Raw genomic sequence first — 57,076 nt, 5'->3', positions numbered from 1 at the left:
GATCGAGGTGCAGTCGCACGTCACCGGCGGCCCGGTGCTGGCCTCGGTGGAGGTCCCCGACACCGGGGGCCTGGACCACGTGGTGGAGCTGCCGCCGGCGGCGATCGAGCCGGTCCCCGGCGCCGAGCCGCTGTACCTGGTCTTCCGCGCCCCGCAGTCCGGCCTGTTCACCGTGGACACGCTGCGCTTCGTGCGCGGCCGGGCGGCCTCCTGAGGCGCCGCCGCCGTGCGCTACCCCTCGCGCTGTCCCGCCGCCGCGTTCAGCGGCCCCGGTGCAGAGTGGTGAGGGTCTCCAGCATCGGCACGAGCTGCTGCGGGCTGGGCGCCGACAGCCAGTCCTGGTGGACCTGCTCGGCGCCTTCACGGTAGGCCGGGTCCTCCAGCAGCTGCACGATCTGCTTGCGCAGGCCCTGCACCGAGGTGTCGCCCCGGTCCACGGCGATGCCCGATCCGGTGAGCGTCACGAAGGCGCCGGAGATGGGCGACGCGATGCCCCACTGCTCGACCGGGACCAACTGCGGCACCGCGTACGGCACACCGGTGATCCAGGTGCCGAGGCCGCCGTGGTGGATCAGCGCCGAGCAGGACGGCAGCAGCTGGTCGAGCGGCAGGTAGTCGACGGTGCGCACGTTGTCCGGAATGGCGTGCTGCCGGGAGAGCTGGTCGGCGTTGAGGGTGGCGACCAGTTCGACGTCGAGGTCGGAGACGGCTTCGAAGATGTCCGAGATGAGCGTGCCGATGCCGACCGCCAGGGCGCTCTCGCCGCGGCCGAACTGCCGCATCGAGGCGCCCAGGCACAGCGCCACGCGCGGCCGCCGCGGCGGTTCCAGCAGCCACGAGGGCACCGTGTCGGCGCCGTTGAAGGGCACCCAGCGCATGGGCACGCGCGAGCGGTTCGAGGGCAGCCGCATCGCCGCGGGCGCCGGGTCGACCGTCCACTGGCCGAACATCAGGTCGTCGTCGACCTCGAAGCCCAGGTGTTCGGCGATCGGCCGGACGTACGCCGCGATCGGGTCCTCGCCGAGCGGGGAGCCCGGCTCCGCCTTGCGCGCGTTCCACAGGTCGCTGGACCAGGCGAAGGGGTCCTGCCCCCAGAGCACCCGCGCCTGCGCCGCGCCGACGGCCTTGGCCGCCACCGCGGCGGACGGCCAGCACGGCTCCCACAGCACCAGGTCGGGCTTCCAGTAGCGGGCGTAGGCCACCAGGTCGTCGACGGCGGAGACCTCGACGGCGGTGGCCGCGTCCGTCGGGTGGAAGTTCCAGACGCACGGCAGCAGGAACTGCCGGAAGAACTCCCAGGTGAAGCGGGTGTGCGGGTCGTCGCCCGCCAGGACGTCGACGAGGTCGGCCATCTCCTCGGCGGGGCGGCGCAGTTCGGGGCTGCCCGGTCCCATCGGCACCGGCATCCGCTCGGCGTCGCCGAGCGCGACCGGGGACAGGCCGGTCCGCTTGATCTCCTCGGAGATCGCGGGGGTCGACACCACGGTGACGTCGTGGCCGGCGGATTTCAGCGCCCAGGCGAGCGTGACGAGCGGATGGAGATGTGCGGTGGCCGGCCAGCAGGCCAACATGACGCGCATGGCTGAGGTCCCATCTGAGAGGGCGGTCTTGCGCAGACCGGTGCGGGGTGGACAGGGGTGCGGGCGCTCGCGTCGCCGTCGCGGCGCCCGCGGCTCAGTAGGTCACGACCGCCCGGAACCGCACCTCTCCGGCGCCGACCCGCTCGGCCGCCTTTGCGACGGCGTCGGCGGTGAAGACCTCCGTCACCGCCGCGCAGCGGCCGGCGGCGGCCAGGTCGAGGGCCTCGGTGAGGTGGGCCACAGGGCCGTGGGTGGAGCCGATGACGCGGTGCCGCTGGGTGAAGAAGGGGCGGGCGGGCGCCAGGTCGAAGGCGGCGCCCCTGGCGAACCCGGAGACGACGAGGCGGCCGTCGGTGCGCAGTCCGCGCAGGCTGTCCGACGCGGCCTCGTACGAGGGTGTGGTGGCCAGCACCACGTCGGCGCCGCCCGCGTCTCGCAGCTCCGCGCCGTCGGCGACGACGAGGTCGGCGCCCAGCCGGGTCGCGGCGTCCCGCTTGTCGGAGGAGCCGGTGACGGCCACCGTCTCGAAGCCGCAGGTACGGGCGAACTGCAGCGCCAGGTGCCCGATGGCGCCGATGCCGAGCACCGCGACCCGCTCCAGCGGCCGGGGCTCCGCGGCGCGCAGCGCGCTCCAGGCGGTGTAACCGGCGCACATCATCGGCGCCGCCTGCTCGTAGGGCAGCCCGTCGGGGAGCAGCACCGTTCCGGCGGCCAGCGCGACGACGTACTCGGCGAGGCCGCCCTGCGCCGCGAAGCCCGTGGTCACCGGCGCCGCGCAGTTCAGCGCCAGCTGTCCGGAGACCGGCAGGTTGCGGCGGCAGTAGGCGCAGCGCCCGCAGCCGCCCTGCACCCAGGGCACGCCGACGCGGTCGCCCACCGTGCGGGCGGTGACACCGGCGCCGGCCTCGACGACCTCGCCGACCGGTTCGTGGCCGGGCACCGCGGGCGAGGCGGTGGCGAAGGGCAGCGCACCCCGGGAGGCCAGGACGTCGTTGACGCAGATGCCGCTGGCGTGGACCTTCACCAGGACCTGTCCGGGACCGGGCCGGGGCATCGGGATCTCCCGCACCTCCCAGGGTGCGCCCGGCTGCGGCATCACGGTGGCCAGCATCGTCTCCATGTCCTCCCCTTTCGCGTGCCCGTCGGCACGCGCTCGCTCGGCTCCGGCCCGGCCCGGCCCGCGGTGGCGGCCGGGGCCGCGGTCACGCCGCGACGGCGGCCGGCCCCGCGGTCCTGACCCGGTCCATCAGGGCGACCGCCTGGTCGAGGGTCGCCCTGTCCAGGGTCGGCTTGCCGCGGTCGAGCCACAACTGTGCGGCGAGCAGGTTGAGCATGATGCCGATCCAGCTCGCGGTCTCCAGGATCTTCGGGTACCACGACGGCTTGAAGTTCGGCAGGTGCGGCATCGTCAGCAGCATCACCCGGCCTTCGATGATCTGCATGCACAGCGCGAAGCTGTAGACCATGTACCTGCGCTCGTCCTCGACGTTGCCCAGCCGGGCGGCCTGGTGGGCGGCGCCCGTGGCGGCCACCCAGAGCACCGAGCCGAGGCCGTTGCCGACCGGGCCCGAGGCGAGCGGGGTGATGGCCAGCGCGGTGAGGCCGGACGGGATGACGCTGTAGAAGTAGGCGCGTTCCAGCAGCCGGTGCAGCTCCGGGTGGTTCTCGCGCAGCGCCGGCCACATCAGGAAGGGCACCGTCGCCATGGCCACCGTGCCGGTGGCCACGTGCGCCACCAGCGTCGGATAGTGCCATTTCAGATCCTTGCGCAGGTTGGGCAGCCGTGCTTTCTGCGGATCTCCTGTCAGGTACGGCGGCACGAAATACGCGATGAAGGAATCCGCGACGGCCATCGCGGGAAGCACCCACGGCCGGCGCACTCCGGAGGCGATGGCGGGCAGCCATTTGCGTACGCTCTTCACAGGGGATCAACTCCGCACAGGTAGTGCCGTAACGGCGGAAGTGCGCCGTTTCGGGGCAGTGTGGATTCCGTCGGGTGGTCTCCGTCGTGGCGACGGACGCGAATTCAGTGTGTCCCAGGGGGCGTGTGGTGCGCGTCTTCCAGAGTGCGGTAGCAGCGACGCGCTGCGGACCATCCACCGCATAGCACTCTCAAAGGTGCATAGCGTCGATCTTCCTCGGCATGCTCTCAAACGGCAGCGATAACCCGACCGATGTGGAGTGAGATGAGCACCGAACAATCGCATTGGGGCGATGCCTCGTCGATTCTGGCCGAGGCCGCGATACCGGAGGCCCCCTCGTACTACCGGAGTTTCACCCGGGCCGAGGAAAAGGCGGTGCTGACCGTCCCGATGCGCATTCAGCACGCCTGGGAACTCAACGATCCCGACCTGTTCGCCGAGACCTTCGCGGACAACGGCAGCCTGCTCATGCAGGACACCCAGCTGACCAGCCGCGAGGACATCAGGTCCTTCATGCGGGACGGCTTCCAGGGCCCGTTCAAGGGCGCCCGGGTGCGCGGCGGGCCGCTGTCGATGACCTTCCTCACCGACGACGTCGCCGTCGTCGTCAGCGAGGGCGGGATCATCCTGTCGGGTGAGGACGACGTGTCCCCGCAGCGCAGGGTCCGCGTCACCTGGATCGTGGTCAGGGAGCAGGGCGGCCTTCGCCTCCTGTCCCATCAGAGCAGCCCGCTGGCCGGCTGACCGGCCGCGCGCAGCGCACGCAGAGAGGGGCACCATGACCATCGCCATCGGGGCGCCCGCCCCGGAGTTCCGCCTTCCCGACAGCACCCGCCAGGAGGTCTCCGCCGCCGAGCTGTGGCGCGACCGGAACCTGCTGGTGGTGTTCTACCCCTTCGCGTTCAGCCCGGTCTGCGAGGGCGAGCTGTGCCGCGTGCGGGACGAGCTCGACCAGTACCGGCAGGCCGGCACGCAGGTCGTCGGCATCTCCGTCGACAGCCCGTTCGCCCTGCACGCCTGGTCCGCCCAGCAGGGGTTCGACTTCCCGCTGCTCGCCGACTTCTGGCCGCACGGCGAAGTCGCCCGCGCCTACGGGGTCTTCGACGAGCAGCGCGGGATGGCGCTGCGCGGCACGTTCCTCGTCGAGCGCGGCGGCACCGTCCGGTTCAGCGAGGTGCACGGTCCGGGCGACCCCCGCGACCAGGACGGCTGGAAGAAGGCCGTGGCCTCGCTGGAGGGCTGACGGGCGAAGGCGCCGGGCCGGGGCTGTCAGGAGCCCCGGCCCGGCGTCCTTGCACGCGAACCGCCCTACACGTAGAGGGTGTTCGGCTCCAGGCCGCTGAGCACGCGGCCGTACAGCTCCATCGCGGTGGGCGGATAGATGAGCGCGTGCAGGTTGGTGGCCTGCACGTTGCGGTTGATCCGCTGGATGGCCGCGGACTCGTAGAGCGAGGAGCCGCCGCTGGCGCTGCTGAGGATGTCCACGGCGTCCTTGGCCAGGCCGGAGACCGCGCCCACGTCCGCGCGGCTGCGGGCCCGTTCCACCACGCTCCACGGCAGGTTCCCGGCGGTCTTGGTGTCCAGCATGTCGGCGATCCGGTGGCTGTGGAACTCCGCCTGGTCCGTCTTGATCGCCGCCTCGGCCACCTGGAGGTGGGTGACGGGGGCGTCGCCCGCCGTCTCGTACTCGGTGTAGGTGATCTTGCGCTCGGGCAGCCGCCCGAGGAAGGCGTCCATGGCGCCCTTGGCCATGCCCAGCAGCGTGCCCACGGTGGCGGCGGCCGTCACCGGCATCAGCGGGGTGTGCCACATCGGATTGCTCGCGTTCGCCTCGGACTTGTACTTCTGCTGCAGGATCTCGATCAGCGGGAGGGTGCGCTCCTCGGGGACGAAGACGTCCTGCGCGAGCGTCGTGACGCTGCCGGAGCCGCGCAGGCCCGCGGTGAACCAGTCGTCGACGATCTGCAGGTCGCTCATCGGCACCAGCGCCATGATCGGCTGCATGCCGCCGTCCGGGGTGGGCGCCATCGCCAGGATCTCCTGCCACTGGGCGTGCAGGGCGCCGCTGACGAACCCCCACCGGCCGTTGAGCACCACGCCCCCGGCGGTCGGCGTCGCGCTGCCGCTCGGGCTCAGCGTGCCGCAGATCCGCACGTCCGGGTCGGCGAAGACCTCGTCCTGCACGTGGTCGGGGAAGGTGCCCGCCATCCAGGCCGGGATCGTGTAGATGGAAGCCGTCCAGCCGACGGCGCCGTCGGCGCGACCGAGTTCCGTCGCGACGTCGACCAGGGTCCGCGCGGAGGCCTCGAAGCCGCCGTAGCGCGCGGGGTTGCGCAGCCGGAAGAGCCCGGCGTCGGCGAGGGCGTCCACCACGTCGTCGTGGAGCCGCCTGTTCTCGTCGGACCACTGGGCGTGCTTCTCCAGCAGGGGCGCCAGGTCACTGGCCTTGCGGACGAGTTCGTCGTGCGTCGGCGCATGCGCGATGGTCACTCCGCCTCCTTGGCAGATGGAGTCTGGATGGAACGAGCGGGTGGTGCCCCGCCGGCCGCCGTACGGGCCGGCCGGCCGCCGTCCGCAGGCGGGCTGCGGCAGGCGGGCGGGCCGACGTACGCCGGCGGGCGGGATGGTGACGGGCGAAAGGCCGATCGCCGCGGCAGGCCCGTTGGCGGCCGTACCGCGGCGATCGGCCGGAGGGCTCACGCCGGCGGAGAGACCGGGGTCACCCTTCCGTGCGGGTGCGGCGGTGCGCTGCGGTCACCAGCGGAGGGTGGCCCCGGTGCCCCGCGGGCTGTTCTGGTAGCTCGCCAGCCGCCATTCGTCGTCCTGCTTGACGCAGACCCAGGTCGACCGGACCGCCAGTTCGTCGGCGATCTCCGTCTCACCCGCCGCGAGGATGCCGCCGTGCGTGCGCAGCACCGCCACGTCGTCGCCGACGAACCGCACGTCGACGGGCGCGCCGGTCACGCCGGTGCCCTTGAAGGGACCCGCGTACGCCGCTGCCATGAAGGACCGGATCTCGTCCTGTCCGCGCTTGAGCACGTCACCGGGGAGGATGAGTATCCCGTCCTCGGTGAACACATTCGCGACGCCGTCCGCGTCGTTGTGCGCCCAGGCTGCCACGAGCCGCAGCGGGACGCTCAACGCCTCCTTCTCCCGTTCGCTGGTGAACGCCCCGTAGTAGGCGTCCAGGTCTCCCGCCGCCGCGATCGTCTGCGACGTCATCACACACCACTCCTGTTCGCTTTCCGATGCTTGTTGGCAAGATGGTCCATTTCTGGGCAAATCACCCCAGGGCAAGCCGGCTCGACCCAGGTGAGGAACTCCTGTCGTGAGGGATCGGGCCGGGCACCGCGTGTGCCTCAAGAGAAAGCGGCCTGCCGGTCGTTGCCGGAACACCCAAGACCACTATGCCAAAGGACGCGACGCCCTTCGTCTCTGAATGTGCGCTCTGGCCTGGCCCTCTTGTCCGGCGCCGCGGGCGGCCCCGGTCAGGCCGCCAGGACCTCCGAGGAGACCGTCCCGTCCTCGGCCAGCTCCAGCAGCCGGGCCCCGGTGACGTCCCCGCCGCCGACCACGACCTCCGCGCCGGTGTGCCGGAACGCGACGAGCGTGGAGGGGCAGCCCAGCACCGGCAGGCCGGTGTGCGCCCGCATCTCGAACGGGTCGTGCAGGTGCCCGGAGATGATCGCCCTGACCTGCGGCCGCTGCGCGAGCGCCGCCAGCAGGCCCTCGGCGCCCTCCAGTTGGAACCAGCGGTGCGCCGAAGGGCCGACCGGGGGGTGGTGCAGGGCGAGGAGGGTCGGGCGGCCGTCCCCGGAGTCGAGCCGCTCGGCCACCGCCGCCACGTCGACGGTGCCGTGGATCTGCTCGGGCCGCGAGGTGTCGACGCCGACCACGTCCCAGCCGCCGACGGTCGCGCTGTCGGCCGCGAACACGGCCCGCACGACGCCGGCGCGGTCGTGGTTGCCCGGCACCGCGACCACCGGCGCGGACAGCGGCGCGAGCGCGTCGGCCAGCCGCCGGCAGGCGGCGTGGCTACCGTCGTCGGCGAGGTCGCCGGTGAGCACCACCAGGTCGACCGGGCGCTCGGTGCGCCGCCAGGCGTCCAGCACGCGCCGCAGGCGGTCGTCGGGGGCGCGGCCCTCCACGTCCGCGCCGTCCCCACGGAAGTGGATGTCGCTGAGCTGGAGCACACGAGCGGGCATCGACGCCTCCACGGCAGGGGCCAACCGGTCGTACCGACACGTTACCCGCGACAGCGCCTCGGGGCCGGGCGGTCGCCGCCGCCCGGCCCCGGTTGCGCCGCGCCGTCAGACGCGGTCGGCGACGATCATCAGGTACTGGAAGCTGCCGTTCTTGTACGCCGTCAGGAAGGTGTCCTCGATGCCGGTGACCAGGTGCTCGGCGTTCCGGCGCAACTCCCAGTAGGGGAGGGCGGCCTGGGTGAGGTCCTCGACGTGGACGGGGACGAGCCGGTTGCGTGCCATCGCGCGGAAGTACGCCGAGCGGGGGTGGATGTCGCAGATGTAGTGGGCGTTGATCAGGGACACCTCGCGGGACGCCTGCCCGTACGTGTCGTTGTAGCAGCCGGTGATGACCACGTAGCGGCCGGCGCGGCGCAGCAGCCGCGCGTGCTCGGCGAAGAGCAGGTCCAACTCGACGTACATGGTCGACTCGTTGTTCCAGGAGGCCGCGTAACCGCCGCTGGTGAAGCCGGTGTCCAGCATGTTGCGGTGGTGGTAGCGCACCTTGTCGCCGACGCCGCGGGCGCGCGCCTGCTCGTTGGCGAACTCCGCCTGGGTGGCGGAGATCGTCACACCGTCGGCGTGGCAGCCGTACCGCAGGTTGGCCACGACGCTGCCGCCGCCGCGGCCGCAGCCGGCGTCGAAGACCCGGTCGGCGGAGGTGAGCGGCCCGAGGTGGGAGGCGAGGAGTTCGGCCTGCGCCTGTTCGAGCCGGTGCAGTTCCGCGGTGATCCGCTCCTGGCGCCGGGCGGGGTCGGTCTCGTCGAGCACGGACCACTCGGCGTCGCCGACGCCGTAGTGGTGGTGGTACAGGTCGTCGATCTTTCCGAGTTCGAGGTTGACCGGGTTCTTCTCGGCGTTCCAGTAGTCCGCGACGCGGTTCTGGTACGTGGACTGGGTGGGGATCGTCGCTGTGGCGCCGGACTGGGAGATGGCCAACGGTGGGCTCCTCGTCGTACTGGTGCTGGTGGCTGGTGCTGGGCCGGGCTTGCGTCCGCCTGTGCGTCGCCGGGTCCGGTGGCCCGCGGGCGGGTGCGGCGGGCGGGCTCACCAGTAGCGCGGCAGGTGGTAGCGGTGGCTGTTGGTGGCGTGCCACTCGTGGTTGCCGGCCACCCAGTCGGACAGGCCCTGGGCGTACCGCGCCACCAGCGGCGAGGTCGCCGACAGCGCGGCGGCCTCCTCCTCGAAGGACGCCATGACGCGGTTGTGGATCTCGACGCTCTCCAGGTAGGCGGCCTTCAAGCCGCGCCCCTCGTTGGCGGCCACCACCGTCGGCAGGTTGAGGTGGTCGGGGTCGCTCGCCAGCTCCTTGGTGAAGGAGTAGAGGTCGTTGACGATGGTCGTCGCGTTGCAGGCCAGCGCGGTGATCCGCTGGATCTCCGGCCGGGAGTAGAGCGCTTCGGGCAGTTCGTAGCCGTCCACCGCGTCGACGATCGACAGGCACGGGCGGAAGTTGTTGAACTGCCGCATCACCAGGTACTCCCACACCTGCGGCGTGTACCGGGTCTCCGCCCAGGCCGCCTCGGCGAGGTAGCCCAGGTGCAGCCGGGCGATGTCGTGCACGAAGCGGGTGGTCTGGCTGGGCGTGGCGAAGCCGGCGTAGTCCCGCATGGCGCCCTGGTAGGAGCGCAGCGGGCCGTCGGCCCGCATGCCCTCGCGCCAGCGCGCCTCCAGCTCCGGGGTCCCGTGGAAGGGGTCGATCGCGGACTGGGCCAGCAGCAGCGGGCCGCCGAGCCCGCGGTGCGATCCGCCGCGGCCCTCGTCCTCCTCGCAGTAGCAGCTGTCGACGAGGTTCTCGGCGAGCAGCAGCTTGCCGGCCAGGGTCAGCCGGTCCAGGTCGAGCGCGCCCGGGTGCTGGAGCACCACGGCCCTGCCGAACTGGAACCCGGCGAAGTCCCCCTTCCAGGCGGGCGGGAAGAGGTCGAGCTCCCTGGCCCACGCCTCCAGCCTGAGGTCCACCTCCTGGGCCTTCCGCGGGTCGGCGGGGGCCACCGGCCGGTACCTGAGCCCGGGGATCGCCCCGCCGCGGCGGGCGGGGGTGACGGTGGGCGGCCCTGGCAGCCGGCGGATGGCGGCGGCGTTCGGGGGAGCGCTCATGGGGTACTCCGCTCGGTCACTCGGCCACGCGGCCGATCTGGAGGTTCTCCGGGACGCCGCGGCTGGTACGGGGTGGGCCGGACGGCCGTTGACCCGTCAAGCCAACCAGCGGACGCGGCGGCCCGGTATGGCGCGAAAGGGGTCGCTTCACGCAGAGGTGGTGCAAACATGCCGGTTGAGGCAGGGAGAGGGCGTGCGCGCGGGCGCGCGCCCCCTGGGGTGACAAGTGCGGATACAGCCGTCCCGGCTCGACGTATGGTCCTTTTCTCCGCCCTAGCAGCCGGAAGCAGAACACCTGGTGGAATTCCCGCAATGGGATGACCGCCGCTTTTCGTGGCGCGCAACACCGCAGGCCGCGAGGGTTCGTGGTCCACTGCCCGTTCGGTAGCTGTACGTGGCATGTGCACCGTGGAATGGTCCCCTCTTGCCGTATTCATGGCGTGATACGGCTCACGGTCACGAAGATTGGTTCACGCTACAAAGGTCAAGAGAACGAAAAGAATTGACCTCTTCTGCTTCTTTTCCGCGGTGCGTTCCGGGAAGCTGCTCGGGTTTGCACAAGGAGGGGCGGGGGGTGGCTCGACCATGTCGCCGTGCGCTCACCCGTTCCGCGACATCCGCGTGGGAGACCACGCGTGAGCAGGGGGGCACAGCGTGACAAGACGCATCAGAAGACTCATGACGGCCGGCCTCGGGATGCTGCTGGCCGCGGCCGCCGTACAGGTGACCGCGGCGCCCCAGGCGTCCGCCGCCGACCCCGGCTGCTGGCGCGACACGTGCATCGGGAAGAGCGCCGCCGCCATGAACTGCGACGACGACGCCGAGGTGCTCGACCAGTTCGACATCGACACCTCGATCGAGGTCAAGCTCATCTGGTCGCAGATGTGCCAGGCCACCTGGGCGAAGGTCGCCATCGACCCCGGGTACACCGACGACCCGGTCTACGGCCAGCTGTGGACCACCCCGACGCTGGGCGGCATCGAGAAGGTGTACACCACCCCGCAGTTGGGGGCGGGCAACCCCAGCGAGGTCACCCTGATGGGGAACTGGAAGGGCACCAGCAAGGCGTGCTGGACCTCCAAGGACCCGTCCACCGAAGGGGACTGGGACCCGGTGCCGCTGATCCTCGAACCCGGCACCGGAATCATGGGCGCGTACACCGGCGCCTGCACGGACTGGATCTAGGGGGAGCCCGGTGAACAGAAGATTCCGCATACCCGTACCCCGCGTCGTGAGCCCGCTCACCGCGATGGTGACGCTCATGGCCGGGCTGACCGTCTTCCCGCTGGTGGCGTCGAACACGGCCGCCCAGGCGGACGCGGCGCCCGCCAGGCAGCGGCTGTTCCCCGACGCGGGAAAGGCGCTCGGCGGGGACTACACCTCCTCCAGTGACTTCACCGTGCAGGGCACCGGCGACTCCGCCGGGTTCCACATCCTGCTCGGCACCGAGCGGGAGGGCTTCGCCTTCCACGAGATCGCCCGCCTGGGCAGCACCGACCTGATGGACGCGGGCCCGTGGACCGGCGAGGTGTGCACCACCGGCTCCGGGCGGTACGCCGCCGCCGTCTACGCGCCCTCGCTGTGGACCAACACGCCCGGCGCGATGGCCAGGGGCGCCTTCGCCGCGGTCATCCGGCTGTCGGACGGCAAGGTCACGCCGGTGACCAGCGGCGTCCAGCTGGCGTACTTCTCGCCCGGCTGCGGCGACGGCGACCTGGTCGACTTCACCCGCAGCACCGTCACCGACACCTCCGCGGGCGACACCACGGTCTTCAGGACCGACGCCGCGACGGGGAGGATCACCTCGACCAGCACGGTCAGCGGCCAGGCCACCCACGTGGTGCCCACCGCGCAGGGCACCGTGGCCGTACTCGACGACAACCTGGTGACGCTCACGCCCGACGCGGCGCACCGGCAGACGCTGAAGGCCACCGTGCGCGCCGCGCTGCCCGGACCGGTGTTCGCGCTCACGCCCGCCACCGGCGGCGACCTCGACCTCGGGACGGTCGAGAAGGGCCAGAGCGTCATCCACCGCTTCCACGCGGGCACCCTCACCCGGCTCGGCGCGGGCAAGGTCGGCGACGTCAAGCTCTTCCCCGGCCAGGACGGCGACATCGTCGTCGGCGACGTGCGGGGCGTCGACACCGCGCACGCCCCCGGGCTGAGCAAGCACGTCCTCGCCAAGCAGCCGGAGAGCGTCTCCCGGCAGGGCCATCTGGTGATCACCTCGCTGGCCTCGGACCAGATGAAGGGCATCACCACCCAGCTGGGCTCGCCGTCGCTCCAGGGCGTCGGCGTGATCCGGATGACCGGCGTGGCCTCGCGCAGCGGCGCCGTCGCCTCCTCCGCCGTCGGCGCCGACCCGCGGGTGCCGCTGTCGAGCGCCACCGGTCCCGCGCCGTCCGCCGGCGCGGCGCCGGCCTCGCCGTCCGCGACGGCCGCCGCCACGAAGGTGAAGGCCGCCACCGCCCAGCCGGCCGCCGCCACCGCCACCGCGCCCGACGACACGGAGCCGCGCAACTGCGGTGAGGGCGCCCTGGAGTCCCAGTGCATCGCGGCCGGCGTGCCGGTCTACGGCGACGTGCCCGGCTTCGACTACCCGTGCGTCGTCAAGCGCCTCGACCCCAAGCGGCAGGCCGTCCAGGCCAGCGCGAACCTGGTGGAGTGGGCCGTCGACCAGGGCGTGCACGGCGACCTGACCGTGCAGCGCCCGAAGGACTACAACGACACCGGCCTGGCCGCGTACACCCCGCAGGGGCTGTTCGCGCCGCCGGTGCTGTCCGGCGGCGGCCAGATCCCGGCGCAGCTCGTCCTCGGGCTGCTCGCCCAGGAGTCGAACTTCAAGCAGGCGTCCTGGCACGCCCTGTACGGCACCTCGGGCGACCCGACGCAGGCCGACTGGTTCGGCAACGGCGACAGCATCCACTACTACCCCGACAGCGGCAAGGCGGACTGCGGCTACGGCATCGCCCAGGTCACCACCGGCATGTCCGTGCTGAAGTCCCCGCAGTACGACACCCTGCACGCCGGGGCGATCGCCACCGACTACGCCGCGAACATCGCGGCCGGCCTGGACATCCTGGCCGAGAAGTGGAACCAGCTGCAGGACCTCCAGATGCACGTCAACAACAACAGCCCGAAGTACCTGGAGAACTGGTACATGGCGCTGTGGGGCTACAACTCCGGCGTCTACACCGACCCGAACAACAAGGAGGGCCTGGGCTACCTCAACAACCCGGCCAACCCGACGTACGCGCCGGACCGCAAGGCGTTCCTGCTCTACAACTACGACGACGCCTCGAAGCCGGCCGGCTGGCCCTACCAGGAGAAGGTGCTCGGCTGGTCCGAGGTGCCGCAGCTGACCTGGAACGGCAACCCGTCCTACGCCAAGCCCTCGTTCGGCGGGCTCGGCATCATGGAGAACCTCCCCACGAACTACTTCCTGTTCTGCGACCAGAACGTCAACGCCTGCACGCCGAACGCGGCCGACCCGTGCCCGACCTGGGACGACCAGTGCCGCTGGGACGCGAGCGTGTCCTGGATCGACGACCAGCAGGACGGCAACTCCACCCGGGAGAAGCTGGCCTACTCGCTCGGCTCCTCGGAACCGCCGCTCCAGCACGCGAACCCGACCGGGCCGTGCCTGGACGGACCGGTCGCGGACGACCCGTACACCCTCATCGTCGACGACCTCGACGCCCATGAGGACACCTACGGCTGCGGGGACTTCGAGGGGGCCGACGACGGGAAGTTCTCCCTCCAGCTCGGCGACAACTTCACCTACTACCGCGACGACCAGACGATGCGCGGCACGCCGTACATCGCGCAGATCGACCTGCACCAGATCGGCTCCGGGTACGACGGGCACTCCTTCTTCACCCACAGCTACCCGACGAACGACTGGTTCCACAAGGTCACCGCGAGCTGGGAGCCGAACCCGATCAAGGTGCCGCCGTTCGACCAGCCCGGCGGGCAGCGCTACGACGTGTGGATCCACCTGCCGGCCACCGCGGCCCAGGCCATCGTCCGGTACAACTTCATCCCGGGCCGCAACAACGACGGCTTCGTCACCCACAACTGCCGCATCAACCAGGCGACCCACAGCAACGGCCAGGACACCTGGCTGGAGATGGGCTCCTTCCCGTTCTGGAAGGGCGGCCGGATCACGGCGGACAACCTGCACGACGCCGGCACCGGGGACGCCGACGTCGCCTTCGACGCCGTCGCCTTCGAACCCGCCGTGGTGGGCGTCCAGGGCACCTGCAAATTTGGATACTGATGAACTCTGACACGCCTCTGGTGCGTGCCGGTGTGCTGGTGGCCGCGCTCGTCGCGGCCACCGGCCTCGCCGGTTGCGCGTCACACGACACGAAGCACCCGGACCCCGGGGCACCGCCCTCCGGGTCGGCCGCGCCCTCCGGGCCGGCGACGTCCGGCGGGTCGGGGCCCGGGACGGCGGCCGGGCGCTCGCCGGGCGATCCCGGCTCCGGGCCGCCCACGCAGCCGCTGTCGGCATGGCCCGACAAGCCCTTCACCGACCGCACGCCCTTCCGCTGGAACGGCAGACCGGCGGCGATCTCCGCCGGGTACGCGGCCGCGGACTTCCGCGCGGCCATGCAGCGCACCTGGCGGCTCTCCCACGGGGCCACCGAGAAGAAGCAGACCTTCGACGGCAGGTCCTACCTGGCCTTCACCGACCGGCTCACGAACGGCGGGGAGCTGCTCGCCGACGTCGTCGGCATCGAGGACGCGAAGGGCGACCTCCAGCAGCTGACCTGCGACGTCTACCAGGGCGCCGCCCGGCCCGCGGCGTTCCTCCAGGACTGCGCGTCGCTCGCCTACCCGAACGCGGACCCGGCCGGGGCGGCCGCGTGGGAGGAGGCCGACCGGCCGCGGCTCGACGCGATGGTCAAGGGGAGCACCGCGTGGGCGGAGAGCCCGCTGTTCACCGCGGGCGGCACGTCGATGTTCCTGCGCCACAGCCGTCCGGTGCTGACCTCCGGCGGCGGCCGGATGATCTACGAGCTCGTCGTCTTCGGCTCCGGCTCCGGCTCACCCGGTGGAGGGAAAGCCGCGGCTTCTCGTTGACACCGCTCATCCCGGGCATGCCCTGGAGCCGAAGAAGAGGGAGACCACTCGGCCGCGCCGGGCCCGGTTCCCCCCGGTCCCGGCGGCCGCCCCTGCTGCCTGGAGCTGCCCTTCATGAGCGTCGCGATCGTCCTGTTCACCGGGGACCTGCGCCTGCACGACCATCCGCCGCTGCGCGCCGCCCTGGCCGCCGCCGACGAGGTGGTGCCGCTGTTCGTGGCCGATCAGGCGATCGAGCAGGCCGGTTTCCTCGTCCCCAACCGGGCGGCCTTCCTCGCCGACTGCCTCGCCGACCTCGACGCGGGGCTGCGCAGGCGCGGCGGGCGGCTGGTGCTGCGCCACGGCGACGTGGTGGAGGAGGTCTGCCGGGTCGCCGCGCAGACCGACGCGCGGGAGGTGCACCTGGCGGCCGGGCCGAGCGGGTACGCGCACCGCCGCGAGCAGCGGCTCCGCGACGCGCTGGCGGCGGGGGGCGGCCCGCAGCGGCGGCTGGTCGTGCACGACGGGGTCGCCCACGTGGTGGCGCCCGGCGAGGTCACGCCCGGGTCCAAGGACCACTTCGCGGTGTTCACCCCGTACCTGCGGCAGTGGTCGGGCCAGGCGCTGCGGGCGGTCGGCGCCGCCCCCCGCGTGGTGCGCGTGCCGGACGGCGTGCAGGGCGAGCCGCTGCCGGAGCGGTCCCGGGTGGCCGGCGTCTCGCCGGGGCTGGCCCGCGGCGGCGAGGACGCGGCCCGGGCCCGGCTGTCGGCGTGGCTGCGCGACGGCCTGGACGCGTACGAGGAGCGCCACGACGACATGGCGGGCGACGCCACCTCCCGGCTCTCCCCGCACCTGCACTTCGGCACCCTGTCGCCGGTGGAGTGCGTACGGCGGGCCAGGGAGCGCGGCGGCGCGGGAGCGGAGGCGTTCGTCCGGCAGGTGGCGTGGCGGGACTTCCACCACCAGGTGCTCGCGGCCCGGCCGCAGTGCGCCACCGAGGACTACCGCAGCCGCGGCGACCGGTGGCGCGGCGCCGGGGACGGGGACGGCGCGGCGGACGACGTGGCCGCGTGGCGGGAGGGCCGCACCGGCTACCCGATCGTGGACGCGGCGATGCGCCAGCTCGCGCACGAGGGCTGGATGCACAACCGCGGCCGGCTGCTCGCCGCGAGCTTCCTCGCCAAGACCCTGTACGTCGACTGGCGCGTCGGCGCCCGGCACTTCCTGGACCTGCTGGTCGACGGCGACGTCGCCAACAACCAGCTCAACTGGCAGTGGGTGGCCGGCACCGGTACCGACACCCGGCCCAACCGGGTCCTCAACCCGCTGCTCCAGGCGCGCCGTTACGACCCCGACGGCGCCTACGTACGGCGCTGGGTGCCCGAGTTGCGGGACGTCGTGGGCCGGCCGGTGCACGAACCGTGGCGGCTGCCCGAGGAGCAGCGCGCGGCGCTGGACTACCCGGCGCCGATCGCCGAGCTGTCCGCGTCCCTCGACCGCTTCCGGCGGGCCCGCGGCCGCGGCTGACCGGGGCGGGGCCGACCGGGGTGGGCTCAGCCGGCCGGCGGGGGCGCCGCGCTGTCCCTGACCACCAGCCGGGTGGCGAGTTCGACGCGCGGCGGGTCGATGCTCTCGCCGTCGATGACGCGCAGCATGGTGCGGGCGGCCAGCGCGGCCATCTCCTGCACCGGCTGGTGCACGGTGGTCAGCGCGGGCCGCGCCCAGCGCGACTGCGGGGTGTCGTCGAAGCCGACCACGCTGACGTCCCCCGGCACCGCCAGCCCGCGGCTCTGCAGGGCCGTGCAGGCGCCCAGCGCCTGCCGGTCGCTGGCGGCGAACACCGCGGTCGGCGGCGGCGTCCCGGCGGTCCGCGCCTCGTCGAGCAGGGCGAGCATCTCGCGGTGTCCCGACTGGTCGTCGAAGGTGCCGTAGCGCAGCGAGCCGTCGCGGACGGCGAGCCCCGCGCGGTCCATGGCCGTGCGGTAGCCCGCGGCGCGCGCCCTGGCCGCGGTCACTCCCCCTGGTCCGGCCAGGTGGGCGATCGCGCGGTGGCCCAGCGCGATCAGGTGCTCGGTGGCGGCCACGGCGCCCGCCCAGTTGGTGGCGCCGACGACGGGCAGGCCCACGTCGGCGCCGCCCGAGGGGTCGAGCAGCACCACCGGCACGCCGAGCGAGGCCAGGTGCAGGTGCTGGCGCGCGGTCAGCTCGCACACCGCCAGCACCACGCCGTCGCACCGGCGCGCGGCGAGCGTGCCGAGCCAGGAGGCGGCGTGCGCCGCGCTGCCGTGCAGGGCGGCCAGCGCCATGGTGGTGCCCGCGGCCTGGAACACCTCGTCGGCGCCCGCCACGATCTGCGCGGACCACAGGCTGTCGATCTCGTTGAGCACGAGGTCCACCACCAGGCCGGGCCGCCGGTGCGGCGGCCGCCGGTGCGACCGGTGGCGGTCCAGCACGCGCGCCACCCGGTCGCGGGTGGCCGCGGACACGCCGGGGCGGCCGTTCATGACCTTGGAGACGGTGGCCGCGGACACCCCCGCCTCGGCGGCGAGCAGGCGGGTGGTCACGGGTCCTGTGGACTGCCCGGTCATCGGGTTCCTCCCTCCTCGCGCCGCGCCCGGTCCGGGCGCGGGCGGCGGCGCGCCCGCACCCGGGCGGGTTCAGTGACAGGTGCCGGCGAATCCCGCCGTGCCCAGCATCCCGCAGAACGTGGCGCGACCCTGCGGGTAGCGGCTCAGCAGGGAGTTGACGTACCAGCCGCTGGAGGGCGGCAGCGCGATCGGCGCGCCGGGCGAGGTCTGCCCGTCGAAGCCGTAGCGCCAGTCGATGTCGATGTACGTGACGGCGCGGATCACCTGGGACAGGTCGTACCCGGTGCCGGTGAAGTGGGTCTGCACGCCGTCGATCACGCCGTTGGGCAGCGGGCCGCGGTAGGTGACGAGGGTGTCGAGGCGCCGCATGAAGGCGTCGAAGTCGGCGGCGGACTGGGTGCCGTCGGCGGCGATCGCGTCGGACATCCGCTGGACGCCGGACTCGGCGACGAGCACCGGCTTGTGGTGGCTCTGCGCCCACCACATCATCCGCAGGATGTTCAGGTCGACGGGGTAGCCGTGCGGGACGGCGTTGACGTTGCCGTTCACGTAGTCGTCGTAGTAGCCGGAGCAGGTCCGGGCGGCGGTGTCCTCGGCGCCGTTCCAGTAGGTGGTGCCGTTCTCGCGGTAGGGCTGGCACAGGTCGTTGTCGAAGACGCTGACGCCGACCCAGTCGACCACGTCGTCGCCCGGGTACAGCGTGTCGAACTGGCCGCGCACCGGGTGGTAGACGAACTGGACGCGGGTCCCTGCGCCGCTCTGCGCGCGCAGCAGCTGGGCGACGTGCCGGAAGGCGTTCCGGTACGCGGTGCAGTCGGTGCCGCCGGTGCAGAAGAAGGGGGTGCTGACCTCGTAGTCGACGCGGACCAGGAAGGTGGCGGCCGGGTGCGCGGCGACGAAGGAGGACAGCGCGGCGAACTGCCGGTCGTAGGCGCCGGCCGCGATGGCGGCGGTGGCGCGCTGGGAGGCGGCCTCCTTGTCGGCGTTGTCGCCGTCCCAGCCGGGCGGGTTGTCCTTCCAGCTGACGCCGACCTCGATCTGCTTGCCGCGGTCGGCGAGGAAGGAGGCGTAGCTGTTCTCGCAGGTGGTGCCGCAGGCGCCGGAGAACGCGCCGTCGCGGACGCTGTAGTAGACCGAGCCGCCCTGCGGGTCGGCACCGGTGGCGGCGGTCAGGTCGTTCCAGGCGCCGGTGTTGCTCTGTCCGACGAGCAGGGCGCGGGGGGCGGTCGTGGCGGAGGCCGAAGCAGTGGCAGTGGTGACGGCGTGTGCGGCGGGCGTGGCGGTGAGGGCGGCCGCTGCCGCGAGCAGGATCGCGGTGAGGGCGGCGGCCGGCCGCCGCAGGGCGTGGGGCACGGGCACGGGTGGCTCCTTGGGCGGTGGGGGGATGGTCGGACGGGGGATCAGGTGGGCGGATCGGGGGCGGATCGGGGGGTGGAATCAGGGGTGGGCCGGCGGCCGGTGCTCGCGGTAGGTGGCGTGGTCGAAGTCCGCGTGCGCGCCGTCCGCGCCGATGTCCTGCACCCACAGCCCGAGGAAGGCGCCGGTGAAGGCCGGGCTGGCGGCCCGCCCGTCGGGAGCCTGCTTCTCGCCCGCGTACTCGTCGGACAGGATCGTCGCGTTGAGCGCGGGGCCCAGCGCGGTCCACGTGCCGTCCTCGAGCCGCCGGTCGAAGAACGCGCGCTCGCCGTCGAGGGTGACCCGCAGCCCGACCGGGCCGGCGCCGGTGAGCACGACGTCCGCGGCGGAGTGGGTGACGCGGTTCCCGTCGTCGCAGGTGAGCAGCGACAGCACGGTGCGGCCGTCGTCGTCACGGGTGACGTACGCGTAGTGCCAGTTGCGGGTGTCGTAGTAGGCGGTGACGCCGGCGAGTTGGCGTACGTCGGCGGGCCGGAAGTCCACCGACGCTTCCAGCGAGCAGTGCACGGAGCCGGCCCGGCGGGCGACCAGGCTCGGGGCGCGCAGGCCCCGCGGCGACTGGCCGCCGTGCAGGCGCAGGTGGGAGGGGCGGGCGGCCAGGTCGACCCAGTCGGGCGTGGCGGGGCGGCGCAGCGTGGCCCAGTGCGGGCCGAGCCGGGGGCCGTCGAAGTCGTCGCGCTCGGGTTCCGCGGGGAAGGGGTGCGCGGGCAGCCCCGGCGCGGCCACCTGCTCGGCGGGGACGCCGCCGGCCACCCGCGGCCACCCGTCGTCCGACCACTCCACCCGCTGGAGCGCCGTCTCCCGGCCCAGCACGCACCGGCGGTGCGGGCCCTGCGGCCGGCCGGTGAGGTGTGCGAGGTACCACTCGCCGGTCTGCGTCTCGACGAGGCTGCCGTGCCCGGCCTTCTGCAGCGCCAGGTCGGGGCGGTGCCGCGAGGTCAGCGTGGGCCCCGCCGGGTCGGGTGTGTACGGGCCGTCCAGGGTGCGGGAGCGGGCGACGGTGACCTGGTGGTCGTAGGCGGTGCCGCCCTCCGCGGTGAGCAGGTAGTACCAGCCGTCGCGGCGGTACAGGTGCGGGCCCTCGGTGACACCGGCCTCGGTGCCGTGGAAGAGCATGCGCACCTCGCCGGTGAGCCGGCCGGCGGCGCAGTCCCACCGCTGGGCCTGGATGCCGGCGAAGGGGTCGCGCCGCGGCCGCCAGTCGCCGGTGAGCGACAGCATCCAGCAGGCGCCGTCGTCGTCGTGGAAGAGGGACGGGTCGAAGCCGCGGGCGTGCACCGGGACCGGGTCGGACCAGGGGCCTTCGGGCGTGGGCGCGGTGGTGAGGTAGTTCTGCGCGTCCCACCAGCCGCCGTGGTGGTTGTCGACGCGGGTGAAGACCAGGTGGAACATGCCGTGCGCGTACGACAGGCAGGGCGCCCACACCCCGCCGGAGTCGGGCACGCCGGTCAGGTCGAGCAGCCGGGTCTCGGCGAGCGCGCCGGGCAGCGGCCGCCAGTGCACGAGGTCGCGGGAGTGGTGGACGCGCACGCCCGGATGCCATTCGAAGGTGGAGGTGGCCAGGTAGTAGTCGTCGCCGACGCGCAGGATCGACGGGTCGGGGTGGAACCCGGGCAGCACCGGGTTGCTGATGGCGGTGGCCTGCCGGCCGCGGGGGGCGGGCCGGGCGGCGGTGGCTCCGGTGGTCATGGATGCCTTTCTGGTGCGCGGGGGGTCATTTGCCGAAGCCGGCGGTCAGGCCGCTGAGCAGGTGGCGGCGGCCGAAGAGGTAGGCGGCGAGCAGCGGCAGCAGGGACAGCACGACGGCGGCCATGGTGGCGGGCACGTTGATGCCGCCCTGCTGGCCCTGGTAGTTCCACAGGCCGAGGGTGACGGTGCGCCGGGCGTCGCTCTGGGTGAGGACCAGCGGGAAGATGAAGCCGTTCCAGGAGCCGAGCGCCGTGTAGATGCCGACGGTGACCAGGCCGGGCCGGGTCAGCGGCAGCACCAGGGCGCGCAGCACGTGGGTGGCGTTCGCGCCGTCCATGGTCATCGCCTCGTACAGCTCGCCGGGGATGTCCCGCATGGTGGAGGTGAGCACGAGGATCGCCATCGGCAGCGAGAAGGCGGCGGTGGGCAGGACGATCGCGGTGAGCGTGTCGTAGAGGTGCAGCCGGGTGATGAGCAGGTAGACCGGCACGATGGTGGCCTGCGCGGGGATGGCCAGGCCCATCAGCATCACCGAGAAGCCGGCCGAGACGAACCTGCTCCGGCTGCGGACGATCGCGTACGCGGCGGGCAGGCCGAGCGCGAGCACCAGGGCGACCGTGGACAGCGTCACCAGGATGCTGTTGCCCAGGTAGCCGGCGAAGCCGGAGTCCAGCACCGTGCGGTAGTTGGAGAGCACGACGTGGTGCGGCGGGGACAGCGGCCCGGCGTCGAGGTAGTCGCTCTTGTCGCGCAGGCTGGAGGCCAGCACGTAGTACAGCGGGACCGCGACGACGACCAGCCAGACCGCGGCGCCGAGCGCGCCGAGCCGGTCGGGGCGGCGGTACCGGGGGCCGCGGCCGGGCCGGGGCCGGCGCGACGGGGACGGCCGGGGGGCGGTCCGCCCGGCGCGGGGGCCGGTACGCGAGGGGGTCCGGGGCGCGGCGGGCGGCCGGCCGGGGCCGAGGGTTCCAGTCGTCATGACAGTCCTTCGCGCTGGCTCGCCATCCGCCGGAAGCCGGTGACGCGGACGACCAGCAGGGACAAAGTGGTGCCGGCGAGCAGCAGGAGCACGGCCAGGACGCTGGCGTAGCCCATGTCGAAGCTGCTGAACCCGGTGAGGTACATGTGCAGGGGCAGGATGCGGGTGGAGGTGCCGGGGCCGCCGTCGGTCAGGATCAGAACGATGTCGAAGTACGTGAGCGATCCGACGAGGATCAGCACCGACGAGGTGACGACGGTGTTGCGCAGCTGCGGCAGGGTGACGGAGCGGAACTGCCGCCACCGGTCCGCGCCGTCGATGGTGGCGGCCTCGTAGAGCTGGACCGGGACCTGCCGGGCGGCGGCCTGGTAGAGCAGGGTGTGGAAGGGCACGAACTGCCAGGTGATGACGGCCGTCACGGTCCACAGCGCCCGGTGCGGGTCGCCGATGAGGTTCCCGTCCGGGACGCCCAGCCAGGGCCCGACGGTGTGGGCGAGGCCGAAGTTCGGGTCGAGCAGCGCGGCGAAGAGCAGCGCCACCGCCGCGCTGGACATCAGCAGCGGCACGAAGAACAGCGTGCTGAGCACCGCGCGGGAGCGCTGGTGGCCGGCGCACCACACGCCCAGCGGCAGGCAGATCAGCGTCTGCACGGCCCAGGTGACCGCGGTCAGCAGCGCCGACAGGCGCAGCGACTGGGCGAGTTGCGGGTCGTGCAGCAGCCGGGTCCAGTTGCGCGCCCCGGCCCAGTGCGGGCTGCCCAGGCCGTTCCAGGCGGTGAAGCTGAGCCCGACCACCAGCGCCATCGGCACGACGGCGAACAGCGCGAAGTACAGCAGGGCGGGGACGGCCCAGAGCGCGCCGGGCCGTCCGTCGCCCCGGCGCGGCGCGGCGATGCTCACGCGGCGTCCATCGCGGAGACGAACTGCCCAGGGCTGGACTGCTTGTTGAAGACCTTCTGCAGGTTGGTGAGCAGGGTCTGCGCGGTCGCCGGGTCCAGCGCCTGGTCCCAGGACTGGGTGAACGACGGCGCCTGCTGGACCAGTCCGTAGACGAAGGTGGTGTAGCCGGCGTTCGGGCCGGTCCTCAGCTGCTCCTCGATGCCGGCGATGGCCGGTACCTGGCCGATGGAGATGAGGTCCTTGACGTAGGACGGCGCGGCGACGGTCCTGGTGATGAAGTCGACCGCGGCGGCCCTCTCGCCGGACTTCGCGGTGACGGAGAAGAAGTTCGACGGGTTGCCGACGACGTCCTTCGGGTCGCCCTTGCCGTTCGGGACCGTGGGGAAGGCCGACCAGCCGAGCCTGCCCTGCTGGACGAAGTCGGGCGCGGTCGCCAGCTGGCCCGCGTACTCCCAGGACCCCATCAGCTCCATGCCCGCGCGGCCCTTGGCGAGCAGCGCGTCGGCGCCGCCCGAATCCTGCCCGACCGAGCCGTAGTTGGTGCCGAAGGCGCCTCGGTCGACGAGGGTGCGGATCATCGTCAGCGCGGTGGCCACCGCGGGGTCGTCCCACGCGCCGGGCCGGCCGGCCTGGATGTTCGCGAAGACCTGCGGGCCGCCGACCCGGTCGAGCAGGTACTCCATCCACATCAGCTCGGTCCACGCCTGCGAGCCGGCCAGCGCGATCGGCGTCACGCCCGCGGCCTTCATCGCGTCGACGTCGTCCAGCAGGTCCTGCCAGCTCGCCGGCGGCGCGGCGATGCCGGCCCGTGCGAGGACGTCCTTGTTGGAGAAGAGCGCGACGGGCTGGACGCCCTCCATGGGCACGCCGTAGACCTTGCCGCCGACGGTCCCGCCGGCCAGCACACTGGGCAGGAACCTCGCCCTGAAGGCGGCGTCCAGGTCGGCGCTGAGATCGGCGACGTCGCCGGAGGAGACGTACGTCGACAGGTTGCCGCCGCCCCAGTTGAGGAAGACGTCGGGTGCGTTGGGCGAGCCGAGGGCGGTCTGCAGCTTCTGCTTGTACGGGTCGTTGACGAAGGTCTGCATCGAGACCCTGGGGCCCTTGGCGGCGGCGTTGTAGGCGCTGATGGAGTCCTTCTGCACCGGGTTGAGGGCGGTGTCCTGCAGGGACCACACGGTCACCCGGCCGCCGCCGCTGCCGCTGCCGCCGGGGCCACCGCTGCCGCAGGCGGTCGCGGTGGCCGCCAGCACCAGCGCGGCCGAGACGGCGGTGACGGCGCTGCGGGTCGTTCCGCGGGCTGCTCTGCGAGTCGCTCTGCGCGACCCACCGGGGGTCACGGCGGCGGTCAGTGCACGCTTCATCGGTGAAACACGCTCCTCCGGGAGCCGGGAAGATTGCGGCTCCGCTGATCCGAAAGTTACGATAGTTTCCGCTGGAGGAACGTAGGGTTTTCGGAGGACGGCGTCAACGCGACGGCACATAACAGTGCGGTCACGGCCGTCGCCCTCGGTTCAGGACCGGGTCGCACGCCCGGTCCGGCGCCGGACCCCGCACCGGCGCGGAAGGTTGAGCGCGGCTTCCCCTACGCTGGCCGCGACCCCCATCGACAGCAGTGAGGTGACCGTGGTCGACACCGGCCGCACGAAGGGGCCCGAGCAGGCCGACCCGCAGGCCCGGGTGACGATCGCCGACATCGCCGGCGAGGCGGGGGTGTCGGTGGCGACGGTCTCCAAGGTCCTCAACGGCCACGCCCACGTGGCCGAGGCCACCCGCGGGAAGGTGGAGGCGCTGCTGGAGAGCCACAACTACCTGCGGCGGCGCAGCCGGCCCACCCGCACGGTGGGCCTGATCGACCTGGTCATCAACGAGCTGGACAGCCCCTGGTCGGTGGAGGTCGTGCGGGGCGTGGAGGAGACCACCGCCCAGCACGACAGCGGCCTGGTGGTCACCGCCGTGCACGGCCGCTCCGCCGACACGCTGCGCTGGCTGAACAACCTGGCCAAGCGCGGCAGCGACGGCGTCATCCTGGCCGTGACCGCGCTGGCGCCCGGCCAGCGGCGCACGGTGCAGGAGCTGGGCGTGCCGCTGGTCGTCGTCGACCCGGTCGGCAACCCCGACGCCTCCATCCCGTCCGTCGGCGCCACCAACTGGCACGGCGGCCTCGCCGCCACCCAGCACCTGCTGGGCCTGGGCCACCGCAGGATCGGCATCATCACCGGGCCCGACGACGTGCTCAGCGCACGCGCCCGCCTCGACGGCTACCGCGCCGCGCTGGAGAGCGCCGGGCTCGGCGTCGACCCGGCGCTGGAGGCGCGCGGCGACTTCCACCACGAGACCGGCTTCACCGGCGCGCGGGAGCTGCTGGCGCTGCCCGACCGGCCCACCGCGATCTTCGCCAGCAGCGACCTGCAGGCGCTCGGCGCGTACGACGCCGTCCGCCGGGCCGGACTTCAGGTCGGACGGGACGTCAGCATCGTCGGCTTCGACGACCTGCCCGCCGCGTCCTGGGCCTCGCCGCCGCTGACGACCGTCCGCCAGCCGCTGAGCGACATGGCCGCGATGGCGGCGCGCATCGTCCTCCAGGGCGTCGAGGCGGTGCTGCCCGGCGGGATGCGGCGGATGGAACTGGCCACCGAGCTGGTCGAACGCGAGAGCACCGCGCCGCCGCGCTGAGCCGATCGAACGCGCCGAGCCGAACGCGCGCGCCGGCAGAACGGGCGCGCCGAGCAGCGCGGATGCGCACGCGCAAGGGCCCCGCACCGTGCGGGGCCCTTTTCGCGTGCCGCGCCATGATCCTGTCCGATCCATTGACGCGGACCGCGCGGACTCCTACGGTTCCGGCTCGGAAACATTGAGAGAGTTTCTGACTTCAGGCTGCTTCTTTTCGGTCGGTACTGAGCCTGCCGTCCCCCCACCCCTCAAGACCATCCCCTGGCACTACCAGTGAAGGAGTCCCTCGTGAGACTTCGCACCGCCCTCGCGGCCACGTCCGCCGCGGTGGCCGCCACCCTCGCCCTGCTCGCCGCGGGGCCGACGGGACCGGCCGCCCACGCGGCCGGGCTGACCGCCCGCAACCTGCCCGCCGACGGGAAGATCCTGCCCGTCATGGGGCAGGACTCCGACACCCTGTCCGACTACCGGACCCAGGTGCTGGACAACGGCGCGCTCAACGCCCCCGCCCCCGGCGGCGTCACGCTCTACACCAACCTCGTCGAAGGCGGCAGCCCCGCGCCGCTCGCCGGCATGTTCTCACCCGCCGACTGGGGCAGCGGCACCGTCGACTTCGCCAAGACGCTGTCCCAGTACCCGAACTCCGCGCTCGCCGTCGGCCTGTATCTGTCGGACGCCACCTCGGGCTGTACCAACCAGCCGCTGCGCGCGATCATCGCCCGCCCCGACGCGGACATCACCCCGGCCCTCACCCAGCAGTACCGCACGGACGTCGACCGGATGATCAACCAGTTCAAGACCTGGAACCGCCAGGTCTTCCTGCGCATCGGCTACGAGTTCGACGGCCCCTGGAACTGCTACAACGCCGACTTCTACAAGCAGGCGTTCCAGTACGTCAAGGGCCGCATCGACGCGCTCGGCGCCACCAGGGTCGCCACCGTCTGGCAGTCCGCCGCCTGGCCGCTGAACTCCTCGCCCGACCACCCCGAGTACGGCTACACGGTGACCGACCCGCACCACCTCGACCCGTGGTACCCGGGCGACGCCTTCGTGGACTACGTGGGCCTGTCCGACTTCTACAACGCCGGCTCGCTCGCCACCCAGTGGGGCTGCAGCAGCTACGACGTCAACCCGGTCACGCTGCAGAACCGGGTGCTGGACTTCGCCCGCGCGCACTCCAAGCCCGTGATGATCGCCGAGGCGTCGCCACAGGGCTACAGCACCTCCGCGCTGACCAAGAGCTGCATCATGAAGAAGAACCCGCAGGCGACGAGCGCGGCCGCGCTGCTCGGCGAGTGGTACAGCGGCTACTGGAACTGGATCGAGAGCAACAGCGACGTCATCCGCGTCGCGTCCTACATCAACACGAACTGGGACGCCCAGACCGGGTGGCAGTGCGCGGTCGGCGCGTCCGCCGGCGGGGCCGGCTGCTCCAACGGCTACTGGGGCGACGCGAGGGTGCAGGCCGACACGGCGGTCCGCGACGCCTTCCTGGCCGAGCTGCGCAAGTGCGTGTTCGTCGGAGGCGCGAGCGGCGCCTGCGCCGGGACCGGCACCGGTGGGACCACCGGCGGCGCCACCACGCCGCCGACCACCCCGCCCACCACGCCGCCGACCACTCCCCCGACCACCCCGCCCTCCGGCGCGTACACCCAGGGCGTGGCGGCCGGCAGCGGCGGGCACGACACCATCTGGTTCAGGCCGGCCTCCGGAAGCGAGTCCTTCGTCGCCGTCCACTACGCGCTCGACGGCGGCGGCCAGCTCAACTACATGGCCGCGTACAACGGTTCCACCGGCCGCTGGGAGCAGCCCGTCACGGTGCCGGCCGGGCACACCCTGACGTACTACTTCGACTACCAGCCCACCACGCAGACCTACCAGAACACCACGCCGCACTACTCCTTCACCGGCTGACGCCCAGGGCGGCCCGGGGCCTTCCCGGGCCGCCCGCGCGGTGCCCGCGCACCCCGCACGCGGCCGGTGTTTCGCGCTTTTTCGCGCCCTCGACCTGCGACGACACGGCCCACGAGCGCTTCGGCCGGCAGGTCCGCTTCATCTCTTCAAGACCTCGCACCGTATTGACGCGTCCGTGCCAGGCATGGATTCATACCGGCGACCGCACGTTCCGTTCCGTTCCGTTCGTCTCCCCCCTCGCAGCCGCCGCGCACGCCCGCCCGCGCGCCGCGCCGGCCGCGGCCGACGGAAGAGGAGTACCGGTGAGCTTGTTCTCCCGGCGCGCGCCGGTGGGCGCGCGCCCGGCGCCGGCCGTCCGCACCACCACCGCCGCGGCCGTCGCGGCCGTCCTGCTGCTGCCCGCCGTGCCGGGCGCCGCCGCCGCGGCCCGTCCCGCGGCCGCCGCCGCACCGGAGCCGGCCACCGAGGTGATCACCGTCGACACCGGTCAGCAGAGCGGCCCGCTGAGGAAGCCCGGCCTCGGCTCGCTCTTCGGCGTGGCCTCCCAGCCGGACACGCCCGCGGCGCTGGCCGACCAGAGCCAGAACCTGCTCGCCCAGCATGCGAGCGCCGACGGCGACACGTCCTACCCGACGTCCGCGGAGACCGTCTCCGGCAAGCTGGCCGGCACCGGCGTGCGGATGATCGTCCGGTACAACGACCTGATGGGCGGCTGGCCGTACGTCTGGAAGGGCCTGGCCGACTGGTACGGCAAGGTGGACAGCGCGACCCGCTCGGTCGGGAGGTACCGCGCCGAGGTCTACGCGGTGGCGCCGCTCAACGAGCCGGACAACAAGCTGGGCACGTCGGCGTCCGGCCCGTTCATGACCGATCCGCAGGTGCCGGGCGGCAGCTACGACGAGCGGGTGAACTGGCTCTGGACGCAGACCGTCCGGCGCATCCGGGCGATCGATCCGACCCTGCCGGTGATGGGGCCGAACTACGAGCACTACAACCCGTGGGAGTCCGCCGACCGCCAGCCGCGGATGCGGGCGTTCCTGGTCAACGCGATCAGCACCGGCACCGTCCCCGACGTGATCGGCTGGCACAGCCTCGGCCCCAGCCCGGGTGACGTGCCCGAGAGCCTGACGCACTACTACCGCCCGCTGGAGCAGGAGCTCCGGCTGCCCGGCGCCCCCAAGCCGGTGGCCATCGAGGAGTACGGGCCCGGCAGCGGCGACTTCGAAGGCGTGCCGGGCACCATGGCCAAGCACTGGGCGGAGTTCGCCCGGTACGGCGTCGACGCCGCGTCGATGGGCACGTACACGAACGTCGGCCTGCTCGGGAACACGCTGCGCCGCACCGCGAGCGGGCAGTTGCAGCCCGACGCGGGCTGGTGGTTCGAGAACTGGTACCACCAGATGCAGGGCTCCCCCCTGGCCGTCAGCCGCTGGGACACCCGGCACTACCAGGCCGCCGACGGCGTCGCCTCCTTCGACCCCGCCGCCCGCAGCGCCACCCTGCTCCTCGGCGGCGAGACCACCGACCTGGACGTGCGGATGCCGGCACTGGCCGCCCGCGGCCTCGGGCCGCAGGTGCGCGTCCGGGTGGACGACGCGCACTGGACCACCGACCCGGACGCCGCGGACCGCACCGTGGAGCGCGGCGGCGACCCGCAGAGCGGCGGCTACGTCCTGCTCGACACGACCATGACGCTCGACGCCGCCGGCGGCCTGACCGTGCCGCTGCGCGGCCTGACCCAGTACGACGGCTACCGCGTGACCGTCTCACCGGTGGCGGCCGCCTCCGCGCAGCCCACCAAGTACGAAGCCGAGCAGGCCCGCAGGACCGACGCGGTGCTCCACGACGGCTCGGACACCGCGCTGGCCTCGGGCACCGGCTATGTCGGCGGCATCGACCACCCGGACTCCTCGGTGGCCTTCTCCGTCGACGTCCCCGCCACCGGCCTCTACACGGTGGCGGTGCGCTACGCCAACGGCGGCAGCACCGACGCCACGCACCAGCTGACCGTCGACGGCCGCCCGCAGGGCACGCTCAGCTATCCGCCGAGCGGCGGCTGGCTCGACCAGGACCCGCACACCGTCTGGACCCGGCTGCTGCTGAACGCCGGCGCCAACACGGTGGCCTTCGGCGACGGCGCGAACCACGCCGAGCTGGACTTCATCGACGTCCGCCCCGACACGCACCGCTACGAGGCCGAGTACGCCGCGGTGACGGACGCGCGGATCAGCGCCTTCCAGGGGAACGGCTTCCCCGACTACGTCGGCGGCATCGACCAGCAGGACAGCGCCGTGGACTTCGCCGTCCGCGCTCCGGCCGCGGGCGTGTACCGCTTCACGGTCGGCTACGCGGACGGGGCCGCCGCCCCGGCCACCCATCAGGTGGTGGTCAACGGCAGCGCCCAGGCCACCCTGGCGTACCAGCCCACCGGCTCCTGGCTCGGCGGCGCGGCGCAGGACCGCGTGGAGTCGCGCAGCTCGGTCCAGGTGGCCTTGAACCAGGGCGTCAACCACATCCGCCTGCAGAAGGGCGACGGGCACGCCGAACTCGACTGGGGGCTGCTCGGCCCCGCCTGAGAGGTCCCCCGATCCGCAGGTCCCTGCCGGCGACACCGGCCGGGGCCGCTGTCCCCCCACCGCCTCCGACAAGGAGCCGCACCCATGTTCCCGTCCGCAGCACCACCCGTCCGCCGCGTCCTCGCCGCGCTGACCGTGCTCCTGCTCGGAGCCGCGCTCGCGCTCCTGCGGCCCGGCTCCGCGCACGCCGACACGCAGATCTGCGACCAGTTCGGCAGCACGACCATCGCCGGCGGCCACTACGTCGTGCAGAACAACGAGTGGGGCGACACCTCCCCGCAGTGCATCACCGTCACCGGCGGCGGCTTCAACGTCACCACGGCCAGTCACAACGTCCCGACCAACGGCGCGCCGGCCGCCTACCCGTCGATCTACGCCGGCTGCCACTACGGCAACTGCAGCAGCGGCAGCGGCCTGCCGTTGCAGGTCAGCGCCTTCGGCAACCCCGAGACCACGGTCGCCTACCACACGGCCGGCGGCGCCTGGGACGCCGCGTACGACATCTGGTTCGACTCCAGCCCCAGCCCGGCCGGCCAGAACAACGGCGCGGAGCTGATGATCTGGGGCAGCCACGCCGGCGCCCCGCAGCCGGCCGGCGGCAAGGTGGGCACCGCGAACCTGGCCGGCGCGACGTGGGACGTGTGGGAGGGCCGGCTGTCCGGCGGGGGCATCTCCTGGAACGTGATCTCCTACGTGCGCCAGCAGACCACCGGCTCGCTGGACATCCACATCAAGGACTTCACCGACGACATCACCGGCCGCGGCTACATGAGCAGCGCCTGGTACATGACCAGCGTCCAGTTCGGCTTCGAGCCGTGGACCGGCGGCGCCGGCCTCGGCGTCGACAGCTTCGGCTTCACCACGAGCGGCTCCGGCGGGACCGGCGGGAGCACCGGCGGCGGGGGCGGCGGCACCCTGGTCGGCCAGGGCAGCAACCGCTGCCTCGACGTCAACGCCGCGGGCACCGCCGACGGGACCGTCGTCCAGCTCTGGGACTGCAACGGCACCGTGGCGCAGAAGTGGCAGCGGGTCGGCAGCACCTTCGTCAACCCGAACTCGGGCAAGTGCCTGGACGTCTCCGGCGGCCGGACCGCGAACGGGACGGTGGTCCAGCTGTGGACCTGCCTGAACAACGCGGCGCAGCAGTGGACGGTCAACGGCAACGGCACGATCGTGAACCCGAACTCCGGCAAGTGCCTGGACGCGGCGGGCCAGGGCACGGCGAACGGCACGCGCATCCAGATCTGGGACTGCTACGGCAGCGGCACCCAGCCGAACCAGGTCTGGTCGTCGCGCTGACGGTGCCGTGCGGGCCAGGACAGGGCGGGGCGCCCTCCGGAGATCCGGAGGGCGCCCCGCCCCTCGGTGGTGGGCCCTTGCTGGTGGGCTCAGGGGACGGCCGGGTCAGCGCCCGTACTGGCGGTGGCCCTCGGCGCGGTGGTCGTAGCCGCGGTGGTCGTAACCGCGGTGGCCGTAGCCGCGGTGGTGGCTGCTCCACCGGTGGTCGTAGCCGCGGTGGTGACCCCACCGGTCGCCGTCGTGGTGGCGGTTGTGGTGGTGCGCGGCGTAGCTGCCGGCAGCGGCCGGGGCGGCCGCGGCGGCGACTCCTGCGCCGCCCAGCACCACGACGACTGCCGCGCCGAGCGCGGCGGCAATGCGGGAAACACGCATAGCGATCTCCTGTCGGAGCAGGCGCGGTGCGCCTGCACGGATCGAACTCGGCAACCGTCCCGCCCGGCGGCGGCCCGGATCGCGAGGCGCGCCCGCAATGCCACTCATGGTGATGAGATGTCCGCATTCAGGGAACCGCGGCGCTGGGCGATCCGTGGACCGGACATCCGTTCGCCCGGCGTGGCGCGCGGGAGGAGAATGGACGAGGGGCGATCGGGGGCCCGTACGCCGGCAGCGCGAGGAGTGAGCCGGATGGCCACCTTCATGGACGTCCGCCACCACATGGACGCCATCACCGCGGAGCAGCCGAGGTCGGCGCACGCGGCCGACCTGGCGAACGAGGGCCGGGAGGGCGTGCGCGTCGAGCGCGCCTGGGCCGGCCCGGACTCCGGTGACGTCTTCTGCCTGTCGCAGGCTCCGTCCGCCGACGCCGTGCAGCGCGTCCACGAGCGCGCCGGGCACGCGGCGGACGAGATCCACCCGGTGCCGTACAGCGCCTGACGGCGCCCGCCGTCACTGCTCGCGCATCCCCCACGGCGAGCCGTACTCCGTCAGCAGGTCGAGGAACGGGCGGGCCGGCATCGCCTCGGGGCCGAGCACTCCGCTGCCCCGCCAGGCGCCGGACGCGAGGAGTTCGAGCGCCACCACGGGGTTGATCGCGGTCTGCCAGACGACGGCCTGCGAACCGTACTCCCGCATCGACCACTGGTTGTCGACCACGTGGTAGAGGTACACCTCCCGGGGCCTGCCGTCCTTGGTGCCCTTCACCCAGGTGCCGGCGCACGTCTTGCCGTGCATCCGCTCGCCGAGGCCGGCCGGGTCGGGCAGGCACGCGGCGACCACGTCCCGCGGGGACACCGCGGCGCGCTGCCCGCCACTGCCGACCGCGACCGGCTCGGTACGGTCCAGGCCCAGCTTGTGGAGCGTCTGCAGGACGCCGATGAACTCGTCGCCGAGGCCGTACTTGAAGGTGACCCGGCGGGCCTTCAGCCAGCGCGGCACCAGCAGCACCTCCTCGTGCTCGACGTTGACGCACTCCACCGGGCCGATGCCCTCGGGGAAGTCGAAGACCTCCGGTTCGCTGAAGGGAGCGGTGGTGAACCAGCCGCGCTCCCGCTCGTAGACGACCGGCGGGTTCAGGCACTCCTCGATGGTCGTCCAGATGCTGAAGGACGGGGCGAAGTCGTAGCCGTCCACGACCAGGTTCGCGCCGTCGCGGATGCCGATCTCGTCGATCTCGTCGAAGAGTTCGTCGGCGGCGTAGCGGGCGAAGACGTCGGAGAGGCCGGGCTCCACCCCCATGCCGACGAGCGCGAGCCGGCCCGCCGCCTCCCACGCCGCGGACTGCTCGAACTGGGCGTCCCCCAGCTTCACCCCGCACTCCTCGTACGGCCGCGACGGGTGCGGGTAGGACAGCGACATCGCCATGTCCAGGTAGTGGGCGCCATGTGCGAGCGCCGCCTCGAAGAGCGGCAGGACGAAGCGGGGGTCGGTGGCGTTGAGCAGGACGTCGCAGCGGTGCTCGGCGAGGGCCGCCCGCACGCCGGCCGCGTCCGAGGCGTCGAGCCGGATCGCGCTGAACCGGTCCCCCCGCGCGCCGAGGGCCGCGACGGCCGACTCCGCCCGTGCGAGGTCGTAGTCGGCGACGACCATGTGCGCGAGGAACGGACGGCGGGCCGCGATCCGGGTGATCGCCGTGCCCACCCCGCCCGCTCCGATCATGAGGACTCGCATGGTGTGGTCTCCCCTTCGTCCCGCTGTACGGATGTGTCCCGCCGCACGGTGGCAGCCGCGACGATATCAGTGGCCGCGAAGGATGAACAGAACGAATTCAGCGAGAGCGCGAGCGATCGGCGAGTGATTCCGTATGCGCGGAGCCTTGGAGGCGACGGGCGCACACCCCTGTCGCGAGCCCGCCATCGCCCGCCGTGGGCGCGGCGGACCGCGAGGCGTCGGCCTGAAGCCGGCGCCGGCGCCACGGCTGAGGCGGCTAGGGCTGCGGCTGCGGCGAGGGGGGTTCGGGCAGCATCGGGCGCATGAAGGTGCGCTCGTAGCGCAGGACGCAGCCGCTCTCGTCCCTGATCCGGTCCGCCGCGACGAAGTCGGGGTCCCGCCCGAAGCGCGTCCGGTACTCCTCGTACGCGGCGAGACTGGGGAAGCTGAACAGGGCGAACGCCTTGTCGCTCGCGCCCTCCGCCGGGAGGAAGTACCCGTGGTGGGTGCCCCCGTGCCGGTCGACCAGCTCCATCCAGCGGCGCCCGAAGCGCTCGAACGCCTCGATCTCCGCCGGGTCGATCACGTACTCGACGACGCAGGTAATCACCCCCCGAGGCTAGCGCGGGGGCGGGTGCGGGGGCGGGCGCGGTGACGGCGCAGGCGGCGGCTCGGCGACGCCGGTGCGTACCGCGTCACGCACGACGGGAGCGTCACCGTGCACGGCGACCTCGTCGTGCTCGCCCTCCGGCTGACCCGTGCCCGGGGTCCGGGGGCGGGCGAGGTGGCCTGGGCGGCCCGCGCCTTCCTGCTGCTCGACGAGGAGGGCCGGATCGTGCAGGACTACCACCTGACGGTGCGGCCGCTGGCCGCGGCGTAGCGCGCGGCGGCGCGCGGCCGGGGCGCGATCAGGGCGGGCGGGGCGGCCGGGGGCGGGGGCCGGACCGCTCAACTCGCCGCGGTCGTCGGATCGGGCGGCGGGTACGACCGCAGCGCCGGCGCCGGACCCATGATCGCGGCGGCCGGCAGCAGGACGTCCGGTTCCGTGCCCGGGTCCGCGGTGACGACGACGTGCGCCGCCGCGCTGTCGAAGCCGGCCGGCCAGGTGGTGAGGTCGCTGGCCAGCGCGCCTTCCAGTCTCGCCTGCCGCAGGTCGGTGTCGCCGAGGTCGCAGCCGCGGAGGTCGGCCATCCGCAGGTCCGCGCGGGCGAACACGGCTCCCGCGGCGCCGGCTTTGCGGAGATTCGCCTCCCGCAGGTCCGCGCCGGAGAGGTCCGCTCCGCGCAGGTCGGCCTTGAGCAGGCGCGCGCCGCGCAGATCGGCTTCGATCAGGCGCGCCTGGCGGAGGACCGCGAGCCCCAGTTCGGCGTGCCGCAGCGTGGCCCTGATCAGCGAGGACCCGCGCAGGTTGCCCTTGTACAGGCTCGCCGCCTCCAGGCATGCGCCGTCGAGGTTGACGCCGTTCAGCCACAGTCCGTCGCAGTCGGCCCGGCGCAGGTCGGTGCAGCTGACGTTGACCCAGCCGTCGGGACGTTCCTGGCCGAGGACGCCGAGGCAGGTGAGCGCCGTCTGGGCGTCGGCGGAGCGGGTCTCCAGCGGGCGCACCGAGTTGATGGGCGCGTCCGCCGCGGGGGCTCCCGGCTCCTGAGGCGGCCAGGGCAGATGCGTCCGGAGATAGGCGGCCATGATCGAGACCACCGCCTCGTGGTCGCGGACGGAGTGGTCGGCGACCCGCCACAGCGCGTGGATGCCGCCGATCCGTACGTCCGGTCGCTCACCGCCCAGTTGCTCCACGGCCCGGCTGAACCGGTCGGTGACCTGGCCTTCCCTGGTGGCGTCCAGCCCCTCCTGACTGACCCGCAGCTGCCGCCAGGTGGCATAGGCGCCGAAGAGGACGACGGCGCCGCCGATCACCTGGAGCAGGGCGGTGCGCACGTTGTTCACGGCATCCAGCCGGTCCGCGGGGGTGAGCCGGCCACCGGCGAGGTCGTGGTCCACGATCAGCCCTGGAAGCACCAGGAGCGCGGCCGCCAGCACGGCGATCCCGGTCACCGCGACCGAGACCACGGCGACGGCCCGGCCCAGCCGCCACCGCTGCCGCTGCCGCCGCGGCCGACGGCCACGATCGGTTTCCCCCATAGCCACAGGATCCTAGGGGCAGTACGGGACGGTGTGAGCCTGCGCGGCCGGGGCGCCGGCGCGGGGGGCGGCCTCAGGTCGGGGCGCTCGTGCGCGCTCGTCCGCGCTCGTCCGCGCTCGTCAAATATCCGCAAAGCCCAACGGTGTTCGGGCTGGATTAGCTGGATTTGGCCGCGACCGGCCGCCGGACCGGAATGGTCATCTCCAGCCGCCGATGCCTAGCCTGTCTCCCGCACGTCCTGTGAACACTCTGTGGGGGGAACCGCATGAAACACCGTCCGAATCGCCATGCCCTGGCGCTGACCACGGCCGCCGGCGCCGCGATGGTCCTCGCTCTCACGGGGGTCGCCGCCGTCCCGGCTCAGGCAGACGACCAGCCGGTCATCACCCTCCAGCAGACCGCGCCGGTCGCGGTCTCCCCGGCCACCCTGGCCGGGGTCTCGAAGACCGCGCTGCCCTACCTCTCCTTCACCACCACGGCGAAGAGCCTCAACACCAGCGCCACGCTGACGATCGACGTGACGCAGCTCTCCGCGATCGCGGACGTGACGTTCTCGGGCAACTGCACGGTGGTCCAGCATGTCGCCAGTTGCGGGGAGTCGTTCTACTACGACGATCTGACCGGGGTCGGCACGATCAGCGCCGAGACCCAGATCACCGTGAAGGCGAAGGCCGGCGCGCCGGCCGGATCGTCCGCGGGCTACACGATCACCGGCAGCGCGGACAACGCGGCGATCGTCGGCGGCCAGGGCACGGTGGAGATCGGCGGCCCGGCCTACGACCTGACCCAGCCGACGAACCTGACCGGCCTGGCGGTCGGATCGGCCGTCAACGAGCCGGTGCGCTTCACCAACATCGGCGACCGCGCCGCGGACGGCACGCAGGTGCTGCTGTGGGCGTCGCCCGGGATCGGGTTCGCCCAGCGCTACGCCAACTGCGAGTACAGCACCGACGGCGGCCCCATGGTGGAGGAGATGGCGCTGTGCACCATCCCCGGACAGGTGCTGCCGGGTGAGCGGGCCGCGCTCGCGCCGGCGGTCCGCCTGAACGTCGAGTCGACCGCGTACTCCACCTACCTGGACTCGATGATCGCGCCGGCCGGCGACCCGGGCATCGAGCAGTCGGCCTCTGGGCACCAGTGGACGCAGGGCGCCGGCGGCCAGCTGACGCTGAAGGTCCTCACGCCCGGAACCGCCAACGGGGCGCCGTCCGGCGTCGTGTCACTGCCCGAGCGCGGCACGCACGGCAACTACCGCATCACCAGCCTGCAGGCCGCGAACACCGCGGACTTCTCGGTGACCGGCGCGAGCGCCACCGCGGCCCAGGGCGACACCGTGACGCTGGACTTCACCATGACCAACAACGGTCCCGCGACCGTCTTCTACCGCAGCGGCGACATCGTCGGGCCCGTCGACGTCCAGCTGCCGCCGGGCACGTCGCCCGTCGGCTCCTCCGCCAACTGCCGTCAGCAGGGCGGTGGGTACTACTGCTCGAACCAGAGCATCGTCTCGACGGCCGGCTCCGTCACGCACTTCTCCCTCACCGTGCGCGTCGACCAGGTGATCCCGGGCGCCCAGGGCTCCGTCGCCATGGACTGGAGCCCGGCCGGCCAGCCGGCGTTCGACACGAACCCGTCGGACGACACGGCCACCCTCACCGTCAACTGACCCTGCCCCCACCCCAGCCCCCCCGGAGGGCCGGTTCCCACCAGGGGAACCGGCCCTCCGGCCGTACCCGCGGAGGCGTCGGTCCGCGGTCGACCGCGTGGTCATACCGGCGGGCGCGCGGGCGGCGGGGCGTCGCGCCGTCCGGCTAGACCCGGGTCTGGTAGACCCTGATCTCCGTCGGCCGGAGCGCCCTGATCACCGTCCATGCCGGTTGCTCGGTCAGCCCCCGGGCCCAGAGGCCGACATCGCCGTCCGCGTCGTGGAAGAACCACGAGGTGAAGCTCCCCAGGCCCGCCGAGGCGGAGGAGGGTCCGTGGCGAAGCTCGCAGTGGAGCTGCACGTAGTGGTCGTGATCGCCGTCGCTGTCGACGACGTCGAACTGCCGGGTGAGGTCCAGCGTGAACGTCGGGGGCCCGCCGCATGCGTAGGTGCCGTACTGGAAGAGGATGCCGTCCACGTCAGGGCTGTCGGGAAGGTCGAACCGCCGCCGGCCGAAACGGACGAACGCGGGCCAGCAGTCTTCAGCCGTCATGCCGGCCAGGGCCTCGCGTCCGGCCAGCAGGTCGCTCTCGAGCAGCGCCCTGGCCTGATCCACCGACGGTCTCCGCATCCCGCGTCCCCTCCTTCTCCCGCGCAGCGACGATCAGCGTACGCAACCCCGCGGGCTCACGGGCGCGGTGGCGGTGCCGGTCCGAGGTCCGGCGCTCAGCGCCACAGGTGCGCGGGCGGTGCGTCCGCTGCCGTCCAGGTGCGCTCCGGTGATCTGCGCGACGTGCCCGATGCGCGCGCATCCTGCGCAGCGCCGCACCGGTGCGGAGGCCGAGGTGGAGCAGCTCCCGGCTCAGCTCCTCCCGGACGGCGTCCACCACGACCTCGTCGCCGGCGGGCAAAAGGGCGGTGCGTGCCCGGCCGATGATCCGGTCGATGTCCTTGCTCCGCCGCTTTCCCGCCCGCGTGACGCAGCGCGAAAACCAGCCGTATGTACACCTCTTCGCCGGGCGTCACGAGGCCCGCCACCACGGCGGACGCCACCTCGCCGGCCGGCGCGTCCAGTTCGCCCCGCACTCCCCACCGCCCCTCGGACCGTGACGACGACCACAGCGACGGAAAACCCTTCCGCACGGCCTTCGCCCGCGTCCGTGACGAATCCGTGGCGTTGCCCGGTTTTGTACCAACCTTGCCCCGGCGTGTTTCGGACGCCGCCGGCCCTTGCGTGGAACTCCTCCTGAAACACAACCAGGTACTCTTGCAACGTAAGTATCACTTCGGCGGAGTGCGGGAGTTGGTCGTCATGTCGACGAAGCGCACGTACGGAGACGGGTGCGGAATCGCCCGAGCGCTCGACCTGGTGGGCGAGCGGTGGGCGTTGATCGTGGTCCGGGAGCTGCTGCTCGGACCGAAGCGGTTCACCGACCTTCAAGCCGGAATGTCCGGCGCGAGTCCGAACGTACTGGCGCTGCGGCTGCGGGAGCTGGAGGCCGGCGGTGTGGTGCGGCGGCGCAAGCTGGGGCCGCCCGCTGGCAGCCGGGTGTACGAACTCACCGAGTGGGGATACGAGTTGGAGCCCGCGCTGATGCTGCTCGGGCGGTGGGGAGTGCGGTCCGCGGGACCCGCGGAGCCGTACCGCAGCGTGGACTCGATGATGCTCTGGCAGCGCACCCGCTTCGACCCGGTGGCCGGCGCGGGCCTGGAGGCGAGCTACGCGCTGCTGGTCGGGGACGACTGCTTCGTGCTGCGGGCGTCGGGCGGCGAGCTGACGGTGGCGCGCGGCGCGGCGGACCGGCCGGCCGCGACGGTCGGCGCGGATCTGGAGACGATGTTCGCCGTGCTGACCGGCGAGGAGGGTGTGGCGGAGGCCGCCGCGTGCGGCCGGCTCACGCTCTCCGGCGACCCGCGGGCGGTGGACCGCCTGCTGGACGCCCTGCGGCTGGACGGCAGCATGCCCCGGCCCGAGCGCGAGCCCGGGTCCGCGCCCGAGCCGCCGGCCGCTGCCGCGGCGGCCGCCGCGATCCCCGTCCCCGTCGCGGCCGGCTGACTCCCTGACCCGCACCGCCCGCCGCCTCCCGCCGCGGACGGCCGCCGCCTACTCGCTGAGGAAGCGGTACGACCCGATCACCTGCGCGCCCCCGCGCACCGGCGGCGACACGATGCGCTCGCCGATCCCCTGCGCGAACGCCTGGAACTCGGGCAGCTCCGGCAGCGGGTCCGCGTCCCCCTCGGTGAGCACGACGTGCACGAAGGTCACGCCGTCCTCCAGCCGCAGGGTGGTGTAGCGCAGCCCCTCGGGCCGCGCCTTGTCGAGGGCCGCGAAGACCTCCTCGACCAGCCGCTGGTTCTCCTCCGCGGCCTCGGGCTTCGTCTCGTAGCGAATGACGGCGGCCTTGCTCATGGTGGTGTCCTCCATAACGGGGTTCCGACGTGCGGAGAGCCTTCGACGAGCCGTCGACGAGTGTCCCACGGCCCCCCTCCGTCACGGTGCCGAACCGGCCGTCCCGGCGGCTACTCGTGGGGTGCGCTTCCGGTGACCGTTTACGCTACGTCCGACAGCCTGTTCGCCTGCCCGGCGTGCACCACCGGGTGCCCGCACCGGCGCCGGGACCGGCGCCCGCTCGACGTGAGGACCCCGCCATGCCGCTGCAGATCAGGGCCTTCGACGCCGGCCATCCGTCCAAGCTGCTCGACCTCGCGTGGTCGGTGCCGCTGGAGCAGTGGCCGGACGAGTCGCTGGTCGCGCTGCCGCGCGGCATCTCGCGGCACGTCGTGCGGTTCGCCATGGCCGGCGACGAGGTGGTGGCGATCAAGGAGGTCAGCGAGTGGGCGGCGGTCCGCGAGTACGGGCTGCTGCGCGACCTGGACCGCCTCGCGATACCGGCGGTGGACCCGATCGCCGTGGTGACCGGACGGGTCGGCGCGGACGGCGAGCCGCTGGAGCCCGCGCTGATCACCCGGCATCTGAACGGCTCGCTGCCGTACCGCTCGATGTTCGAGACCACGATGCGCCCGGGAACGGTGAACCGCCTGCTGGACGCACTGGCCGTGCTGCTGGTGCGACTGCACCTGGTCGGCTTCGCGTGGGGCGACTGCTCGCTGTCCAACACGCTCTTCCGCCGCGACGCGGGCGCCTTCGCCGCCTACCTCGTCGACGCGGAGACCGGCCAACTGCACCCCCAGCTCAGCCGCGGGCAGCGGGACTACGACATCGAGCTGGCCCGGGTGAACATCGCGGGAGAGCTGATGGACCTGGAGGCCGGCGGCTCGCTGCACCCGTCCGTCGACCCGGTGACCTTCGGCGAGGCGATCGTGTCCCGGTACGCCGACCTGTGGCACGAGCTGACCCGCGAGTCGGTGTACCCGGCGAGCAAGCGGTACTACATCGACGACCGGATACGCCGCCTCAACGACCTCGGCTTCGACGTCGCCGAGATGCAGATCCAGCGTTCGCCCGGGGGCGACCAGGTGACCTTCCTGCCGAAGGTGGTCGACGCCGGCCACCACCAGCGCCAACTGCTGCGGCTGACCGGCCTGGACACCGAGGAGAACCAGGCGCGCAGCCTGCTCAACGACCTTGAGCACTGGATGGCCACCCAGGACGACTACGCCCCGGGCGACCCGCTCGGGGCGCGCCCCGAGGTGCTCGCGCACCGCTGGGTGCGGCAGGTCTTCCGGCCGGCCGTCCGCCTGGTGCCGCTGGACCGGCGGGCCGGTCTGGACCCCGCGCAGATCTACCACGAGCTGCTCGAACACCGCTGGTACCTCTCCGAGCGCGCCGGGCACGACGTGGGCCTCGACACCACCGTCGAGAGCTATCTGACCGACGTGCTGCCGCACTCCGCGCTGGCCGCCGCCGTCCCGCCGCCGACCGCCTGAGGCCCCGCTGACAGTTGGCTCGATCCGGCCGGTGGGAGGGCGAGTTCCGCCCGCACGGTCTTGCCCGGCGGGCGGGCCAGCACGGTCCACGAGGTGGCGAGCGCGTCCACGAGCACCAGACCGCGCCCGCCGTCCGCCAGCGGCGCGGGCTGCCGCGGCGACCGCGGTGCGGACGGCATGCGTTCGGCGCGGGTGTCGCTGACGTCGATGCGGAGCAGGCCGGGCGACAGGGCGAGGCGGACTTCGAAGTCCCGTCCGGGGACCCGTCCGTGGGTCGCCGCGTTCGCCGCCAGCTCGGCGACGATCAGCGCCGCGGCCTGCCCGGCGTCGGACTCCGGCGGTACGCCCCAGCGCGCCAGCTGCGCCACCGCGATCAGCCGGGCCGCCCGCGCCCCGCGCCGCGTCGCGCCGAACCGCTCCACGCGCTCGGCGAACTCACCCTCGGTGAGGGCCGTTCCTGGGATCTCTGAGAGTGGGGATGTGCTCATGACGCCAATCTGTCCTGGCCGCACCGGCCTTGACCAGCGCCCCGCCTTGTACGGTCCGGCGGCGTACGCGCCTCAGAGCTGGACGTACGCCGCACGCAGCGTGAGCGTGGCCCTACGGCAGAAGGGGTACGTGCGGCCGTCGTCCGGTCCCGTGTGTCGGGGGATCACACGGACCGGACGACGGGCGCTCGCACCCCTTCTTGCCTCACTTCGAACCCTGCACTTGCACTTTAGTTGTGTCTCCTCCTGAATCACAAGTAGGCACTTGTGACAGCGCAGTTGACGAGAAGTTGTCACCTTGCGTCACCTCCGGCCCCACGCCTGACGCAACGTTTCTGTAGGTAGCGGGCCCCCATGTACGGTCCGTCAGCGTACATACGCAAGGGGTGGACGGTACGCGTCACCGACTGTGACGCTGGGCCGTCACGTCACGGTGCAAGGGGAGGTGGGCCCGGTGGCCGAGGGAGTCAGCGCGTTCGGCGGAGAGCCCGAACCGTCGGACAGTCTGCGGACGTTCGGAGCGGTGGTGCAGGGGCTGCGCGAGCATGCCGGCTTGAGCCGGGAGGAGTTCGGCCGCCGCGTTGGCCTCTCGAAGCACACGATCGCGTCGATCGAGACCGGTCGGCGCATGCCCGACCCCGACTTCGTCGTGCGCGCCGAGCCGGTGCTCGGCAACACGGGTGCATTACGGAAGGCGATCGCACACGTTCGGCGTCAGGCCGGACTCGCGACCTGGTTTCGTCGCTGGGCGCGGCTGGAGACTTCGGCGAGTGCGCTGTGCACCTACGAGTGCCGCCTGCTCCCGGGCCTGTTGCAGACCGAGGCGTATGCGCGGGCGTTGTTCGAGGGTCGGCTGCCGCCGCTGAGCGACGAGGAGATCGAGACCCAGCTGACAGCTCGACTCGAACGCCAAGTGCTCCTGATGAATCCGCACATCGCATTCAGCTTCGTGCTGGACGAGCACCTGTTTCTACGCGGCTCCGGTGGCATTGACGTCACTCGCGAACTGATCACCAGCGTTCTGGAGGCGTCGTCACGTCGCAACGTCGAGGTGCAGATCCTGCCGCTGGACGTGGGGGTCCATCCTGGGCTCAATGGCCCGATCGTGCTTCTGGAGACACCCGAGAACCGCTGGTTCGCCTATTCCGAGGGCCAGGAGACGGGTCAGCTCGTCACGGACGCAAAAGCGATCAGCGTGCTCCACCTGCGGTATGCAAAACTGCGCTCGCAGGCTCTCAGTCCGGTGGAAACCCGGAGCCTGCTGGAGCGGATGCGAGGAGAGCTATGAGCACGCCCGACCTGGCCTGGTTCAAGAGCAGCTACAGCAGCGGACAGGGCGACAACTGCATCGAGGTCGCCCTCTCCTGGCGCAAGTCCAGCTACAGCGGCGACTCGGGCGACAACTGCGTCGAGGTGGCCGCGCACGCGGCCTCCGTCCACGTACGGGACTCCAAAGACCGCCAGGGACCCTCCCTGGCGTTTGACGCGCAGGAGTGGGCGCACTTCGTCACGTTCGCCCGCGCACAGCGCCAGCGTTAGCGCACCGCGTACGCCCAGGGATCGGACGTGCCGGTGCCGGGGACGGCCGGCAGGCAGTACCGGCACAGCTTGTAGCCGGCGCCCTCGGGCGGCTCGACCTGGTGCCGCGCCCAGACGACCGCCTCGTCCGCCGCCATGACCTGCATGCCGGCCGCCCAGGCCGTCGTGCAGACGCCGTCGTGGGCGAAGGCGGGCAGCGCGGCGAGGGAGGCGGTCGAGCCGAGGGGCTCGGCGTGGCCGACGAACCGGGCCACCCGGGGGCAGCCGCTGCGGTGCAGCGTGCTCTTCTCCGCCGCGTACGGGTACTGCTCGGGGTCCGCGAGCCGGACCTTGTGCGTGTACGAGGCGGCGGCGATCGCGTCGAACTCCGCACGGGCGTCCTGGCAGACGGGGCAGTCGTCCGTGCAGTCGTACGCGGCGGCGGCGCCGTCGGGATCATCGTCCGTCCACAGCCGCAGCGCGCAGGCGTCGAGGACGTCGAGGAGTTCCTGTTCGTGGACGTGCCCGCGCGCGACGAGGCCGATCATCTCCTTGACCGCGGCGAGTGCGACGACGACGTGGGACTCCCCCGGCGTGTACGGCGAGCCGGTGCGGTGGACGCCCTGGACGAACCACTCGAGCGTGCGCGGGTCCTCGATCATCGCCTGCGCTGTCGGGGGAGTTTGGCGTGGCGCGGCTGGAGGAGGGTGAGCTGCCGGAACAGCAGGTGGAAGCAGGCCAGCGCGGAGACGGGCGGCAGCCCGGCGGTGGCGATCGCGGTGACCGTCTTCGGGGCGTGGGCGATGCACAGGGCCATGCAGATGCCGGTGAAGACGATCACCGCGCACCAGGCGGCCCGCACGTGCTTGCGGTGCCGGGCGGCGTGCAGGATGGACAGGCAGGCGGCGACCCAGGGCCCGTAGACGAGCAGCGGCCAGGTGCTGGCCAGGCCGTTCGCGGTCGGTGACGCCAGGAGGCGCAGCGGGCCGTAGGAGATCATCCCGGCGAGCACGCTGACGGTGCCGGTGACGGTGGCGGTGACGCCGGCGATGCCGTGGCCGAGCACGGCCGGCCAGCGGACCTGCACCCGGATCAGGCGGGTCCGCCTGCGGCGCCGGTCGACGCGCGGCGCGCGCTCGGGCAGCGGCGCGGGCGCGGGCGGCGGCTGGAAGTCCTCGGGAGGCGGCTCCTCCTGGTACGGCGGCCGGAAGAACTGCTCGAACTCGGCGTCCAGGTCCCACTGCTGCCGGCGGGTCTCGTCCGGCTCCGGCTCGAAGAAGGGGGTGGGGACGAGCAGTCCGCGGTCGTCGTACTCATACATGGTCTCGTGCCGTCCGGGTCGTGTGGGCGTGTTCCTACCCGCACTAACGAGGGCCGGGGGGACGCCAGGACGAGGCACTCGGGTGAATCCGCACGCCGCCGTGTTTCCTCGCGGCCCTTCGGGCTCATGAGCGCCGCGGCGGGCACGTCGAATGGCGCAGGACCAGCCGGGTGGCGAGCTCCATGCGGAGCCCGTCGGGGGTCTCGCCGTCGGCGAGGCCGAGGAGGGCGCGGGCGGCTGCGGCGCCCATCTCGGCGAGGGGCTGGCGGACGGTGGTGAGCGGGGGCGGCGACCACCGCGCCTGCGGCAGGTCGTCGAAGCCGACCACGCTGAGGTCGTCGGGGATGCGCAGGCCGCGCCGGCGGGCGGCCTCGTAGACGCCGAGCGCCATCTGGTCGCTGGAGGCGAAGACCGCGGTGGGCGGGCGGTCGAGGGCGAGCAGCGCGGCGCCGTGCGCGAAGCCCGACTCGTGTGAGAAGTCGCCCTCGCGGACGAGGAGTTCGTCGGCGCCGGCGCCCGCGGAGTCCAGTGCGGTGCGGTAGCCGTCGAGCCGGGCCCGGCTGCACAGGACGGCGGAGGGGCCGGTGATCATGCCGATGCGGCGGTGCCCGAGCGACAGCAGGTGCTCGACCGCGCTGCGGCCGCCCGCCCAGTTCGTCGCGCCGATGGTGGGGATGTCGAAGGCGGGCACCCCGGCCGGGTCGATGACCACCGCGGGCATGCCCAGCCGCCGCAGCTCGGCGTGGAGTCGGGGCGCCAGCTCGGCGGTGACGAGGATCGCGCCGTCGGAGTTGCGGGAGCGGATGCCGGCCAGCCACTGCTGCGCGGACCACGCCTGGTGGTGGACCGCGGAGACGACCGCGCCGACGCCCGCGTCGTGGGTGACCTTCTCGACGCCGCGCAGGATCTCCACCGCCCAGAGGCTGTCGAGGTCGTTGAAGACGAGGTCGATGAGGTGGGCGCGGGCGGCGGCGCGCGAGGTGCGCCGCCGGTAGCCGTGGAGGGCGAGCAGGTCCTCGACGCGGCGGCGGGTGGCGGCGGCCACGTCGGTGCGGCCGTTGAGCACGCGGGAGACGGTCGGCAGCGACACGCCCGCCGCGCGGGCGATGTCGGCGATCGTCACGCGTCCGGGCGTCGCGTCGCGGGTGGCGTGGTGTGTCGCGTCGCGCATCCCGTCCGGCGGCGCCCCGGCCGGCTCCTCCACTCGTGCCCCCTCCGGCTCGCGCCGCCCTGGCCGACGGCGTCGAGGGTCTTGACGCCGGCTTCGGCGCGATTCTACGGTCGGCCAGCAACTTTCGGAAGAATATCGAAAGTTTCGATGCCGATCCCTACCGGAGCCCGCCCCCCTCATGACGCTCTACGCCGACAACCCCGTCCTGCCCGGCTGCCACCCCGACCCGTCGGTCTGCCGGGTGGGGCAGGACTACTACCTGGCCAACTCCTCCTTCGAGTTCTTCCCCGGCATCCCGCTGCACCACAGCCGGGACCTGGTGCACTGGCGGCCCATCGGACACGCCGTGGACCGCCCCGGGCAACTCGCGCTCGGCGGCGTCCGCGCCTCCGGCGGCCTGTACGCGCCGACGCTGCGGCACGCCGGGGGCCGCTTCCACCTGGTGTGCACGCTCGTCGACGGCCTCGGAGCCTCGGGCAACTTCCTGATCAGCGCCGACGATCCGGCCGGCGCCTGGTCGGACCCGGTGTGGCTGCCGGAGGCGCCCGGCTTCGACCCCTCGCTGTTCTTCGACGACGACGGCTCGGCCTACCTGCTGGGCACCCGGCAGCTGGACGCCGCCGGGCACACCGAGATCTGGCTGCGCTCCCTCGACCTGGCCACCGGCGGGCTCACCGGCCCCGACCACGTCCTGTTCCGCGGCGCGCTGCGCGACGCCCGCTGGGCCGAGGGCCCGCACCTGTACCGCTACGGCGGGGCGTACTACCTGGTGCTCGCCGAGGGCGGCACCGAGTACGAGCACGCGGTCACCGTGGCCCGCAGCCGGCACGTCACCGGCCCGTACCTCAACCATGCCGCCAATCCCGTGCTGACGCACCGCCATCTCGGCCTCGCCTACCCGGTCTCGGGCGTGGGCCACGCCGACCTGGTGGAGACGCCCGGCGGCGACTGGTACGCGGTGCTGCTCGGCTCGCGGATGTACGGCGGGCGGTACGCCAACCTCGGCCGGGAGACCTTCGTGGCCCGCGTGGTGTGGGAGGACGGCTGGCCGGTGGTCAACCCGGGCGTCGGGCGGGTCGAGGAGCGGGCCGAGGTGGGGCTCACCCCGTATCCGTGGCCGTCGCAGGACCCCGTCGACCGCTTCGAGGGCGACACGCTCGGCCCGCACTGGAACACCCTGCGCGGACCGCTCGGCGAGGCCGCCGTACTGACCGGGCGGCCCGGCCGGTCCGGCCGGCTGCGGCTGCGGCTGCTCCCGCGGACCCTCGCCGAGCCCGCCACCCCCGCGTTCGTCTGCCGCCGCCAGCAGCACATCGACTTCGCCGCGGAGACCGCCCTGGACTTCGAGCCCGCCGCGCCCGGCGACGCCGCCGGTCTCGCGGTCCTGCAGAACCCGGAGAACCACCTGACCGCGCTGGTCACCCTGGACGGGCAGGGCCGCAAGGTCGCGCGGCTGACCGAGCGGCGATGCGGCGCGCAGACGGTGCTGGCCGAGCTCCCGCTCCAGGAGGGACCGGTGCGGATCGGCGTGCAGGCACGCGGCCAGGAGTACACCCTCTCCTGCGTGCAGCCACCGCACGGACGGCGGGAGTTGGGCACGGTGGAGGGCCGCTTCCTCAGCAGCCAGGCCGCGGGCGGCTTCACCGGCGTCGTCCTCGGACCGTACGCGACCGGCTCGGCGCCCGTACCGGAAAGCCGCCCACGGCAGCCCGCCGACCAGCAACAACCGCACCGATACGCGGAGTTCGACTGGTTCCGGTACGAGCCCGCGGGGTGATCGGGGCCCGCCGGCCCTTGCGCGGTGCCGGTAGAATTCGTTCCAGTTGATCAGCGCACGTGTTCGGGTATCGGTTTCGTGTCGCACGCTGGAAGACCGGAGTCGCAAATCAGGATGACGAACCCGTCCAGGGGCCGGGCCGCCGCGCTCGTCGGTCGTGACGACGAGCTCGACGCCCTCGGCCTCGCCCTCCGCGACGCGCGCGACGGCCGTGGCACCACGCTGTTCGTCGCGGGGGAACCGGGGATCGGCAAGACCCGGCTGACCGCCGAGGCGGTCGGTCTCGCCGTGGAAGCCGGGATGGCCGTGCTCAAGGGCCGGTGCACCGCCACCGGGCCCGCGGTCCCCTTCCGGCCGCTCACCGAGGCGCTGCTCTCGCTCACCCGGGCCGGCGAGGCGCCGCCCGCCGACGCCCTCGGGCCCTACCTGCCGGTGCTCGGCCGGCTGGTGCCCGAGTGGTCGAACGGCGAGGACTGCGACCAGTCGCCCATCGTGCTCGCCGAGGCCGTCCTGAGGCTGGCCGCGGCCCGCGGCAAGGGCCGCGGCTGCCTGCTGCTCATCGACGACCTGCACGACGCGGACCCCGAGACGCTCGCCGTGATCGAGTACATCTCCGCCAACCTCGCCGCGCAGCCCGTCGCCGTCGTCGCGACGGTGCGCAGCGCGCCGTCCGCCGCCTTCGAACTGGCCAACGCGGTCTCCCAGCGCCGCGAAGGGACCCTGGTACCGCTCGGACGGCTCGGCGACCGGCAGGTGCACGCCTTCGCCGCGTCCTGCCTGGGCTGCGACCCCGCCGAACTGGCCGAGGAGGTCTCCGCGCAGGTCTTCGCCGACAGCGGCGGAATCCCCTTCGTCGCCGAGGAGTTGATCCGCGGCATGCTCGCCGAGGGCCTGCTGCGGGCGGTGGACGGGCGCTGGGAGCCGGCCTCGCGGGGCGCGGCGCGCGGCGGGTCGTCGAACGGCGCCGCGCCGCGGCTCGGGGCGGGCGCGCCGCACCGGGCCGTCACGCCGGCCGATGAGGTCCCGCCGCCCGGGGACGCCGCGCCGCGCGGTCCCGTCACGCTGCCAGGCGACGCCGCACTGCCCGGGGACACGGCGGGTCGCGGGCCGGGGACGCCGCCCGGCGGGGCGGTGCGGGCGCGGCCGCACGGCGCGGACGCCGCCACCGCGGCGGCGCTCGCCGCCCCTGGCCCGGACCTCGTACCGGCGGCCGGCGCCTACCCGCGGCCGCCGTCGCGGTCCGGGGCCTGGCGCGGGCGGGTGCCGTTCACGCTGGCCAGGGCGGTCGAGCAGCGCGCGGCCCGGCTCGGGCCGGACGGAGTACGGGTGCTGTCCGCCGCGGCCGTCCTCGGGCGGGCGTTCCCGCTGAGCGTGCTGCGGCGCTGCGCGGGACCCGACGACAACATCCTGCGCGACTACCTGCGCGCCGCCGTCGCCGAGGGCCTGCTGCTCCACGACGACGAGCGCGGCCCCGACTGGTACGCCTTCGAACACCCGCTGACCGAAGAGGCGTTGCTCTCGCTGCTCACCCCCGTCGACCGCGCCGAGCTGTCCGTGCGGGCCGCCGACGCCGTCGACGAGCTGTACCCGGGCCTGCCCGGCACCTGGTGCCACCTCGCGGCCCGGCTGCGCCGCCACGCCGGCGAGCGGCACGCGGCCGCCGCCCTCTACCTGGAAGTGGCCCGCCGCGCCCTGGCCGGCAGCGGCCCCGGCACCGCCATCGCCGTACTCGACGAGGCGCACCGGATGCTCGGCGACGCCCCCGACGGACCCGTACAGGGCCCGGTGCACCGCGAGTTGCTGGAGACGCTGCTGTTCGCGCTGGCGGACGACGGCCAGTTCGACCGGGCCGCGCAGGTCGTCGACCGGCTGCGCCGGGTCGACACCGGCATCGACCTCAAGCGCCGCATCGAACTGCACGTCCGGCTCGCCTGGGCCGCCGAGGTGGCCGGCCGCTGGGACGAGGGCATGAACCAGGTCGCCGCCGCCCGCGCGCTGCTCCCCCCGGACGCCGGACAGCGCGACGCCGCCGGGATCGACGCCGTCGAGGCGTACCTGACCGTCTCCGGCGCGGAACAGGGCCGCATCGAGCAGAGCGAGCAGCTCGCGCGCCGCGCCATCGAGGGCGCCGAGCAGCGCGACGACCCGGCGCTCGCCTGCCAGGCGTGGTACGCCGTCGGGTTCGCCACCCGCGGCCGGTCCCTCGCCGAGTCCGACCGCTGCTTCCGCCGCACCCTGCGGATCGCCACCGAGAGCGACCTCATGACGTGGCGCAACCACGGGCTGATCGGCCTCGGCAGCAACGCGTGGCTCGCCGAGGCCACCACCGACTCCCTCGCCTACGCCCACCGTGAGGCGCTGCGCACCGGCTGCGTCAGCCTCGCCCACAACGCCGGCGTGATGCTCGCGCTCGACGCGGTGCTGCGCTCGGACTTCGACCACGCCACCGCGCTGCTCGACGGCTCCCTCGACGAGACCCGCCGGCTGCAGCTGCACTCGGTGACCCGGTACGCGCTCATGCTGCGCGCGGTCGTCGCCGCCCACCAGGGCAAGCGGCCCCAGATGCGGGCCGCGCTCGCCGAGTTCAGGGCCGGCGGCGGCGAGCAGTCCCGCGAGGCGCCGCTCGCCCGCGGGCTGGCCGAGCTGTTCTGCGCGCTGCTGGAGGAGGACCGCGAGCAGGCCGACGCGGTCGCCGCGCGCCTTGCCGCGGGCGCGCCCGGACAGGAGAGCTTCTTCCACTTCTCCGGCACGCACGGGCTGTTGCTGCTGCTCGCCACCCTCGACGGCGGCAGCCGTGAGGAGTTCGAGCGGAAGCGGTCGGGGCAGGCCGCGCAGATGCGGTGGAACCGGCAGTTCGTCGAACTCGCCGAGGCGGTGCTGCTGGGGCGTGAGGGGCACCGCGCCGAGGCGCAGCAGGCGCTGCGCGCCGCGCTGGACAGCGCGGACGTCTTCCCGACCGCCCGCCACCTCGGCCTGCGGCTCGTCGCCGACCGCGCGCTCGCCGACGGCTGGGGCGAGCCGCGCCGCTGGCTCGTCGAAGCGGAGGAGTTCTTCCACCGGGCGGGGGTCGTCGCCGTGGCCGGCGCGTGCCGGTCGCGGCTGCGCACCCTCGGCGTCATGGTGCGGCAGCGCCGCGCCGGCACCGACCGCATCCCCGAGCAGCTCCGCGCGCTCGGCGTCACCCTCCGCGAGTACGACGTCTTCCGGCTCCTCGTCGACCGCCTCGGCAACAAGGCGCTCGCCGCGCGGCTCCACATCTCGACGCGCACCGTCGAGAAACACGTGGCCAGTCTCCTGACGAAGACCGGAACGCATGATCGCGCGGCGCTCTGCGACTACACCGCTGACTTCATGTCCACCCGTTGACCACGGTCCGGGCGCAGCCCGGGGTTCTTCGGGGGCGCGGGGAACGGCGCGGCCAGCCGCCACGACGGCTGCACGTCGTCACCGACCCGGAGGGGCAATTGCTGTCGCAGACCGGACCACCGGCCGGTGGTGGGTTGCCCGCGCCGTTCCCCGCGCCCCTGGCAGGGCGCAACGCCCAGCGCAATCCGGGCGCGGCTCGGGGAAACGGGGGCCTCGCGCCCCCCGGGGGCGCGAGGCCGGCGGTCAGAGGATGATGCTGGAGACGGTGGTGGGGGCGTCACCAAGGGTGGCGACGGCGACCGCGCCGACAGTCATCCCGGCGAGAATCGCCACCCGGCGCCGAGCCGCCCGCACGGCCTCCGCCCGGGCAACGGCGTCGTCCGGCGCGGCGGAGCCGCCCTGCGCCGCCGGGAAGTCGGTGGTCACGGCGTGGTTGTCCATGGAGACGGTGCCCTTTCGGTCGTGGTCAGGGTGACCTCGGCCCACCCGCTGGGCTGCAGCAGGAGCACCGAGGGAATCGTGGCGCCGGAGGCGAGCCGCAGCAGGCCGTGGCCGATACCGGCGAGTCCGGCCAGCAGGCCGGGGGTGGTGACGCCCAGCGGCGCACCGCAGCGGACGCCGTGGCGTTCGACGGAGCGCAGCAGGCGGGCCGCGGCGGTGCGGCGGGCGGCCGCGGCCGCGGGGCCCGGGAGCCCGGCCAGCGGTTCGAGGACGCCGAGTTCGCCGTGGCACAGGGAGAGGTCGAGCAGCGGCGCGCGGTCGGCCGCGGTGACGCGCGCGAGGTGGGCGGCCCGGTGCGCGGCGTCGCGCACGGCCGTACCGGCCAGGCCCGCGCACCAGCTGAGGTCGTCGGCGGGCGGGGCCGGCGCGTCGGCGCCGGGCCGCGCGGGCCGGCACCGGGTCAGGGCCCACGCGACGCCGTCGTGGCCGCGCAGGAACCCGCCCGCGGCCGGTCGCGGCGCGGCGGCCGTCCGCGCGGCCAGCTCGCGGGCCAGGCGTCCCGCCGCGGGCAGTCCGGTCTGGGCGTGGACGGCGTGGGCCGCGAGGAGCGCGCCGGCCAGGCCGTCGGCGACGTCCGCCGGCGCCTGCGGATCGGCGGCCGCCGCTTCGAGCGCGGTGAGCGCGTCGGGCAGCGCGTCCGTCAACTCGGGTGCATCGTCGAGCAGTTCCGCGAGCCGCACAGTGGCGTAGGCGACGCCGCCGAGTCCGGAGAAGCCGCCGGGGCCGACCGCGGCGGCCAGTTCGGGGTGGTCCGCGAGCAGCCGCAGCATGCGGGGCAGCGGGCGTACGGCGTCGGCGGCCAGCGCCGCGTACCGGGGGGTGCCGGTGGCGCGGGCGAGTTCGGCCAGGAAGAGCGCGGTGCCGGTGTAGCCGTCCGCCAGCCCCATACCCATGCCGAGGACGGCCCAGCCGCCGCCGTCGAGCTCCTGCAGGCCCGGCCAGTTGGCGCGGTCGCCGCCGCGGCAGGCGAGGTCGGCCAGCTGGTCGCCGATCCCGGCGGCGAGCGCGAGCAGCCGTCCGGCGACGGGCCGCGTCGCGGCCTCGTCCTCGGCCGCGGGGACGCCCACCGGGTGCGCGCGGTGGGCCGGCGCGACCGCTCTGGTGGCCAGTGACGCCCGGATCAGCCACTCCTGGCGTGCGAGGTCGGCGGGGCCCATGGCGTGGATCTTCGCGCGGGCCGCGGCGAGCGGCGCCACCGGGAGCAGCTCGCCCAGGTCGCCGCCGCGGGCGCCGCGCAGCGTGCGGGCGCCGGGCGTCGCGGTGAACACGGGGATGTCGCCGGCCGCCAGGTCCGCCGCCTCGTGCGGCGCGAGCACCGCGAGGTGGGGGTGCCCGGTCTCCTCCGCCGGCAGGTCGAACGCCGCCTGCCGGGCGCTCAGTTCGCCCAGCAGGTGCGGTTCCGTCGCCTCGGCCAGCAACTCCGCGTAGGTCTGGCTGGGGCGCGCCACGACCCGTACGGCCTCGTCCGCGAAACGGCTCAACAGGCCGTTGTCGGAGGTGAGTTCCTCGGCCCGGCCGGCGATCGCCAGATATCCGGCGCGGAATCCGCGCAGCAGGCCGTCCACATGGTCCGCGGGGTCGGCGGGCGCGCCCGGGACCGGCGGGTGGACGGGGGCGTCGGCCGGGCCCGGCGCCGGGGCGGGCGCCGACGGCGCGCCGGGGACGGCGAGGACGGGACGGTTGGCGGCCCCGGGCCACGGCGTGGGCGCGTAGGTCAGGCGCATCGCGTCGGTGCCCGGCTCCGACCAGGTGGGGCGCGGCGTCGGGCAGTCGGCGGCGGGGCCGGCGCCGAGCGCCGAGGTGTCGAGTGGGGCGTGCGCCGAGACGAGCGGGTTGGGCAGCACGGCGGTGCGCAGCAGCGACGCGGCCAGCGCCGCGGCCGCGGGGTCCGCGCCGCCGTCGGTCCCGGGCGTCCACGCGGGGTGGAAGAGCGTCTCGACGTCCACCACGACCGGCTGGTCGCCCGCCGCGATCAGGTTCTCGGCGTGCACGTCGGAGGCGTCCACCGCGTGCAGCAGGGCGAGTTGGGCGCCAAGGCGCTCGTAGAAGGCATTGAGCCCGGCCGGGGAGGCGCAGGCCGCGGCCGGCACGAACCCCGACCATCCGTAGCCCTCGCGCGGCAGCAACGGGACCGGGCGCGCGCCGAGTTCGGGGCGCTGCTCGGCGAACCAGCCGAGCAGTTCGTTCCAGCGCGCGTGCAGGCCGAGCGGGCGCGGCTTGTACACCAGCCGCCGCCCGCACGCGAAGTCGAGCACGGCGACGGTACGGCCGCCGCCGTGCGGGTCGCCCAGGCCGAACCGCACCCCGGTCAGCGCGCCCGGCTCGGGTTCCGGCGCCTCGCCGAGGAGTCCGGCGGCCACGATGCGGGGCCGGTCCGCCCGGTAGCGGTCGAGGAGTTCGGTGGCGGCCGCCACCGCGTTCAGGCAGCGCTCGGCGAGCAGCCGGGCCAGCACGGGGTGCCGCCGGCACAGCAGGTCGGTCAGCGCGGGCCGCGCGGCGATCGTCCGCACGAAGTGGTCGAACCGCTCCCGCCCGTCGGCCCCTTCGAGCCGGCCGCCCAGCCGCGCCGACCGCAGCTCGCCGACCAGGGTGCGGCCGGCCAGCGCGACCAGCCCCGCCGCGAGGTGCCGCCGCGCGCCCTCCCAGACCGCCCGCCGGTCCGCGGTCTCCTCCACCCGGCCCGGCCCGGTCGGGCGTCCCGCGTGGAACCGGATGTCCGCGGCCACGAGGAAAGGCCACAGCGGATGGACGAGCCGTCCCTCGGCGCCCATCCCGGCCACCTCCCGCACCCGCTCGCCCGGCCCGTGCGGGGCCGCCGTCGCGTGTCCGAGCGCCTGCCCGACGAACTCCGCCCACGCCGGGGCGGGCGCCGCCGCGGCCGAGCCGTCCGCCGCGGGGACGGCGTCGCCCCCGGCGGGCCCGCGGGTGGCGCACGGCGTGCCGGAGGTCCCTGCCGCCGCTGCCGCTCCCGCCGCCCGTGCCGCGCGGGCGCCGGACGCGCCTTCGGGCGCGCCGGGCGCGCCCGCCGTGGCGGCGGGCCGCTCGGCCGGGGGGACCGCGGGGGCCCACCAGACGGGGGAGGCGGCGTCCCCCGGCGGGGACACGAACGGGTGATCCGACCCCGGCGCGGAACCGGTCCCCCGGGACGGGGACACGCTGCCCGAAAGGAATCCGGGCGAGGGTTCGGGCACGGCCGCGGAGCAGCCCAGCGCGCCGAGGTCGAGAGGGGGAGCCGGCGCGGGCGCGGGCTCGTCGGGTCGCGCCGTGGCGCGGCCGCGTTCGGACGCCGCGGCCGGCCCGGCTGAGCCTGCTGACCTGCCGTCCTCCCGGCTGGCCTCCGCTCCTGCGGGACCGGGATCGGTCCGTGGGTCCCCGGGCGTGGCGGCACGCTCCGCCGCCCGCTCGCCGGTCCGGCGGGCAGGGCCGGGTTCCGGGATCGGGCGGGAGGAAGGCGACGCGGGCTCCGGTGCGGGGGTCGGCGGGTGGGCGGAAGGCGGTGTCGGCGGGGAGGTCGGCACCAGAGGCATGCCGCGACCCTTGCACGCCGTGGCCGGAAACACATGGGTAGTAGTCCCCCAGATTCCCGCCAGGAACCGTGGGTCGCACCACCCCGGCACGCACACCGCGCACACAAGCGGAATGTGGGGGCGGGGCCCCCATGCGCCGCCGGGCACAGGGTGGCAACTTCGGTTCATGAACCGCTCGGTCACGACCTTCGGGGAGCTTTCGGTGCGGTACGAGGGCGAGGTGGAACCGGCCGATCCGGGCGGGTCCGCACCACGGCGGCTGCTGGCCCTTCTGGTCAGCGGGGCCAACGCCTCCCTCCGCGTCGACGCGTTGATCGACGCGCTGTGGGCGGGCCGGCCCCCGCGCGCGGCGCGCAAGAACCTCCAGGTGTACGTGTCACGGCTGCGCCGCCTGTTGGGCGACCGGCTCACCCGCGCGCACGGCGGCTACCGGCTGCGGACGGCCGCGGACGACGGCGATCTGCTCCGCTTCGAGCAGCTGGCACGCGACGGGCGCCGCCGCTCGCGCGAGGGCGATCCGGAGGCGGCGGTCGAACTGCTGGCGCGTGCGCTGGAGTTGTGGCGCGAGCGGCCGCTCGCCGAGTGCGACGACGCCGCCACGCCCGCGCCCGCGAGGGAGCGGCTGCAGGAACTGTTCCTCGCGTCGCTCGAGGAGTGGGCGGATCTGGAGGCGGCCCGCGACGGCCACCGCCGGGTACTGGACCGGTTGCAGGATCACGTACCGGCCAACCTGTTGCGCGAGCGGCTCGCCGCGGCGTGGATCGGTTCGCTCGCCGCGACCGGCCGTGAGAGCGAGGCGCTGGCCCACTTCGAGGCGGTGCGGCGGTCGCTGGCACGGGAGTTGGGGGTGACGCCGGGCCCGGCGCTGACGGTGGTGCACCGCCGGCTGACGCAGCGCGCGGCCACGCCCCCGCTACGGCGGCCGGGTCCCGGCAACCAACTCCCCCGCGACCTGCCCGACTTCGTCGGCCGCCGGCCCGAGATCCGGGACGCGCTCGCGCACTTCGGGGCGGCCGCGGCGGGCGGCTCCCAGCCGCGCACCGCAGCGGAAGGCGCCGCGGGCGGCGGGGTGATGGTGGTGTCCGGGCCGGTCGGCGTCGGCAAGACGGCCTTCGCCGTGCACGTGGGCCACCGGCTCGGCGCGTCCTTTCCCGACGGCCTGGTCATGGCCGAACTCGGCAACCGGCCGCTGAGCGGGGTGCTGCGCGGACTGCTCGACACCGTCGGACTGCCCGGCGAGCGCGGCACCGCGCAGGCGCTGGCCCGCTGGCGCACCTGGGTGTCGGAGCGGCGGCTGCTGCTGGTCCTGGACGACGCGGTGAGCGGGCAGGTCGCCCGCGCGCTGCTGCCGCGCTCCGGCGCGAGCGGCACCATCGTGACCAGCCGCTATCGGCTCAGCGGGCTGGAGGCGGTGGCGCGCATCGAACTCCCGGCGCTCGCCGAGGCCGAGAGCACGGAGCTGCTGGGCCGGGTGATCGGCGCCGAGCGGGTGGCCGCCGATCCCGCGGCGGCGCGGGCGGTCGCCTGCTGCTGCGAGGGGCTGCCGCTGGCGCTGCGCGTCGCCGGCGCGAAGCTCGACGCGCTGCGGCACGTCCGGCTGGCCGACTTCGCGGCCCGGGTACGGGCCGCGGCGTCCCCGCTGGACGAGATGGCCTCGGGCGAGCTGGTGCTGCGCGAGCGGTACGAGGTGTTCTGGCGTGACCTCACCGAGCCCCAGCGGTCCGCCTACCGCGCGGTCGTCGCCCGCCGGCCGCCGTACTCCCACGAGCAGGTCGCCGCGCAGGCGGAGGAGTTGCTGGAGTGCTGCCTGCTGACGCCGCCGGGTGCCGGGCCGCGGGGCGGCGCGGTCTCGTACGGCATGTCGCGCTTCGCCCACGCCTTCGGTCGCGAGCGGCTCGGCGCGGAGCCGTACCGGGGGCCGCGCGGCGGCCCGGCGTCCTGACCGCCCCAGCCGGCCGGCGCGCGGTGCGCCCTGTCCGGGGCGCGACCAGCCACCACGACAACTCCACGACGCCACCGGCCCAAAGGGGCAATTCCCGCCACCCCCGGACCACCGGCCACCGGCCGGTTGCCCGCGCCCCCGGCAGGGCGCAACACCCACCGCGGTCCGGGCGCAGCCCAGGGTTTCCAGGGGCGCGAGGAACGGCGCGACCAGCCACCACGACAACTCCACGACGCCACCGGCCCAAAGGGGCAATTCCCGCCACCCCCGGCCCACCGACCGGCGGCCGGTTGCCCGCGCCCCCGGCAGGGCGCAACACCCACCGCGGTCCGGGCGCAGCCCGGGGGACGGGCGCAAACCGGGCGTCAGCCCGGGGGGTCAGAGGTCGGCGAGTGTGCGCAGCAACCCGGCCGCGGCGGCGACGTCGGCGGTGAGCGGACGATCCTCCGTGGCAGCGGGAAGCGTCCCGGACACCCCGGCGGTGAGCGCCGCGGAGACGGGGGCGTCCGGGGCGAGCAGCCCCGGCTGGAGGCGCAGCGCCCGCACGGCGGCGACGAGTTCGCACGAGAGCACGAGGCGGTACGCCTCCACGGTGCGCAGCGTCTGCCGCGCCGCCTGGGTGGCGAAGCTCGCCGCCTCCTCCGTACCCCGGGAGAGCACGGCGTGCCCGGCGGACGCGGGGGCGGAGGCCGCGGCGCGGATCTCCGCGAGCGCCGAACTCGCGCTGTACTCCAGGATCATCGTCCCCGAGCTGGCCGCCGGCC

48 protein-coding genes (2 of these 48 cut by a window edge) are annotated in these 57,076 nt (G+C 73.8%); 21 read left to right on the top strand and 27 right to left on the bottom strand.

Going from position 1 to position 57,076, the window contains the following annotated elements; genetic code table 11:
- Positions 1-214: the final stretch of a ThuA domain-containing protein gene (locus V2S66_RS15490; protein ID WP_330795716.1), read on the top strand. Its footprint begins 2,861 nt before the window's first position; the window shows 214 of its 3,075 coding nt (coding positions 2,862-3,075); the start codon falls outside the window, past its left edge; its stop codon occupies positions 212-214.
- 46 nt (positions 215-260) lie between these two features.
- Here the strand turns inward: V2S66_RS15490 and V2S66_RS15485 are convergent, their stop codons facing one another.
- The 3 genes from V2S66_RS15485 to V2S66_RS15475 all read right to left on the bottom strand — a co-directional run bounded on the left by V2S66_RS15485 (position 261) and on the right by V2S66_RS15475 (position 3,502).
- On the bottom strand, positions 261-1,580 hold the full coding sequence (locus V2S66_RS15485; RefSeq protein WP_330795715.1) for a nucleotide disphospho-sugar-binding domain-containing protein: 1,320 nt from the start codon (positions 1,578-1,580) through the stop codon (positions 261-263).
- Positions 1,581-1,674: 94 nt separating this feature from the next.
- Positions 1,675-2,700 (bottom strand): alcohol dehydrogenase catalytic domain-containing protein, encoded by a 1,026-nt coding sequence (locus V2S66_RS15480; RefSeq protein WP_330795713.1) that lies wholly within the window; start codon positions 2,698-2,700, stop codon positions 1,675-1,677.
- Between the two features lie 82 nt (positions 2,701-2,782).
- On the bottom strand, positions 2,783-3,502 hold the full coding sequence (locus V2S66_RS15475; protein WP_330795711.1) for a DUF2306 domain-containing protein: 720 nt from the start codon (positions 3,500-3,502) through the stop codon (positions 2,783-2,785).
- A gap of 264 nt (positions 3,503-3,766) precedes the next feature.
- On the opposite strand from V2S66_RS15475, the gene V2S66_RS15470 reads away from it, so the two are divergent.
- Together V2S66_RS15470 and V2S66_RS15465 are read left to right on the top strand one after the other, a co-directional pair.
- Positions 3,767-4,246 carry an SgcJ/EcaC family oxidoreductase gene (locus V2S66_RS15470; protein WP_330795708.1) on the top strand — a complete coding sequence of 160 codons (480 nt, stop codon included), beginning with the start codon at positions 3,767-3,769 and terminating at the stop codon, positions 4,244-4,246.
- Positions 4,247-4,280: 34 nt separating this feature from the next.
- The gene (locus V2S66_RS15465) at positions 4,281-4,745 is read left to right on the top strand and encodes a peroxiredoxin (protein ID WP_330795706.1); all 465 of its coding nucleotides are present in this window, start codon (positions 4,281-4,283) and stop codon (positions 4,743-4,745) included.
- A 65-nt stretch (positions 4,746-4,810) separates the two neighbouring features.
- Here the strand turns inward: V2S66_RS15465 and V2S66_RS15460 are convergent, their stop codons facing one another.
- The 5 genes from V2S66_RS15460 to V2S66_RS15440 form a co-directional block, all read right to left on the bottom strand.
- Complete coding sequence (locus tag V2S66_RS15460; protein ID WP_330795704.1) at positions 4,811-5,992, bottom strand: acyl-CoA dehydrogenase family protein; 1,182 nt, start codon at positions 5,990-5,992, stop codon at positions 4,811-4,813.
- A 264-nt stretch (positions 5,993-6,256) separates the two neighbouring features.
- Positions 6,257-6,724, bottom strand: coding sequence for an SgcJ/EcaC family oxidoreductase (locus tag V2S66_RS15455; RefSeq protein ID WP_330795701.1), 468 nt, complete (start codon positions 6,722-6,724; stop codon positions 6,257-6,259).
- A gap of 266 nt (positions 6,725-6,990) precedes the next feature.
- On the bottom strand, positions 6,991-7,707 hold the full coding sequence (locus tag V2S66_RS15450; protein WP_330795699.1) for a metallophosphoesterase: 717 nt from the start codon (positions 7,705-7,707) through the stop codon (positions 6,991-6,993).
- Between the two features lie 105 nt (positions 7,708-7,812).
- Positions 7,813-8,685, bottom strand: a complete 873-nt coding sequence (locus V2S66_RS15445; protein WP_330795696.1) for a geranyl diphosphate 2-C-methyltransferase — start codon at positions 8,683-8,685, stop codon at positions 7,813-7,815.
- Positions 8,686-8,793: 108 nt separating this feature from the next.
- Positions 8,794-9,843, bottom strand: coding sequence for a family 2 encapsulin nanocompartment cargo protein terpene cyclase (locus tag V2S66_RS15440; RefSeq protein ID WP_330795693.1), 1,050 nt, complete (start codon positions 9,841-9,843; stop codon positions 8,794-8,796).
- A gap of 678 nt (positions 9,844-10,521) precedes the next feature.
- Here V2S66_RS15440 and V2S66_RS15435 point away from each other — a divergent pair.
- The 4 genes from V2S66_RS15435 to V2S66_RS15420 all read left to right on the top strand — a co-directional run bounded on the left by V2S66_RS15435 (position 10,522) and on the right by V2S66_RS15420 (position 16,437).
- Positions 10,522-11,028, top strand: coding sequence for a DUF2690 domain-containing protein (locus V2S66_RS15435; RefSeq protein WP_330795691.1), 507 nt, complete (start codon positions 10,522-10,524; stop codon positions 11,026-11,028).
- Positions 11,029-11,038: 10 nt separating this feature from the next.
- On the top strand, positions 11,039-14,122 hold the full coding sequence (locus tag V2S66_RS15430; RefSeq protein ID WP_330795689.1) for a hypothetical protein: 3,084 nt from the start codon (positions 11,039-11,041) through the stop codon (positions 14,120-14,122).
- Positions 14,122-14,931, top strand: a complete 810-nt coding sequence (locus V2S66_RS15425) for a hypothetical protein (protein WP_330795687.1) — start codon at positions 14,122-14,124, stop codon at positions 14,929-14,931. The genes V2S66_RS15430 and V2S66_RS15425 overlap by 1 nt, the downstream gene beginning before the upstream one ends.
- A gap of 114 nt (positions 14,932-15,045) precedes the next feature.
- A complete protein-coding gene (locus V2S66_RS15420; protein WP_330795684.1) occupies positions 15,046-16,437 on the top strand; it encodes a cryptochrome/photolyase family protein in 1,392 nt (463 codons plus the stop codon).
- A 26-nt stretch (positions 16,438-16,463) separates the two neighbouring features.
- On the opposite strand, the gene V2S66_RS15415 is transcribed toward V2S66_RS15420, so the two are convergent.
- The 6 genes from V2S66_RS15415 to V2S66_RS15390 all read right to left on the bottom strand — a co-directional run bounded on the left by V2S66_RS15415 (position 16,464) and on the right by V2S66_RS15390 (position 23,845).
- Complete coding sequence (locus V2S66_RS15415; protein ID WP_330795682.1) at positions 16,464-17,498, bottom strand: LacI family DNA-binding transcriptional regulator; 1,035 nt, start codon at positions 17,496-17,498, stop codon at positions 16,464-16,466.
- 69 nt (positions 17,499-17,567) lie between these two features.
- Positions 17,568-18,857 (bottom strand): glycoside hydrolase family 26 protein, encoded by a 1,290-nt coding sequence (locus V2S66_RS15410; protein WP_330795679.1) that lies wholly within the window; start codon positions 18,855-18,857, stop codon positions 17,568-17,570.
- 78 nt (positions 18,858-18,935) lie between these two features.
- Positions 18,936-20,603, bottom strand: coding sequence for a glycoside hydrolase family 43 protein (locus V2S66_RS15405; protein WP_330795677.1), 1,668 nt, complete (start codon positions 20,601-20,603; stop codon positions 18,936-18,938).
- A 25-nt stretch (positions 20,604-20,628) separates the two neighbouring features.
- The gene (locus tag V2S66_RS15400; RefSeq protein WP_330795675.1) at positions 20,629-21,582 is read right to left on the bottom strand and encodes a carbohydrate ABC transporter permease; all 954 of its coding nucleotides are present in this window, start codon (positions 21,580-21,582) and stop codon (positions 20,629-20,631) included.
- Positions 21,579-22,481 carry a carbohydrate ABC transporter permease gene (locus V2S66_RS15395; RefSeq protein WP_330795673.1) on the bottom strand — a complete coding sequence of 301 codons (903 nt, stop codon included), beginning with the start codon at positions 22,479-22,481 and terminating at the stop codon, positions 21,579-21,581. Before V2S66_RS15395 ends, V2S66_RS15400 begins: the two co-directional genes overlap by 4 nt.
- The gene (locus V2S66_RS15390; protein ID WP_330795670.1) at positions 22,478-23,845 is read right to left on the bottom strand and encodes an extracellular solute-binding protein; all 1,368 of its coding nucleotides are present in this window, start codon (positions 23,843-23,845) and stop codon (positions 22,478-22,480) included. The genes V2S66_RS15395 and V2S66_RS15390 overlap by 4 nt, the downstream gene beginning before the upstream one ends.
- Before the next feature lie 256 nt (positions 23,846-24,101).
- On the opposite strand from V2S66_RS15390, the gene V2S66_RS15385 reads away from it, so the two are divergent.
- The 4 genes from V2S66_RS15385 to V2S66_RS15370 all read left to right on the top strand — a co-directional run bounded on the left by V2S66_RS15385 (position 24,102) and on the right by V2S66_RS15370 (position 30,943).
- Positions 24,102-25,157 (top strand): LacI family DNA-binding transcriptional regulator, encoded by a 1,056-nt coding sequence (locus V2S66_RS15385; RefSeq protein ID WP_330795669.1) that lies wholly within the window; start codon positions 24,102-24,104, stop codon positions 25,155-25,157.
- Positions 25,158-25,442: 285 nt separating this feature from the next.
- Complete coding sequence (locus V2S66_RS15380; protein WP_330795667.1) at positions 25,443-27,068, top strand: endo-1,3-beta-xylanase; 1,626 nt, start codon at positions 25,443-25,445, stop codon at positions 27,066-27,068.
- Positions 27,069-27,370: 302 nt separating this feature from the next.
- Positions 27,371-29,644: a CBM35 domain-containing protein gene (locus V2S66_RS15375; protein ID WP_330795665.1), complete on the top strand. Its 2,274-nt coding sequence runs from the start codon at positions 27,371-27,373 to the stop codon at positions 29,642-29,644.
- A gap of 84 nt (positions 29,645-29,728) precedes the next feature.
- Complete coding sequence (locus V2S66_RS15370; protein WP_330795662.1) at positions 29,729-30,943, top strand: GH12 family glycosyl hydrolase domain-containing protein; 1,215 nt, start codon at positions 29,729-29,731, stop codon at positions 30,941-30,943.
- A gap of 105 nt (positions 30,944-31,048) precedes the next feature.
- Here the strand turns inward: V2S66_RS15370 and V2S66_RS15365 are convergent, their stop codons facing one another.
- Positions 31,049-31,315 carry a hypothetical protein gene (locus V2S66_RS15365; protein WP_330795661.1) on the bottom strand — a complete coding sequence of 89 codons (267 nt, stop codon included), beginning with the start codon at positions 31,313-31,315 and terminating at the stop codon, positions 31,049-31,051.
- 252 nt (positions 31,316-31,567) lie between these two features.
- Here V2S66_RS15365 and V2S66_RS15360 point away from each other — a divergent pair, with 252 nt between their 5' ends.
- Positions 31,568-31,816, top strand: a complete 249-nt coding sequence (locus V2S66_RS15360; RefSeq protein WP_330795659.1) for an SCO4226 family nickel-binding protein — start codon at positions 31,568-31,570, stop codon at positions 31,814-31,816.
- A gap of 12 nt (positions 31,817-31,828) precedes the next feature.
- Here V2S66_RS15360 and V2S66_RS15355 read toward each other — a convergent pair whose 3' ends face one another.
- Together V2S66_RS15355 and V2S66_RS15350 are read right to left on the bottom strand one after the other, a co-directional pair.
- On the bottom strand, positions 31,829-33,049 hold the full coding sequence (locus V2S66_RS15355; protein ID WP_330795657.1) for a saccharopine dehydrogenase family protein: 1,221 nt from the start codon (positions 33,047-33,049) through the stop codon (positions 31,829-31,831).
- A gap of 256 nt (positions 33,050-33,305) precedes the next feature.
- Entirely contained in the window at positions 33,306-33,638 is a 333-nt protein-coding gene (locus tag V2S66_RS15350) for an NIPSNAP family protein (RefSeq protein WP_330795655.1), read from the bottom strand.
- Positions 33,639-33,746: 108 nt separating this feature from the next.
- Here V2S66_RS15350 and V2S66_RS15345 point away from each other — a divergent pair, with 108 nt between their 5' ends.
- On the top strand, positions 33,747-33,908 hold the full coding sequence (locus V2S66_RS15345; protein WP_330795653.1) for a hypothetical protein: 162 nt from the start codon (positions 33,747-33,749) through the stop codon (positions 33,906-33,908).
- A gap of 68 nt (positions 33,909-33,976) precedes the next feature.
- Here the strand turns inward: V2S66_RS15345 and V2S66_RS15340 are convergent, their stop codons facing one another.
- On the bottom strand, positions 33,977-35,167 hold the full coding sequence (locus V2S66_RS15340; protein WP_330795651.1) for a pentapeptide repeat-containing protein: 1,191 nt from the start codon (positions 35,165-35,167) through the stop codon (positions 33,977-33,979).
- Positions 35,168-35,433: 266 nt separating this feature from the next.
- Between V2S66_RS15340 and V2S66_RS15335 the strand changes: the two genes are divergently transcribed.
- Positions 35,434-36,834, top strand: coding sequence for a hypothetical protein (locus tag V2S66_RS15335; RefSeq protein ID WP_330795648.1), 1,401 nt, complete (start codon positions 35,434-35,436; stop codon positions 36,832-36,834).
- A 145-nt stretch (positions 36,835-36,979) separates the two neighbouring features.
- Here the strand turns inward: V2S66_RS15335 and V2S66_RS15330 are convergent, their stop codons facing one another.
- Complete coding sequence (locus V2S66_RS15330) at positions 36,980-37,444, bottom strand: hypothetical protein (protein ID WP_330795645.1); 465 nt, start codon at positions 37,442-37,444, stop codon at positions 36,980-36,982.
- A gap of 681 nt (positions 37,445-38,125) precedes the next feature.
- Between V2S66_RS15330 and V2S66_RS15325 the strand changes: the two genes are divergently transcribed.
- Entirely contained in the window at positions 38,126-38,869 is a 744-nt protein-coding gene (locus V2S66_RS15325; RefSeq protein WP_330795643.1) for a winged helix-turn-helix transcriptional regulator, read from the top strand.
- A gap of 48 nt (positions 38,870-38,917) precedes the next feature.
- Here V2S66_RS15325 and V2S66_RS15320 read toward each other — a convergent pair whose 3' ends face one another.
- Positions 38,918-39,223 carry a hypothetical protein gene (locus V2S66_RS15320; RefSeq protein ID WP_330795640.1) on the bottom strand — a complete coding sequence of 102 codons (306 nt, stop codon included), beginning with the start codon at positions 39,221-39,223 and terminating at the stop codon, positions 38,918-38,920.
- Positions 39,224-39,462: 239 nt separating this feature from the next.
- On the opposite strand from V2S66_RS15320, the gene V2S66_RS15315 reads away from it, so the two are divergent.
- Positions 39,463-40,701, top strand: coding sequence for a DUF4032 domain-containing protein (locus V2S66_RS15315; RefSeq protein ID WP_330795638.1), 1,239 nt, complete (start codon positions 39,463-39,465; stop codon positions 40,699-40,701).
- Here the strand turns inward: V2S66_RS15315 and V2S66_RS15310 are convergent.
- Positions 40,638-41,189 carry an ATP-binding protein gene (locus V2S66_RS15310; protein WP_330795636.1) on the bottom strand — a complete coding sequence of 184 codons (552 nt, stop codon included), beginning with the start codon at positions 41,187-41,189 and terminating at the stop codon, positions 40,638-40,640. The genes V2S66_RS15315 and V2S66_RS15310 overlap by 64 nt on opposite strands.
- Positions 41,190-41,643: 454 nt before the next feature.
- Here V2S66_RS15310 and V2S66_RS15305 point away from each other — a divergent pair, with 454 nt between their 5' ends.
- Positions 41,644-42,477: a helix-turn-helix domain-containing protein gene (locus tag V2S66_RS15305; protein WP_330795634.1), complete on the top strand. Its 834-nt coding sequence runs from the start codon at positions 41,644-41,646 to the stop codon at positions 42,475-42,477.
- Positions 42,474-42,728, top strand: coding sequence for a DUF397 domain-containing protein (locus V2S66_RS15300; RefSeq protein WP_330795631.1), 255 nt, complete (start codon positions 42,474-42,476; stop codon positions 42,726-42,728). Before V2S66_RS15305 ends, V2S66_RS15300 begins: the two co-directional genes overlap by 4 nt.
- Here V2S66_RS15300 and V2S66_RS15295 read toward each other — a convergent pair.
- The 3 genes from V2S66_RS15295 to V2S66_RS15285 form a co-directional block, all read right to left on the bottom strand.
- A complete protein-coding gene (locus V2S66_RS15295; RefSeq protein ID WP_330795629.1) occupies positions 42,725-43,369 on the bottom strand; it encodes a hypothetical protein in 645 nt (214 codons plus the stop codon). The genes V2S66_RS15300 and V2S66_RS15295 overlap by 4 nt on opposite strands.
- Entirely contained in the window at positions 43,366-44,028 is a 663-nt protein-coding gene (locus V2S66_RS15290; protein WP_330795627.1) for a hypothetical protein, read from the bottom strand. The genes V2S66_RS15295 and V2S66_RS15290 overlap by 4 nt, the downstream gene beginning before the upstream one ends.
- Positions 44,029-44,152: 124 nt before the next feature.
- Complete coding sequence (locus V2S66_RS15285; RefSeq protein WP_330795626.1) at positions 44,153-45,199, bottom strand: LacI family DNA-binding transcriptional regulator; 1,047 nt, start codon at positions 45,197-45,199, stop codon at positions 44,153-44,155.
- A gap of 178 nt (positions 45,200-45,377) precedes the next feature.
- On the opposite strand from V2S66_RS15285, the gene V2S66_RS15280 reads away from it, so the two are divergent.
- Both V2S66_RS15280 and V2S66_RS15275 read left to right on the top strand, forming a co-directional pair.
- Positions 45,378-46,976 carry a glycoside hydrolase family 43 protein gene (locus V2S66_RS15280; protein ID WP_330795624.1) on the top strand — a complete coding sequence of 533 codons (1,599 nt, stop codon included), beginning with the start codon at positions 45,378-45,380 and terminating at the stop codon, positions 46,974-46,976.
- Between the two features lie 114 nt (positions 46,977-47,090).
- Entirely contained in the window at positions 47,091-50,342 is a 3,252-nt protein-coding gene (locus tag V2S66_RS15275) for a helix-turn-helix transcriptional regulator (protein ID WP_330795622.1), read from the top strand.
- A gap of 243 nt (positions 50,343-50,585) precedes the next feature.
- Here V2S66_RS15275 and V2S66_RS15270 read toward each other — a convergent pair whose 3' ends face one another.
- Positions 50,586-50,783, bottom strand: a complete 198-nt coding sequence (locus V2S66_RS15270; protein ID WP_330795621.1) for a hypothetical protein — start codon at positions 50,781-50,783, stop codon at positions 50,586-50,588.
- Positions 50,765-53,947 (bottom strand): type 2 lanthipeptide synthetase LanM family protein, encoded by a 3,183-nt coding sequence (locus tag V2S66_RS15265; protein WP_330795617.1) that lies wholly within the window; start codon positions 53,945-53,947, stop codon positions 50,765-50,767. Before V2S66_RS15265 ends, V2S66_RS15270 begins: the two co-directional genes overlap by 19 nt.
- A 589-nt stretch (positions 53,948-54,536) precedes the next feature.
- On the opposite strand from V2S66_RS15265, the gene V2S66_RS15260 reads away from it, so the two are divergent.
- Positions 54,537-56,312: an AfsR/SARP family transcriptional regulator gene (locus V2S66_RS15260; protein WP_330795615.1), complete on the top strand. Its 1,776-nt coding sequence runs from the start codon at positions 54,537-54,539 to the stop codon at positions 56,310-56,312.
- A gap of 378 nt (positions 56,313-56,690) precedes the next feature.
- Here the strand turns inward: V2S66_RS15260 and V2S66_RS15255 are convergent, their stop codons facing one another.
- Positions 56,691-57,076, bottom strand: the final stretch of a protein-coding gene (locus V2S66_RS15255; protein WP_330795612.1) for an aromatic amino acid lyase. It continues 1,129 nt past the right edge of the window; the window shows 386 of its 1,515 coding nt (coding positions 1,130-1,515); its start codon lies off the right edge, out of view; the stop codon is at positions 56,691-56,693.

The sequence above is a fragment of the Actinacidiphila polyblastidii genome (genome assembly GCF_036353415.1).
Taxonomy (GTDB): Bacteria; Actinomycetota; Actinomycetes; order Streptomycetales; family Streptomycetaceae; genus Actinacidiphila; species Actinacidiphila polyblastidii.
The sequence above is the reverse complement of the archived record's forward strand: the minus strand, read 5'-3'. Positions and strand labels throughout refer to the sequence as shown.

Bases quoted from the DNA above. Each gene is read 5' to 3' on its own strand.
- V2S66_RS15340 (WP_330795651.1), bottom strand. From the start codon at position 35,167: ATGGGGGAAACCGATCGTGGCCGTCGGCCGCGGCGGCAGCGGCAGCGG.
- V2S66_RS15300 (WP_330795631.1), top strand. From the start codon at position 42,474: ATGAGCACGCCCGACCTGGCCTGGTTCAAGAGCAGCTACAGCAGCGGA.
- V2S66_RS15365 (WP_330795661.1), bottom strand. From the start codon at position 31,315: ATGCGTGTTTCCCGCATTGCCGCCGCGCTCGGCGCGGCAGTCGTCGTG.
- V2S66_RS15355 (WP_330795657.1), bottom strand. From the start codon at position 33,049: ATGCGAGTCCTCATGATCGGAGCGGGCGGGGTGGGCACGGCGATCACC.
- V2S66_RS15400 (WP_330795675.1), bottom strand. From the start codon at position 21,582: ATGACGACTGGAACCCTCGGCCCCGGCCGGCCGCCCGCCGCGCCCCGG.
- V2S66_RS15290 (WP_330795627.1), bottom strand. From the start codon at position 44,028: ATGTATGAGTACGACGACCGCGGACTGCTCGTCCCCACCCCCTTCTTC.
- V2S66_RS15485 (WP_330795715.1), bottom strand. From the start codon at position 1,580: ATGCGCGTCATGTTGGCCTGCTGGCCGGCCACCGCACATCTCCATCCG.
- V2S66_RS15295 (WP_330795629.1), bottom strand. From the start codon at position 43,369: ATGATCGAGGACCCGCGCACGCTCGAGTGGTTCGTCCAGGGCGTCCAC.
- V2S66_RS15415 (WP_330795682.1), bottom strand. From the start codon at position 17,498: ATGACCGGGCAGTCCACAGGACCCGTGACCACCCGCCTGCTCGCCGCC.
- V2S66_RS15425 (WP_330795687.1), top strand. From the start codon at position 14,122: ATGAACTCTGACACGCCTCTGGTGCGTGCCGGTGTGCTGGTGGCCGCG.
- V2S66_RS15330 (WP_330795645.1), bottom strand. From the start codon at position 37,444: ATGCGGAGACCGTCGGTGGATCAGGCCAGGGCGCTGCTCGAGAGCGAC.
- V2S66_RS15315 (WP_330795638.1), top strand. From the start codon at position 39,463: ATGCCGCTGCAGATCAGGGCCTTCGACGCCGGCCATCCGTCCAAGCTG.
- V2S66_RS15435 (WP_330795691.1), top strand. From the start codon at position 10,522: ATGACGGCCGGCCTCGGGATGCTGCTGGCCGCGGCCGCCGTACAGGTG.
- V2S66_RS15450 (WP_330795699.1), bottom strand. From the start codon at position 7,707: ATGCCCGCTCGTGTGCTCCAGCTCAGCGACATCCACTTCCGTGGGGAC.
- V2S66_RS15455 (WP_330795701.1), bottom strand. From the start codon at position 6,724: ATGACGTCGCAGACGATCGCGGCGGCGGGAGACCTGGACGCCTACTAC.
- V2S66_RS15360 (WP_330795659.1), top strand. From the start codon at position 31,568: ATGGCCACCTTCATGGACGTCCGCCACCACATGGACGCCATCACCGCG.
- V2S66_RS15420 (WP_330795684.1), top strand. From the start codon at position 15,046: ATGAGCGTCGCGATCGTCCTGTTCACCGGGGACCTGCGCCTGCACGAC.
- V2S66_RS15465 (WP_330795706.1), top strand. From the start codon at position 4,281: ATGACCATCGCCATCGGGGCGCCCGCCCCGGAGTTCCGCCTTCCCGAC.
- V2S66_RS15370 (WP_330795662.1), top strand. From the start codon at position 29,729: ATGTTCCCGTCCGCAGCACCACCCGTCCGCCGCGTCCTCGCCGCGCTG.
- V2S66_RS15320 (WP_330795640.1), bottom strand. From the start codon at position 39,223: ATGAGCAAGGCCGCCGTCATTCGCTACGAGACGAAGCCCGAGGCCGCG.
- V2S66_RS15325 (WP_330795643.1), top strand. From the start codon at position 38,126: ATGTCGACGAAGCGCACGTACGGAGACGGGTGCGGAATCGCCCGAGCG.
- V2S66_RS15440 (WP_330795693.1), bottom strand. From the start codon at position 9,843: ATGAGCGCTCCCCCGAACGCCGCCGCCATCCGCCGGCTGCCAGGGCCG.
- V2S66_RS15335 (WP_330795648.1), top strand. From the start codon at position 35,434: ATGAAACACCGTCCGAATCGCCATGCCCTGGCGCTGACCACGGCCGCC.
- V2S66_RS15275 (WP_330795622.1), top strand. From the start codon at position 47,091: ATGACGAACCCGTCCAGGGGCCGGGCCGCCGCGCTCGTCGGTCGTGAC.
- V2S66_RS15405 (WP_330795677.1), bottom strand. From the start codon at position 20,603: ATGACCACCGGAGCCACCGCCGCCCGGCCCGCCCCCCGCGGCCGGCAG.
- V2S66_RS15270 (WP_330795621.1), bottom strand. From the start codon at position 50,783: ATGGACAACCACGCCGTGACCACCGACTTCCCGGCGGCGCAGGGCGGC.
- V2S66_RS15480 (WP_330795713.1), bottom strand. From the start codon at position 2,700: ATGGAGACGATGCTGGCCACCGTGATGCCGCAGCCGGGCGCACCCTGG.
- V2S66_RS15260 (WP_330795615.1), top strand. From the start codon at position 54,537: ATGAACCGCTCGGTCACGACCTTCGGGGAGCTTTCGGTGCGGTACGAG.
- V2S66_RS15285 (WP_330795626.1), bottom strand. From the start codon at position 45,199: ATGCGCGACGCGACACACCACGCCACCCGCGACGCGACGCCCGGACGC.
- V2S66_RS15310 (WP_330795636.1), bottom strand. From the start codon at position 41,189: ATGAGCACATCCCCACTCTCAGAGATCCCAGGAACGGCCCTCACCGAG.
- V2S66_RS15280 (WP_330795624.1), top strand. From the start codon at position 45,378: ATGACGCTCTACGCCGACAACCCCGTCCTGCCCGGCTGCCACCCCGAC.
- V2S66_RS15390 (WP_330795670.1), bottom strand. From the start codon at position 23,845: ATGAAGCGTGCACTGACCGCCGCCGTGACCCCCGGTGGGTCGCGCAGA.
- V2S66_RS15470 (WP_330795708.1), top strand. From the start codon at position 3,767: ATGAGCACCGAACAATCGCATTGGGGCGATGCCTCGTCGATTCTGGCC.